59 protein-coding genes, 3 rRNA genes and 9 pseudogenes are annotated in these 51,452 nt (G+C 66.5%); 31 read left to right on the forward strand and 40 right to left on the reverse strand.

The window, feature by feature from the left end; translation table 11 throughout:
* The 5 genes from GNX96_RS59130 to GNX96_RS41235 form a co-directional block, all read left to right on the forward strand.
* Positions 1-848, forward strand: a 16S ribosomal RNA gene (locus GNX96_RS59130); the annotation flags it as partial.
* A gap of 360 nt (positions 849-1,208) precedes the next feature.
* Positions 1,209-4,337: ribosomal RNA gene (locus tag GNX96_RS41220) — 23S ribosomal RNA — on the forward strand.
* 113 nt (positions 4,338-4,450) lie between these two features.
* Positions 4,451-4,567: ribosomal RNA gene (gene rrf / locus GNX96_RS41225) — 5S ribosomal RNA — on the forward strand.
* 69 nt (positions 4,568-4,636) lie between these two features.
* Positions 4,637-5,656 carry an adenosine deaminase gene (gene add / locus GNX96_RS41230; RefSeq protein WP_279582858.1) on the forward strand — a complete coding sequence of 340 codons (1,020 nt, stop codon included), beginning with the start codon at positions 4,637-4,639 and terminating at the stop codon, positions 5,654-5,656.
* 48 nt (positions 5,657-5,704) lie between these two features.
* The gene (locus GNX96_RS41235; protein WP_279582859.1) at positions 5,705-6,637 is read left to right on the forward strand and encodes a GNAT family N-acetyltransferase; all 933 of its coding nucleotides are present in this window, start codon (positions 5,705-5,707) and stop codon (positions 6,635-6,637) included.
* Here the strand turns inward: GNX96_RS41235 and GNX96_RS41240 are convergent.
* Together GNX96_RS41240 and GNX96_RS61815 are read right to left on the reverse strand one after the other, a co-directional pair.
* Positions 6,627-6,998 carry an LmrA/YxaF family transcription factor gene (locus GNX96_RS41240; protein ID WP_279582888.1) on the reverse strand — a complete coding sequence of 124 codons (372 nt, stop codon included), beginning with the start codon at positions 6,996-6,998 and terminating at the stop codon, positions 6,627-6,629. The genes GNX96_RS41235 and GNX96_RS41240 overlap by 11 nt on opposite strands.
* 92 nt (positions 6,999-7,090) lie before the next feature.
* A pseudogene (locus GNX96_RS61815) lies at positions 7,091-7,228 on the reverse strand (hypothetical protein); the annotation flags it as partial.
* A 63-nt stretch (positions 7,229-7,291) separates the two neighbouring features.
* Here GNX96_RS61815 and GNX96_RS41245 point away from each other — a divergent pair.
* Positions 7,292-7,714 (forward strand): hypothetical protein, encoded by a 423-nt coding sequence (locus GNX96_RS41245; protein ID WP_163573039.1) that lies wholly within the window; start codon positions 7,292-7,294, stop codon positions 7,712-7,714.
* 89 nt (positions 7,715-7,803) lie between these two features.
* Here GNX96_RS41245 and GNX96_RS41250 read toward each other — a convergent pair whose 3' ends face one another.
* The 12 genes and pseudogenes from GNX96_RS41250 to GNX96_RS59150 form a co-directional block, all read right to left on the reverse strand.
* Positions 7,804-8,217 (reverse strand): hypothetical protein, encoded by a 414-nt coding sequence (locus tag GNX96_RS41250; protein WP_163573040.1) that lies wholly within the window; start codon positions 8,215-8,217, stop codon positions 7,804-7,806.
* A gap of 61 nt (positions 8,218-8,278) precedes the next feature.
* Positions 8,279-8,899 carry a pirin family protein gene (locus GNX96_RS41255; protein WP_313885918.1) on the reverse strand — a complete coding sequence of 207 codons (621 nt, stop codon included), beginning with the start codon at positions 8,897-8,899 and terminating at the stop codon, positions 8,279-8,281.
* Entirely contained in the window at positions 8,899-9,189 is a 291-nt protein-coding gene (locus tag GNX96_RS61820; protein WP_313885919.1) for a pirin family protein, read from the reverse strand. The genes GNX96_RS41255 and GNX96_RS61820 overlap by 1 nt, the downstream gene beginning before the upstream one ends.
* Positions 9,190-9,315: 126 nt before the next feature.
* Positions 9,316-9,480: pseudogene (locus GNX96_RS66255) on the reverse strand (DUF6510 family protein); the annotation flags it as partial.
* A gap of 2 nt (positions 9,481-9,482) precedes the next feature.
* A complete protein-coding gene (locus GNX96_RS41260; protein WP_279582860.1) occupies positions 9,483-10,199 on the reverse strand; it encodes a ferredoxin reductase in 717 nt (238 codons plus the stop codon).
* Positions 10,199-10,797 (reverse strand): annotated as a pseudogene (locus GNX96_RS66260) (sulfite oxidase-like oxidoreductase). Before GNX96_RS66260 ends, GNX96_RS41260 begins: the two are co-directional and overlap by 1 nt.
* A 16-nt stretch (positions 10,798-10,813) precedes the next feature.
* Positions 10,814-11,119, reverse strand: a complete 306-nt coding sequence (locus GNX96_RS61825; protein ID WP_390624287.1) for a hypothetical protein — start codon at positions 11,117-11,119, stop codon at positions 10,814-10,816.
* Positions 11,116-11,670, reverse strand: coding sequence for an FAD-dependent oxidoreductase (locus GNX96_RS61830; protein WP_313885921.1), 555 nt, complete (start codon positions 11,668-11,670; stop codon positions 11,116-11,118). The genes GNX96_RS61825 and GNX96_RS61830 overlap by 4 nt, the downstream gene beginning before the upstream one ends.
* A gap of 28 nt (positions 11,671-11,698) precedes the next feature.
* Positions 11,699-12,229, reverse strand: a pseudogene (locus GNX96_RS61835) (FAD-dependent oxidoreductase); the annotation flags it as partial.
* Between the two features lie 172 nt (positions 12,230-12,401).
* The gene (locus GNX96_RS41275; protein ID WP_163573042.1) at positions 12,402-13,841 is read right to left on the reverse strand and encodes a hydrolase; all 1,440 of its coding nucleotides are present in this window, start codon (positions 13,839-13,841) and stop codon (positions 12,402-12,404) included.
* Positions 13,842-14,000: 159 nt separating this feature from the next.
* On the reverse strand, positions 14,001-14,471 hold the full coding sequence (locus GNX96_RS59145; protein WP_279582862.1) for an MFS transporter: 471 nt from the start codon (positions 14,469-14,471) through the stop codon (positions 14,001-14,003).
* Entirely contained in the window at positions 14,468-15,166 is a 699-nt protein-coding gene (locus GNX96_RS59150; protein WP_279582863.1) for an MFS transporter, read from the reverse strand. Before GNX96_RS59150 ends, GNX96_RS59145 begins: the two co-directional genes overlap by 4 nt.
* A gap of 91 nt (positions 15,167-15,257) precedes the next feature.
* Between GNX96_RS59150 and GNX96_RS41285 the strand changes: the two genes are divergently transcribed.
* Positions 15,258-16,142, forward strand: coding sequence for an LLM class flavin-dependent oxidoreductase (locus tag GNX96_RS41285; protein WP_279582864.1), 885 nt, complete (start codon positions 15,258-15,260; stop codon positions 16,140-16,142).
* Here the strand turns inward: GNX96_RS41285 and GNX96_RS41290 are convergent.
* Entirely contained in the window at positions 16,135-16,845 is a 711-nt protein-coding gene (locus tag GNX96_RS41290) for a hypothetical protein (RefSeq protein ID WP_163573044.1), read from the reverse strand. The two genes, GNX96_RS41285 and GNX96_RS41290, sit on opposite strands and share 8 nt — an antisense overlap.
* Here GNX96_RS41290 and GNX96_RS59155 point away from each other — a divergent pair.
* Both GNX96_RS59155 and GNX96_RS59160 read left to right on the forward strand, forming a co-directional pair.
* Positions 16,844-17,335 (forward strand): ribose-5-phosphate isomerase A, encoded by a 492-nt coding sequence (locus tag GNX96_RS59155; protein WP_279582865.1) that lies wholly within the window; start codon positions 16,844-16,846, stop codon positions 17,333-17,335. The genes GNX96_RS41290 and GNX96_RS59155 overlap by 2 nt on opposite strands.
* On the forward strand, positions 17,332-17,688 hold the full coding sequence (locus tag GNX96_RS59160) for a ribose-5-phosphate isomerase A (protein ID WP_279582866.1): 357 nt from the start codon (positions 17,332-17,334) through the stop codon (positions 17,686-17,688). The genes GNX96_RS59155 and GNX96_RS59160 overlap by 4 nt, the downstream gene beginning before the upstream one ends.
* Positions 17,689-17,783: 95 nt before the next feature.
* On the opposite strand, the gene GNX96_RS41300 is transcribed toward GNX96_RS59160, so the two are convergent.
* Complete coding sequence (locus GNX96_RS41300; protein ID WP_163573045.1) at positions 17,784-18,689, reverse strand: MerR family transcriptional regulator; 906 nt, start codon at positions 18,687-18,689, stop codon at positions 17,784-17,786.
* Between the two features lie 44 nt (positions 18,690-18,733).
* Between GNX96_RS41300 and GNX96_RS41305 the strand changes: the two genes are divergently transcribed.
* Entirely contained in the window at positions 18,734-19,474 is a 741-nt protein-coding gene (locus tag GNX96_RS41305) for a maleylpyruvate isomerase family mycothiol-dependent enzyme (protein WP_163573046.1), read from the forward strand.
* 99 nt (positions 19,475-19,573) lie between these two features.
* On the opposite strand, the gene GNX96_RS41310 is transcribed toward GNX96_RS41305, so the two are convergent.
* On the reverse strand, positions 19,574-20,329 hold the full coding sequence (locus tag GNX96_RS41310; RefSeq protein WP_279582867.1) for an SDR family NAD(P)-dependent oxidoreductase: 756 nt from the start codon (positions 20,327-20,329) through the stop codon (positions 19,574-19,576).
* A gap of 193 nt (positions 20,330-20,522) precedes the next feature.
* On the opposite strand from GNX96_RS41310, the gene GNX96_RS41315 reads away from it, so the two are divergent.
* From GNX96_RS41315 to GNX96_RS66270, 4 genes are all read left to right on the forward strand, one after another.
* Positions 20,523-21,356, forward strand: a complete 834-nt coding sequence (locus tag GNX96_RS41315; RefSeq protein WP_163573047.1) for a helix-turn-helix transcriptional regulator — start codon at positions 20,523-20,525, stop codon at positions 21,354-21,356.
* Between the two features lie 84 nt (positions 21,357-21,440).
* Positions 21,441-21,860, forward strand: a complete 420-nt coding sequence (locus GNX96_RS41320) for an organic hydroperoxide resistance protein (RefSeq protein ID WP_163573048.1) — start codon at positions 21,441-21,443, stop codon at positions 21,858-21,860.
* 11 nt (positions 21,861-21,871) lie between these two features.
* Positions 21,872-21,994 carry a putative quinol monooxygenase gene (locus tag GNX96_RS66265; protein WP_390624285.1) on the forward strand — a complete coding sequence of 41 codons (123 nt, stop codon included), beginning with the start codon at positions 21,872-21,874 and terminating at the stop codon, positions 21,992-21,994.
* Complete coding sequence (locus GNX96_RS66270; RefSeq protein WP_390624286.1) at positions 21,991-22,185, forward strand: putative quinol monooxygenase; 195 nt, start codon at positions 21,991-21,993, stop codon at positions 22,183-22,185. Before GNX96_RS66265 ends, GNX96_RS66270 begins: the two co-directional genes overlap by 4 nt.
* A 47-nt stretch (positions 22,186-22,232) precedes the next feature.
* Here GNX96_RS66270 and GNX96_RS41330 read toward each other — a convergent pair whose 3' ends face one another.
* From GNX96_RS41330 to GNX96_RS59165, 4 genes are all read right to left on the reverse strand, one after another.
* On the reverse strand, positions 22,233-23,393 hold the full coding sequence (locus GNX96_RS41330; RefSeq protein ID WP_163573049.1) for a phosphatidylinositol-specific phospholipase C1-like protein: 1,161 nt from the start codon (positions 23,391-23,393) through the stop codon (positions 22,233-22,235).
* Between the two features lie 99 nt (positions 23,394-23,492).
* Positions 23,493-24,029, reverse strand: coding sequence for a DinB family protein (locus GNX96_RS41335; RefSeq protein WP_163573050.1), 537 nt, complete (start codon positions 24,027-24,029; stop codon positions 23,493-23,495).
* A gap of 69 nt (positions 24,030-24,098) precedes the next feature.
* Entirely contained in the window at positions 24,099-25,199 is a 1,101-nt protein-coding gene (locus GNX96_RS41340; protein ID WP_163573051.1) for a Gfo/Idh/MocA family protein, read from the reverse strand.
* Entirely contained in the window at positions 25,196-25,666 is a 471-nt protein-coding gene (locus GNX96_RS59165) for a sugar phosphate isomerase/epimerase family protein (protein WP_279582868.1), read from the reverse strand. Before GNX96_RS59165 ends, GNX96_RS41340 begins: the two co-directional genes overlap by 4 nt.
* Before the next feature lie 378 nt (positions 25,667-26,044).
* On the opposite strand from GNX96_RS59165, the gene GNX96_RS41350 reads away from it, so the two are divergent.
* Entirely contained in the window at positions 26,045-27,115 is a 1,071-nt protein-coding gene (locus GNX96_RS41350; RefSeq protein ID WP_279582869.1) for an ROK family protein, read from the forward strand.
* Positions 27,116-27,233: 118 nt separating this feature from the next.
* On the opposite strand, the gene GNX96_RS41355 is transcribed toward GNX96_RS41350, so the two are convergent.
* The 6 genes and pseudogenes from GNX96_RS41355 to GNX96_RS41385 all read right to left on the reverse strand — a co-directional run bounded on the left by GNX96_RS41355 (position 27,234) and on the right by GNX96_RS41385 (position 30,491).
* Positions 27,234-27,581, reverse strand: coding sequence for a YcxB family protein (locus tag GNX96_RS41355; protein WP_163573052.1), 348 nt, complete (start codon positions 27,579-27,581; stop codon positions 27,234-27,236).
* On the reverse strand, positions 27,578-27,763 hold the full coding sequence (locus GNX96_RS41360; RefSeq protein ID WP_163573053.1) for a hypothetical protein: 186 nt from the start codon (positions 27,761-27,763) through the stop codon (positions 27,578-27,580). The genes GNX96_RS41355 and GNX96_RS41360 overlap by 4 nt, the downstream gene beginning before the upstream one ends.
* Positions 27,764-27,789: 26 nt before the next feature.
* Positions 27,790-27,990: a hypothetical protein gene (locus tag GNX96_RS41365; protein WP_163573054.1), complete on the reverse strand. Its 201-nt coding sequence runs from the start codon at positions 27,988-27,990 to the stop codon at positions 27,790-27,792.
* Between the two features lie 156 nt (positions 27,991-28,146).
* Complete coding sequence (locus GNX96_RS41370; RefSeq protein WP_163573055.1) at positions 28,147-28,755, reverse strand: TetR/AcrR family transcriptional regulator; 609 nt, start codon at positions 28,753-28,755, stop codon at positions 28,147-28,149.
* Positions 28,756-28,791: 36 nt separating this feature from the next.
* Positions 28,792-29,774: pseudogene (locus GNX96_RS66275) on the reverse strand (aldo/keto reductase).
* Positions 29,775-29,816: 42 nt separating this feature from the next.
* Positions 29,817-30,491: a helix-turn-helix transcriptional regulator gene (locus GNX96_RS41385; RefSeq protein WP_279582870.1), complete on the reverse strand. Its 675-nt coding sequence runs from the start codon at positions 30,489-30,491 to the stop codon at positions 29,817-29,819.
* A 265-nt stretch (positions 30,492-30,756) separates the two neighbouring features.
* On the opposite strand from GNX96_RS41385, the gene GNX96_RS41390 reads away from it, so the two are divergent.
* The 6 genes and pseudogenes from GNX96_RS41390 to GNX96_RS59175 all read left to right on the forward strand — a co-directional run bounded on the left by GNX96_RS41390 (position 30,757) and on the right by GNX96_RS59175 (position 34,347).
* The gene (locus GNX96_RS41390) at positions 30,757-30,996 is read left to right on the forward strand and encodes a hypothetical protein (RefSeq protein WP_163573058.1); all 240 of its coding nucleotides are present in this window, start codon (positions 30,757-30,759) and stop codon (positions 30,994-30,996) included.
* Positions 30,993-31,343, forward strand: coding sequence for an SHOCT domain-containing protein (locus GNX96_RS59170; protein ID WP_279582871.1), 351 nt, complete (start codon positions 30,993-30,995; stop codon positions 31,341-31,343). Before GNX96_RS41390 ends, GNX96_RS59170 begins: the two co-directional genes overlap by 4 nt.
* A gap of 161 nt (positions 31,344-31,504) precedes the next feature.
* Positions 31,505-32,814, forward strand: a pseudogene (locus GNX96_RS41400) (amidase); the annotation flags it as partial.
* On the forward strand, positions 32,811-33,380 hold the full coding sequence (locus GNX96_RS41405; RefSeq protein WP_279582872.1) for a TetR/AcrR family transcriptional regulator: 570 nt from the start codon (positions 32,811-32,813) through the stop codon (positions 33,378-33,380). The pseudogene GNX96_RS41400 and the gene GNX96_RS41405, both read left to right, overlap by 4 nt.
* Before the next feature lie 122 nt (positions 33,381-33,502).
* Positions 33,503-34,159, forward strand: a complete 657-nt coding sequence (locus tag GNX96_RS41410; protein ID WP_279582873.1) for a phytanoyl-CoA dioxygenase family protein — start codon at positions 33,503-33,505, stop codon at positions 34,157-34,159.
* The gene (locus GNX96_RS59175) at positions 34,156-34,347 is read left to right on the forward strand and encodes a hypothetical protein (RefSeq protein ID WP_279582874.1); all 192 of its coding nucleotides are present in this window, start codon (positions 34,156-34,158) and stop codon (positions 34,345-34,347) included. The genes GNX96_RS41410 and GNX96_RS59175 overlap by 4 nt, the downstream gene beginning before the upstream one ends.
* 578 nt (positions 34,348-34,925) lie before the next feature.
* Here the strand turns inward: GNX96_RS59175 and GNX96_RS66280 are convergent.
* From GNX96_RS66280 to GNX96_RS41425, 4 genes are all read right to left on the reverse strand, one after another.
* The gene (locus GNX96_RS66280; RefSeq protein ID WP_390624288.1) at positions 34,926-35,090 is read right to left on the reverse strand and encodes an SDR family oxidoreductase; all 165 of its coding nucleotides are present in this window, start codon (positions 35,088-35,090) and stop codon (positions 34,926-34,928) included.
* The gene (locus tag GNX96_RS59180) at positions 35,011-35,451 is read right to left on the reverse strand and encodes an SDR family NAD(P)-dependent oxidoreductase (RefSeq protein ID WP_313885922.1); all 441 of its coding nucleotides are present in this window, start codon (positions 35,449-35,451) and stop codon (positions 35,011-35,013) included. The genes GNX96_RS66280 and GNX96_RS59180 overlap by 80 nt, the downstream gene beginning before the upstream one ends.
* Positions 35,355-35,699 carry an SDR family NAD(P)-dependent oxidoreductase gene (locus tag GNX96_RS59185; protein ID WP_279582875.1) on the reverse strand — a complete coding sequence of 115 codons (345 nt, stop codon included), beginning with the start codon at positions 35,697-35,699 and terminating at the stop codon, positions 35,355-35,357. Before GNX96_RS59185 ends, GNX96_RS59180 begins: the two co-directional genes overlap by 97 nt.
* 89 nt (positions 35,700-35,788) lie before the next feature.
* Complete coding sequence (locus GNX96_RS41425; RefSeq protein WP_163573060.1) at positions 35,789-36,568, reverse strand: ion transporter; 780 nt, start codon at positions 36,566-36,568, stop codon at positions 35,789-35,791.
* A 211-nt stretch (positions 36,569-36,779) separates the two neighbouring features.
* Between GNX96_RS41425 and GNX96_RS41430 the strand changes: the two are divergent.
* Positions 36,780-37,330 (forward strand): annotated as a pseudogene (locus GNX96_RS41430) (HD domain-containing protein).
* A gap of 264 nt (positions 37,331-37,594) precedes the next feature.
* Positions 37,595-38,281: a DsbA family protein gene (locus GNX96_RS41435; RefSeq protein ID WP_163573061.1), complete on the forward strand. Its 687-nt coding sequence runs from the start codon at positions 37,595-37,597 to the stop codon at positions 38,279-38,281.
* A gap of 56 nt (positions 38,282-38,337) precedes the next feature.
* Here GNX96_RS41435 and GNX96_RS41440 read toward each other — a convergent pair whose 3' ends face one another.
* The 6 genes and pseudogenes from GNX96_RS41440 to GNX96_RS59210 all read right to left on the reverse strand — a co-directional run bounded on the left by GNX96_RS41440 (position 38,338) and on the right by GNX96_RS59210 (position 41,491).
* Positions 38,338-39,357, reverse strand: coding sequence for a dolichyl-phosphate-mannose--protein mannosyltransferase (locus tag GNX96_RS41440; protein ID WP_279582876.1), 1,020 nt, complete (start codon positions 39,355-39,357; stop codon positions 38,338-38,340).
* Positions 39,357-39,512, reverse strand: a complete 156-nt coding sequence (locus GNX96_RS59190) for a hypothetical protein (RefSeq protein WP_279582877.1) — start codon at positions 39,510-39,512, stop codon at positions 39,357-39,359. Before GNX96_RS59190 ends, GNX96_RS41440 begins: the two co-directional genes overlap by 1 nt.
* Positions 39,482-39,907: a hypothetical protein gene (locus GNX96_RS59195; protein ID WP_279582878.1), complete on the reverse strand. Its 426-nt coding sequence runs from the start codon at positions 39,905-39,907 to the stop codon at positions 39,482-39,484. Before GNX96_RS59195 ends, GNX96_RS59190 begins: the two co-directional genes overlap by 31 nt.
* 20 nt (positions 39,908-39,927) lie before the next feature.
* Entirely contained in the window at positions 39,928-40,812 is an 885-nt protein-coding gene (locus GNX96_RS61840; protein WP_313885923.1) for a dolichyl-phosphate-mannose--protein mannosyltransferase, read from the reverse strand.
* Positions 40,767-41,111 (reverse strand): annotated as a pseudogene (locus tag GNX96_RS59205) (hypothetical protein); the annotation flags it as partial. The gene GNX96_RS61840 and the pseudogene GNX96_RS59205, both read right to left, overlap by 46 nt.
* Positions 41,018-41,491, reverse strand: coding sequence for a glycosyltransferase family 39 protein (locus GNX96_RS59210; protein ID WP_279582880.1), 474 nt, complete (start codon positions 41,489-41,491; stop codon positions 41,018-41,020). The pseudogene GNX96_RS59205 and the gene GNX96_RS59210, both read right to left, overlap by 94 nt.
* A 38-nt stretch (positions 41,492-41,529) precedes the next feature.
* Here GNX96_RS59210 and rsmI point away from each other — a divergent pair, with 38 nt between their 5' ends.
* Complete coding sequence (rsmI, locus tag GNX96_RS41450) at positions 41,530-42,387, forward strand: 16S rRNA (cytidine(1402)-2'-O)-methyltransferase (protein ID WP_279582881.1); 858 nt, start codon at positions 41,530-41,532, stop codon at positions 42,385-42,387.
* Between the two features lie 112 nt (positions 42,388-42,499).
* On the opposite strand, the gene GNX96_RS41455 is transcribed toward rsmI, so the two are convergent.
* Complete coding sequence (locus GNX96_RS41455) at positions 42,500-42,727, reverse strand: hypothetical protein (protein WP_279582882.1); 228 nt, start codon at positions 42,725-42,727, stop codon at positions 42,500-42,502.
* Positions 42,728-42,944: 217 nt separating this feature from the next.
* A complete protein-coding gene (locus GNX96_RS41460; RefSeq protein WP_163573063.1) occupies positions 42,945-43,760 on the reverse strand; it encodes a hypothetical protein in 816 nt (271 codons plus the stop codon).
* Between the two features lie 11 nt (positions 43,761-43,771).
* Here GNX96_RS41460 and GNX96_RS41465 point away from each other — a divergent pair, with 11 nt between their 5' ends.
* The 6 genes and pseudogenes from GNX96_RS41465 (at position 43,772) to GNX96_RS41485 (ending at position 48,327) form a co-directional block, all read left to right on the forward strand.
* Complete coding sequence (locus GNX96_RS41465) at positions 43,772-43,990, forward strand: hypothetical protein (RefSeq protein ID WP_163573064.1); 219 nt, start codon at positions 43,772-43,774, stop codon at positions 43,988-43,990.
* Positions 43,991-44,075: 85 nt separating this feature from the next.
* Complete coding sequence (gene metG / locus GNX96_RS41470; RefSeq protein WP_279582883.1) at positions 44,076-45,401, forward strand: methionine--tRNA ligase; 1,326 nt, start codon at positions 44,076-44,078, stop codon at positions 45,399-45,401.
* Positions 45,362-45,685 carry a hypothetical protein gene (locus GNX96_RS59215; RefSeq protein WP_279582884.1) on the forward strand — a complete coding sequence of 108 codons (324 nt, stop codon included), beginning with the start codon at positions 45,362-45,364 and terminating at the stop codon, positions 45,683-45,685. Before metG ends, GNX96_RS59215 begins: the two co-directional genes overlap by 40 nt.
* A gap of 7 nt (positions 45,686-45,692) precedes the next feature.
* Complete coding sequence (locus GNX96_RS41475) at positions 45,693-46,526, forward strand: TatD family hydrolase (RefSeq protein WP_163573065.1); 834 nt, start codon at positions 45,693-45,695, stop codon at positions 46,524-46,526.
* A complete protein-coding gene (gene rsmA, locus GNX96_RS41480) occupies positions 46,417-47,379 on the forward strand; it encodes a 16S rRNA (adenine(1518)-N(6)/adenine(1519)-N(6))-dimethyltransferase RsmA (protein ID WP_163573071.1) in 963 nt (320 codons plus the stop codon). Before GNX96_RS41475 ends, rsmA begins: the two co-directional genes overlap by 110 nt.
* Positions 47,372-48,327 (forward strand): annotated as a pseudogene (locus GNX96_RS41485) (4-(cytidine 5'-diphospho)-2-C-methyl-D-erythritol kinase). Before rsmA ends, GNX96_RS41485 begins: the two are co-directional and overlap by 8 nt.
* Positions 48,328-49,039: 712 nt before the next feature.
* Here GNX96_RS41485 and GNX96_RS41490 read toward each other — a convergent pair.
* A complete protein-coding gene (locus tag GNX96_RS41490) occupies positions 49,040-50,212 on the reverse strand; it encodes a cytochrome P450 family protein (RefSeq protein WP_163573066.1) in 1,173 nt (390 codons plus the stop codon).
* Between the two features lie 115 nt (positions 50,213-50,327).
* Here GNX96_RS41490 and GNX96_RS41495 point away from each other — a divergent pair, with 115 nt between their 5' ends.
* Positions 50,328-51,407: a TetR/AcrR family transcriptional regulator gene (locus GNX96_RS41495; RefSeq protein WP_279582885.1), complete on the forward strand. Its 1,080-nt coding sequence runs from the start codon at positions 50,328-50,330 to the stop codon at positions 51,405-51,407.
* Positions 51,408-51,452 lie beyond the last annotated feature (45 nt).

Below are 51,452 nucleotides of genomic sequence, written 5' to 3' on the forward strand. Positions count from 1 at the left end.
GTGGCGAAGGCGGGTCTCTGGGCGCTAACTGACGCTGAGTGCGGGTCTCTGGCCGTAACGCGCTGAAGGAGCGAAAGGTGGGGAGCGAACAGGAATTGATACCCTGGTATCCACCCGTAAAGTGGGCGCTAGGTGTGGGTTCCTTCCACTGGATCCGTGCCGCAGCTAACGCATTAAGCGCCCCGCCTGGGGAGTACGGCCGCAAGGCTAAAACTCAAAGGAATTGACGGGGGGCCCGCACAAGCGGCGGAGCATGCGGCTTAATTCGACGCAACGCGAAGAACCTTACCAAGGCTTGACATGGGCCGAAAACTCGTAGAGATACGGGGTCCGCAAGGGCGGTTCACAGGTGGTGCATGGCTGTCGTCAGCTCGTGTCGTGAGATGTTGGGTTAAGTCCCGCAACGAGCGCAACCCTCGTTCTATGTTGCCAGCGGGTAATGCCGGGGACTCATAGGAGACTGCCGGGGTCAACTCGGAGGAAGGTGGGGACGACGTCAAGTCATCATGCCCCTTATGTCTTGGGCTGCACGCATGCTACAATGGCCGGTACAAAGGGCTGCGAAACCGCAAGGTGGAGCGAATCTCAAAAAGCCGGTCTCAGTTCGGATTGGGGTCTGCAACTCGACCCCATGAAGTCGGAGTCGCTAGTAATCGCAGATCAGCAACGCTGCGGTGAATACGTTCCCGGGCCTTGTACACACCGCCCGTCAAGTCATGAAAGTCGGTAACACCCGAAGCCAGTGGCTCAACCCGCAAGGGAGGGAGCTGTCGAAGGTGGGATCGGCGATTAGGACTAAGTCGTAACAAGGTAGCCGTACCGGAAGGTGCGGCTGGATCACCTCCTTTCTAAGGAGCAACCGGCAACCTTCGGGTTGTCCAGGTAGCCACTCCGGAATGTTCATGTCCGGGTGGTGCTCATGGGTGGAACGCTGACAACGCAACCGGTTCGTATCGGACGGTTTCCTAGTACTGCTCTTCCTCGGAAGGGTGTGGAACAGTCACCGAAACGGCGGAGCGGTTCTTCAACACGCTGTTGGGTCCTGAGGGAACAACCGGCAACGGTTGTTTTGCTCTTAAGGGTCACTTCCACACCGAACAGCACGATCGCCGGTCAAGGCCGGCGATTATGCATGCGGTGAGCATGGTGGGGATTCGGGCGTACCTTGAGAACTGTATAGTGGACGTAGAGCATCTTTGAATTTTTGTGGCCAAGTTATTAAGGGCACACGGTGGATGCCTTGGCACCAGGAGCCGATGAAGGACGTTGGAGGGTGCGATAAGCCTCGGGGAGTTCCCAACCTAGCTTTGATCCGAGGATGTCCGAATGGGGAAACCCGGCTGGAGTTATGTTCAGTCACCCACATCTGAACACATAGGGTGTGTGGAGGGAACGCGGGGAAGTGAAACATCTCAGTACCCGTAGGAAGAGAAAACAAAAGTGATTCCGTGAGTAGTGGCGAGCGAAAGCGGATGAGGCTAAACCTGATACGTGTGATAGCCGGCGGGCGTTGCGTGTTGGGGGTTGTGGGACCATTCTGATCGTTCTGCCGGACGGTCGGGGAGTAAGAAAATCTTTCGTTAGTCGAAGGCTCTGGAAAGGGCTGGCGTAGTGGGTGATACCCCCGTAGACGAAAACGATTGATCTCCCGAGTGGGATCCCAAGTAACAGCGAGCTCGTGAAATTTGCTGTGAATCTGGCAGGACCACCTGTCAAGCCTAAATACTCCCTGGTGACCGATAGCGGACAAGTACCGTGAGGGAAAGGTGAAAAGTACCCCGGGAGGGGAGTGAAATAGTACCTGAAACCGTGTGCCTACAAGCCGTTGGAGCGTCCCTAGTCCTTGTGGCTGTTCGTGACAGCGTGCCTTTTGAAGAATGAGCCTGCGAGTTAGTGGTACGTGGCGAGGTTAACCCGTGTGGGGTAGCCGTAGCGAAAGCGAGTCTGAATAGGGCGTTTGAGTCGCGTGCTCTAGACCCGAAGCGAAGTGATCTACCCATGGCCAGGTTGAAGCGCGGGTAAGACCGTGTGAAGGACCGAACCCACCAGGGTTTAAAACCTGGGGGATGAGCTGTGGGTAGGGGTGAAAGGCCAATCAAACTTCGTGATAGCTGGTTCTCCCCGAAATGCATTTAGGTGCAGCGTTGCGTGTTTCTTGCCGGAGGTAGAGCACTGGATGGTCTAGGGGGCCTACAAGCTTACTGAAATCAGCCAAACTCCGAATGCCGGTAAGTGAGAGCGTGGCAGTGAGACTGCGGGGGATAAGCTTCGTAGTCGAGAGGGAAACAGCCCAGACCACCAGCTAAGGTCCCTAAGCGTGTGCTAAGTGGAAAAGGATGTGGAGTTGCACAGACAACCAGGAGGTTGGCTTAGAAGCAGCCACCCTTTAAAGAGTGCGTAATAGCCCACTGGTCAAGTGATTCCGCGCCGACAATGTAGCGGGGCTCAAGCACATCACCGAAGCTGTGGCATTCACATATTGACCCGGCTGGCGCCTTTGTGGTGTTGGTCCAGGTGTGTGTGGATGGGTAGGGGAGCGTCGTGCGGCGGGTGAAGCGGCAGGGTGACCTAGTCGTGGATGCCGCACGAGTGAGAATGCAGGCATGAGTAGCGAAAGACGGGTGAGAAACCCGTCCGCCGGATGACCAAGGGTTCCTGGGCCAGGCTAATCCGCCCAGGGTAAGTCGGGACCTAAGGCGAGGCCGACAGGCGTAGTCGATGGACAACGGGTTGATATTCCCGTACCCGCGAAAGAGCGCCCATGATGAGGCAGGTTTGTGCTAAGCCCCCGGAAGCTGTTGATTCTCTTCGGAGATGAGGTGGTGGAAGCGGGTGACCCCGGCTTGTAGTAGTCAAGCGATGGGGTGACGCAGGAAGGTAGCTGAACCCGGTGGATGGTAGAGCCGGGGTAAGGGTGTAGGGCGAGGCGTAGGCAAATCCGCGCTTCATTAAGTCTGAGACCTGATGCCGACCCGACATAGGGGAAGTCAGTGATCCTATGCTGCCGAGAAAAGCCTCTAGCGAGCTCTGAGTGGCCCGTACCCCAAACCGACACAGGTGGTCAGGTAGAGAATACCAAGGCGATCGAGTGAACTGTGGTTAAGGAACTCGGCAAATTGCCCCCGTAACTTCGGGAGAAGGGGGGCCTGAGACGTGACGGGACTTGCTCCTTGAGCGTTGTATGGCCGCAGAGACCAGGGAGAAGCGACTGTTTACTAAAAACACAGGTCCGTGCTAAGTCGTAAGACGATGTATACGGACTGACGCCTGCCCGGTGCTGGAACGTTAAGGGGACCGGTTAGCCTCACGGCGAAGCTGAGAACTGAAGCGCCAGTAAACGGCGGTGGTAACTATAACCATCCTAAGGTAGCGAAATTCCTTGTCGGGTAAGTTCCGACCTGCACGAATGGCGTAACGACTTCTCCACTGTCTCAACCACAGGCTCGGCGAAATTGCACTACGAGTAAAGATGCTCGTTACGCGCGGCAGGACGAAAAGACCCCGGGACCTTCACTACAGCTTGATATTGGTGTTCGGTTCGGATTGTGTAGGATAGGTGGGAGACTGTGAAGCTGGCACGCCAGTGTCGGTGGAGTCAACGTTGAAATACCACTCTGTTTGATCTGGACATCTAACTTCGGACCGTGATCCGGTTCAGGGACAGTGTCAGGTGGGTAGTTTAACTGGGGCGGTTGCCTCCTAAAGAGTAACGGAGGCGCCCAAAGGTTCCCTCAGCCTGGTTGGCAATCAGGTGGTGAGTGCAAGTGCACAAGGGAGCTTGACTGTGAGACGGACGTGTCGAGCAGGAGCGAAAGCTGGGACTAGTGATCCGGCACTGGCTGGTGGAAGCGGTGTCGCTCAACGGATAAAAGGTACCCCGGGGATAACAGGCTGATCTTCCCCAAGAGTCCATATCGACGGGATGGTTTGGCACCTCGATGTCGGCTCGTCGCATCCTGGGGCTGGAGTCGGTCCCAAGGGTTGGGCTGTTCGCCCATTAAAGCGGCACGCGAGCTGGGTTTAGAACGTCGCGAGACAGTTCGGTCCCTATCCGCCGCGCGCGTAGGAAACTTGAGAAGGGCTGTCCTTAGTACGAGAGGACCGGGACGGACGAACCTCTGGTGTGCCAGTTGTTCCGCCAGGAGCACGGCTGGTTGGCTACGTTCGGAAGGGATAACCGCTGAAAGCATCTAAGCGGGAAGCTCGCTTCGAGATGAGGTTTCCCACCAGGTTAACTGGGTAAGGCCCCCGGCTAGACCACCGGGTTGATAGGCCGGATGTGGAAGCGTGGAAACACGTGAAGCTGACCGGTACTAATAGGCCGAGGACTTGACCAATTACCAAAGATTCATACTGCTGCGACTACGTTCACTATACGGTTCTGGAGGCACGCCCAGCACCCTTTCCTTCGCGGGAAAGTGTGAGTGCGGGTTTGTTAACTCCATAGCGTTTCGGTGGCCATAGCGAGAGGGAAACGCCCGGTTCCATTCCGAACCCGGAAGCTAAGCCTCTCAGCGCCGATGGTACTGCACTGGTGACGGTGTGGGAGAGTAGGACGCCGCCGGACTTACTTCATGACGGGGTCGCTTGTTTCGACAAGCGGTCCCGTCATTTTGTGCTCTGAAACAAAATCCGGATGCCGGCGCACATCGGGCGGCCTATTGTCAGCCTCATGCGCGACCTTCGCCAGCTGCCGAAAGCACATCTGCATGTCCACCTCGAAAGCACCGTCCGGTGGTCGACGCTCGCCGAGTTCGGCGCGGCGAACGGCGTGGACGTACCATCACACCGCGACGGCGAGGCAATGGATTTCGCCGATTTTCGGCAGTTCGCCGACTACAACGCGCTCGTACGCGACTGCCTCCGCCGACCCGAGGATTTCCGGCGAGTAGCAAGGGAATTCTGCGAAGACGAGGCGGCCCAGGGCACCCAGTACGCCGAGGTCACCTTTACCGCGGCCTCGCATGGCGAGCGGCTCGGTGACCTGGAGATGCCGCTCGCAACCGTCCTGGAGGGCTTGGCCGACGGGCAGCGGTTGACCGGGCTGGAATGCCAGGTGATTCTCGACCACTCGCGCCGCCGATCCGTCCAGCGGTGCCGAGAAACCCTGTGGCTAGCCGAAAAGTACGCCGGCGTGGTGGCGATTGGGGTGGCTGGCGAAGAGTCATACCCGCTCGAACCTTTTGCCGCCGTCCTCGAAGACGCTCGCGAGGCAGGAATCCACCTTGTTCATCACGCCGGCGAGGCCGAGGGCGCCGGGAGCATTCGCGAGGCCATCGATCGAGGTCACACCGAGCGGCTCGGCCACGGCATTCGGGTCCTGGACGACAATGAGCTGGTCGCGCGCGTACGGGACAGCCAGCTGGCGCTGGAGGTCTGTTCGTCCTCGAATGTGGCGCTCGGTTTCGCCAAGTCGTACGCGGACCATCCGCTGCCGCGGCTTGTCGACGCAGGCCTCACAGTCACCCTCAACACCGACATCCCGAACGTTCTCGGCATCACGCTGACCGACGAATTCTCCCGCGTACGCGAAATATTCGGCTATGACGACGAAACCCTGGCCGGCTTTTCCCGAGCCGCTGTCGACGCGTCTTTCGCGCCCGCGTCCACACGTACTCGCCTTCACCAACAAATCACCTCTTGGCTGGCGACCTGACCGGAAAACGGTTCGACGGCTCTGCGCAGTCCTGGAACAGTGGCAAACATGGACCTTCTGACCGCCGCGGACGTACGGCTGATGCAGGAACTGGCGCAGCGTGTCACCGCCGTCCGCCCGGATCTGATCGGCAGCGATGCGTCGTACGGTGAGCTGGCCTGGAGCTGGGGAAAGGGGTACGCGAGCGACGGCGCGACCTGGCAGCGCCAGCTGTGGTTCGCTGGCGGTGATCTGGTGGCGTGGGGCTGGGCCCAGCTGCCGCACCAGGTGAGGCGGAGCGACGGGTCGGTGAAGGACGTGACCGACGCCTATCTGGCGCATCAGATTCACCCCGATCACGCTGGTTTGGTCGACGAGGTGATCGACTGGTACGACGGCGTTGCCGCTGGCCTCGTGCGGACAGTGCTGCCGAGTTCGGCCGACGAGTTCGCCCTGCGGCGATGGGCCGCGCACGGCTACCAAGACGATCCGGCCGCCCTGGGCGACGCCGGGTCCTGGACGCAGCTCAACCAACGGGACCTCGTCGACCTGGAAGAACCGGCGCTGCCGGCCGGATTCCGGTTCCGTACGGCGGACGAGGCCGGCCCGGAAGCCGCGGTGCAGGCTCATCTCGACGCCTGGGCGCCATCGAGCTACACGGCGGAGGGTTACCAGGGCGTACGAGAGATGGCGGCCTATCGAGGCGACCTGCATCTTCTGGTGGAGGCGCCGGACGGCACGATGGCGTCCTCGACGATCATGTGGCTCGATGAAGCGAACAAGACAGCCGAGTTCGAGCCGGTCGGAACGCATCCGGGCTACCGGCGGCTGGGACTCGGGCGAGCGATGCTTCTGCATGGGATGCACCTGACGCGGGCGGCCGGAGCGACCCACATGACGGTTGCCTGCCTGGGAGCGCCGGGGCATCCCCGGGCACGCGGGCTCTATGACAGCGTCGGGTTCCAGGAGATCTCGCGGGACGCGCCACTCATCAAAAGCTAACCGGATAGCGGCTTCGGGTGAGGTCCGCGGCCGTACGGGCGGCTCGCTCGAAAGGGTCGAGCGTGCCGGCGGCCCGACACAGCACGTGCGCGCCCTCGAGCAAGGTGATCAAGGTGGCGGCGAGGTCGGTGGCCTCGCCGGACGGAACGCCCGCGGCGGCGAGCCGCTCCGCGAGCTGGTCGACCCAGGAGGCAAAAGCGGTGGCGGCGACCTCCCGAAGCGTGCCGTCGTCGCCGGGATCGACGGTGACGGCCGCGACCGCGCAGCCGCCTCCTGAGGCCGAGGCCTCGACGACGGGCCTGATGGCCGCGAGGAAGGCCTCAACGACGGCTGGCGGGCTGTCCGCCGGCAGTTCCGCCAATGCGCTCGTACGTCCTGGCCATTGCGCGCGGCGGCCTCGGCGACGATTTGCGCCTTGCCGCCCGGGAAATGGTGGTAGATCGCGCCGCGGGCGGCCCCGCTGCCGTGCAGCACGCCGGTGAACGACATGCCGGCGACCCCCTGTCGCTGCAGCGCCGCCACCGTCGCCTCGATCATCCGGGTACGGGTGTCGCCTGCCATTGGATCTGCCCCCTTGACTAGTACGGCCATCCTACTGCATGCTGACAGCACTAGTACGGACGTACTAGCTAGTCTCTAGTGAAGGGTTCTTTCATGCCGATCACCGTCACCGCCCCGCAGGGCGTACTCACCACAGCCGGCGAGCGCGAGATCCTGCCGCGGTTGACCGCCGCGCTGGTCGAGGTCAGCGGCCTCACCGGCAACACCGCCTTCACGGCCATGGTTGGCGGCACCGTGCACGTCCTCGCGCCGCAGCACATCTACGCCGGCGGGATCAACCGCCCCGTGGTGATGGTCGAATTGAAGCTGCCGAACATCGGGCTCGGCACGGTCCAGGCGCGGGCTGCTTTTATCCAGGCCGCCACCAAAATTGTCGATTCGTCCACAGTGGACGGTCATGACCGCGGGAACACCTGGGTCAACATCCTCAACGCCCCCGATGGTGGCTGGGGACTCGGCGGCGAAGCGTACACCGGCGAGGACCTCGTCGCCGCCATCACCGCTGGCGTCCACTAGCCGCCTTGGAAGGTCGCCCTCATCCGAATGTCCCCCATGCGTTCAACGCACGCATGGGGGACATTCGGCCAACCGAGGGTCAGAAGTTGCTAGTTGATGTGCAGCGTCCAGATATGGACCGAGTTCTGGAAATAGAAGTGCTGGTATTTGTGGAATGGCTGGGTGCAGTGAATGCAACTGTTGAGTGGGGCGTCGAAGACGAAGTAGCCGGCGTTGTTGCCGCTGTCGAAGGTCCAGACCTGTTCATCGACGTTGATATTTCCGGCATACGCATAGCAGAAATACCTGCGAACGCGTCGATTTGAGCGAATTCGGTGGAGGTGCAGGGCACGCCCTGAGTGGCGGGTGCGGCGGTCGCCGGTGCCGCGATCATCAGGATCGCGGCAGCTACGGCAATAGCGCCAGCCAGGCGTTTGAATAACGACATCGCAGGTGGATCTCCGTTCAACTGTCTGGGTGACGGTGTCGCGGGTATTGTGCCGGCGATGGACAAAACGCACCATTGGTAAATGTCATCACATCGATGCGACTACGGTCACGATCGGTGCGAGCGCGACTTTCTGGTCAGGCGCGATGACGCGGAGTGAGGCGGACGGCGGGCAGCGGCGGGGCTGGGATCCGGTCGCTGCCGTGCCCGGCGACCAGGCCGAACCGGTCGTGGTCGTGGGTTTCCCAGTCATCGCGGGCTGCCGCGATTTCCTGGTGGCTCCGGCCGACGAAGTTCCACCACATCACCAGGTTGTCCGGGAAAGGCTCGCCGCCCAGCAACAGCACCCGAGCCGTCCCGTCGGTGCCCAGTCGGAGCTCGTCGCGTCCGGTGCCGAGATAGAGCAGCAGGCCCGGCTCGACCGACTGGCCGGCGATCGTGACGAAGCCGTCCAGAACCAGGGCGGCGTGCTCGAAGTCCTTGCGTAGTGGGATGGTCGCGCTGGCAGTCAGCGCGAGGTCAGCGCCGAGCAGCGGTGTGTACGCGGTCGCCGGTGAGGTGGCGTCGCCGAGCGCGCCGATGATAACGGTCGCGACGAGACCTTTTGTCTCGTACGCTGGCAAATCCGGGTGCCGTTCGAAAGCCGGCTGGCCAGCCGCGCGGTCCGCCGGTAACGCCACCCAGAGCTGCAGAGCGTGCAGGAGTTGGTCCCCGGTCAGGGAAAACTCCGAGTGTGCCACCCCACGACCGCTGGTCATCAGGTTGAGCTGCGCGACGGCCGCAGCACAGCGTCGCTGCCGAGGCTGTCCCGGTGCCGGATCTCGCCGGTCAGCGGCCAGGTCACCGTCTGTAGGCCGATGTGCGGATGCGGCAGCACCCGCATTTGGGTCCGCTGCGGGCCAAACTGGTCGAGGAAACACCACGCGCCGACGGTCGGCAGCGCGCGCTGCGGGAGGGTTCGGCGTACGGACATCCCGCGGACTCCGCCCAGCGGCACCTCGCGCGTCTCGTATCGCTCGGCCACCGGCCGCTCTTCCAGATTTGTCACCCTCAGAGGGTAGCTTCGTCGTCGGCGAACGAGCTTCAGGCGGGGATTCGCAGGTGAGTCATGCCGGTGAAGTCGAGGCAAAGCTCGCCCTGCACGCGTACCAGCCGCAACATGACACTCTCGCAGCCGGGGACAGCGTGCGATGGCGTCCTGCGCGTGCCAGAAAACGCGTAGTGACGCGACAACCCCTGCGCGACCGCAGCCAGCGCAGGTGCTGACCGCGGACGTCACGTCGACGGCGAAGATCTCCGAGAGCGGGCCGGCCAGCGCGTTTCCGTCCTGATATGCCATTTCTATCCGAACCTCTCGGTTTTCACCCGCTGCGGATCGTGGCCGACCGCGACCAGGATGTCGGCGACTGTCTCCACGAAACCGGTGGGACCACACACAAAACACGTTGGCTGGAAGTCTGGTGGCCAGCCATGTGTGGTGACGTCTGGCAAACCGATCCGCTTGGCCGGCCGGCGGGCTTGCTCGGGCGCTGTCCGGGTGTGGACATAAGCGATGTCCAGGCCGGGTGCGCCGCGCCGAAGCTCGGCCGCGTAATAAACGTCTTCGGGCGTACGCACCGAATAAATCAGCCGGAAGGGCACCCGGCTGCCGGCTTCCCGGCGCGCTCGGATCATCGCCATCAGCGGCACGATCCCGGAACCGCCGGCCACCAGCAGCACCGGCTCGGTCGCGGTCGGCCGCCAGACGAACCAGCCGCCCACCGGGCCGCGCAGCTCGATCGGATCGCCCGGCGCGAAAACGTCAGTGAGATAAGGAGAAACCTCGCCATCGGAGAGCCGCTGCACGGTCAGCTCGATGCGATCGCCGTTCGCTGGACCCGCGACGGAATAGCTGCGCTGAGTGGAATAGCCGTCCTCGGCGGTCAGTCGTACGTCCACATGTTGCCCAGCGAGGTGTCCCGGCCAGTCCGGCACCTCCAGCACCAGCGTGTGCGCCGAGTCGGTTTCCGGCCGGCTTTCCACCAGCTTGGCCACCCGCCAGGCCAGTCGGGGAGCCATCAGTCTCCTCGGTAACGTTGCTCGAGCCACGGATCGCCGTAGTTGTGATATCCCACGGTTTCCCAGAAACCCGGTTCGTCTTCCAGCAGCAACTCGATGCCGTGAATCCATTTGGCGGACTTCCAGAAATACAGGTGCGGCACCAGCAACCGGGCCGGGCCGCCATGCTCAGGATGCAGATCATCCCCGTCGTACTGGTAAACCACCCACGCCTGGCCGTCGAGCAGATCCTCCAGCGGGAGGTTTGTCGTATAGCCGCCGTACGAGTGCACCAGCGCGTAATCGGCGGCGCTCTCTCGTCTTCCATAAGGGTGTCGAGTGAAACACCTTGCCAGTTCGTCCGCAGCTTCGACCATTTGGTGACGCAGTGGATGTCGACCGTCGGCGTTTGGCTGGGCAGCGCGAGCAAATCAGCCCATGACCAGGTGTGTTTCTGGCCGGTTTCGGTGGTGATGAGGAATTCCCATCGGTCCGTCCGAATCCGCGGTGTCGGGCCGGCCGAGAGCACCGGAAAATCCTCCGCCAAATACTGCCCAGGCGGCAGCTTGACCTCAGCGCCACCTCGCCGGCCTCGAAATCCCGGCGTCACGATCGCCATGGCGCTCACCCTACCTTCAGAGGCCGTACGTCTCCAGAAGGCGAAGCCAGATCTCGCTGACCGCCGGATAGGACGGAACGGCGTGCCAGAGTCGAGACAGCGGGACCTCGCCGACGACCGCGACGGTGGCGGCGTGGATCAGCTCGCCGACGTTGGGGCCGGTGAGCGTCACTCCGACAATGACATCGCGGGTGATGTCGACAACCATTTTCGCGGTGCCGTCGTAGCTATCGGCATAAAGGGAGGCACCGGCCACCCGGCCGATCGGATATTCGACGGCCCGTACCCGCAGGCCGGCCGCGCGAGCCTGTCGTTCGGTCATCCCGACCGCGGCGACTTCGGGATGAGTAAAGACAATCTGCGGCACCGCCGTACGATCCGCTGTCGCCGTCCACGGGACGTACGGCTTAATTGGCAATTCCTGTTTTTCTGTGCGCGAGCGACAATAGCGGCTGCACACACGCGGGCCTGGTATTTGCCCATGTGGGTGAGCAGTGCCCGGTGATTTACGTCCCCAGCCGCGTAGAGCCAGCCGCCGTCGACGGCGGTCACCTGGCAGGTGTCGTCCACGTCCAGCCAGCTGCCCGGCCGCAGCCCGACGGTTTCCAGCCCGAGGTCGTCGGTCTTGGGCCGGCGACCGGCGGCGGCCAGCAGCTCGTCGCACTCCAGCGTCTGGCCGTTGTCCAAGGTCACGACCACCATGCCCGCTTCCCGTACGACGTCGGTGGCCTGGACGCCGGAGCGTACGTCCACACCGGCCGCCTTCAGCCCCGCTTGGACCGCCTTGCCAGCGAGCGGCTCCAGCCCGCCGAGCAGTCCGCTGCGTACGAGCATGGTGACCTGCGAGCCGAGCGCGGACCAAGCGGCCGCCATCTCGCACCCGACCACCCCCCCCACCGATCACCACGAGCCGGCCCGGCACGGCCTGCGCCGAAGTCGCTTCACGACTGGTCCACACGCCGATGTCCGCGATGCCCTCGATTGCCGGCAGCGCCGCGTCCGAGCCGGTGCACAGGACGACCGCGTGGGCCGCGGTCAACTCCGCTTCGCCGACCGTGACCTGCTTCTCACCGGTCAACCGGCCATGTCCGCGGACGACCGTGATGCCGGCGCCTTCCGCCCACGCGACCTGGCCGTCGTCCTTCCAATGCGTCGCAAAATCGTCCCGCCTCGCCAGCACCGCCGCCGCGTCCAACGTGCCGGTCACCGCCTCCCGCGACCCGGCGACCGCCTTCGCGTCCGCGAGCGCGGCGGCCGGCCGCAGCAGCGCCTTGCTCGGCATGCAGGCCCAATATGAGCACTCCCCGCCGACCAGCTCGCTCTCCACCATCGCCGCCGACAGGCCCGCCTCCACCACCCGAGCGGCCGCGTTCTCCCCGGTCGGCCCGCCACCGACCACGATGACGTCGTACTGGTGGCTCGGCTCGCTCATGAACTCTCCTCATGCCGTCGCGGGTGCGCGGCATCCATCTTCCCGGCGAGGAACGGGGTTCGCCCCTGGGGGGCCCGAGTCGCCGAGTGTGGGACTTTGTACCTCCCTCAGTGCCGAGTGTGGGACTTTGTTCGGCGCTCGGCGCCGGGGCCAGCAGCGTGATGGAGAAAACCTAAGCAGCGGTAACGGCGACATCGTCCAAAACAAAAGCGGTCTGCTTGATGCTGCCCTCGGTTCCGGCGAAGCGAAGGGTCACAGTTTGGCCCGCGTACGCGGAAACGTCGAAACTGTGTTGCAGGTAGCCGGAATTCGGGTTCACGTTGGTGTAGGTGGCCACTGTGGACAGTACGGCTCCGGAGGTGTTCAGCAGCTGGACATTCATCGTGTCGTACGCCTTGGTGCCGGTTTCGGCGGTGTCGATGTGGAGCCAGAAGGACAGGGTTGAGGTGCAGTTGGCGGGAAGGGCGACGGACTGGGAGAGGGTGTCCGTGTGGGCTGTGCCGAGGCCGTCGAGGCGGGCGTCCCAGGTGCCGGTGTGGGCTGGTTCGGCGGTGCCGTGTTGGGCGATGACCCCGCTGCTGGCGGTCCAGGTGGTGTCGCCGGATTCAAAGCCCGGGTTGGCCAGTTTCTGGCCTGGGCTGGTGCAGTCGTTGGTCCCGCCGCCACCGCCGGTGCTGGCGGCGGCCAGCCAGGCGGTCGCGTTCAGGCCCAGTGCGGCGTTGTCCGCGGTGGGGTCGGTCCAGCCGTTGAAGAGGGTGTTGCCGGACTGGCCGGTGCCGTCGTCGATGGTGGAGCTGTCACCCCAGATCGCCACTCGGCCGGAGCCGAACGTGCTGGTGACGAAGAACGCGTTGGTGTTTCCCGGGGTGGCGGTGCTCAGGTAGAGAAGGCCTTTGACGGCTGGATTGTCGGCCGGTTTCAGGGTGAAGGTGGTGCCGTTCGCGATCAGGCTGTGGTGCACCGTCCCGAAGGATCCGTTGAGGACCGGGTTGGTGGAGTCGCTGATCGCCACCGGGTGGTCGCTGCCGATGTTCTTCAGATCGACCGAGAAACCGAACGGGTCGGTGTTGTCGACGCCGTTGTTGGTCATCAAATCGTTGATGATGGCCGGCGAGTCCTTGCCGTCGTTGTTGCGGTCGCTGCCGTTGTGGTCGGATACCAGGAAAAGTCCGCCACCATTCTGGACGAAATGCAGCACCGCGGCCTTTTCCGCCGAGCTGAGCAGGACGTTCGGCTCGGGCAGCACGAACTCGTCGAAATTCGACAGGTCCAGTGCGTTGCTGGTGTTCCCGTACGTGATGGTGTTGCCAGCCGGCAGGGTTTTGAGGCTGTATTGGCCGGTACGCTGCAGTGCGACACCCCACGCGGAAATGGCGCCGGTCCAGTCGGTTTCGGCGACCGGCGCGGCTTTCTGGGCGGTCGGATCCGGTTGGCTGGTGCTGATGATCCAGTCGGCGTTGCCGGCGGTCTCGGCCTTGGTGTTGTCGAAAAGGATCCGGTGCACGGTGGCGGCCCCGGCTGGTGCGGCGGTTAGCGCGGCACCGACCGAGGAAACCAGCAGTGCGCTGGCGACCGTCGCCACGACTCGTACGGGCAGCGGGATACGGGGCATGGATGACCCTTCCTGGACCACAGTGGGAATGCTCAAGACTGCCGCGTCGGGTCGACGACAAGGTGAACAACTAACGACATTCTGCGCCAGATCGGTGGTTGTCAACGTTGTTCCAAATAAATACGTGCCGTTGTCGACGAATTCCGCAAAATTTCCGGACTACGTAACCGAAACGTCCGGTTCTGGCCAGCGTGCGACGTTGGCGAACAACACCGCGATCAGGGCGACCGCACCGCCGCAAAGCATCACGATCGAAGGTGAGGTGGCGTCCACGACTATGCCGCCGAGCAGTGCACCCACTGAAATCGTCGCTTGGAAGGACGACGTGAAAAGTACGGTGGCCACTTCCGGCGCGGCTGGGGCGGCTCGGGAGAACCAGGCCTGCGAGCAAACTGGTACGGCGCCATACCCCATTCCCCACATGATCAGCAGGCCGAGCGCGCCGGCCGGTGATCCGCCGAATATCGGCAACAACAGTGTGGCTCCGGCCAGCAGTGCGGCACTTAAAGGAAAAGTCGGCCAACGAGCGGCCAGAAAGGTGCCGACGATGCCGGCGCCGCCGTACCCCAGCAGGAAGGGGCTGATCAGGCCAGCGTCGAGATGGGTGACCTGGTGGAGGAACGGCGTCACATATGTGTACGTGCCGAAATGCGCGCGAGAACCAGTAGAAATGTCACGACCAATGCTGGCCGTGCTTTCCTGCTGCGCAACACATTCCACAAGCTGGCAAGGTCCGTCGCGTGGACGGCTGGCAGTGGTGGCAACAAGATGATCAGTGCCACCACCACACCGACTGTCAGAATTCCCATCACCAGGAAAGCCGCACGCCAGCCGGCCAACTCACCGATCAGGGTGCCGGCTGGTACGCCCAGGACCGAACCGAGCGGGACAGCGGCGAAAATCACCGCGGTGGCCAAGCCTTTCCGTGCCGGCACGAGCCGGTTCGACAGGCCGGCTCCGATCGACCAGAAGCCGCCGATGGTGAGGCCCACGAGCGTACGGGCGAGCAGCATCGTCCAGTAGGCAGCTGCCGTAGCCGCGAGAAAATCGGCCACCGCCAACAGAATCATCAGAACGCACAGCATGACCCGGCGATCGAGCCGGCCGGTGGCGACGGTGACGGCGGGCGCGGCGACGGCGGCGACGATTCCGGGCATCGTCATGGTCCAGCCCGCCACTCCAGCCGGGATGTGGAAAGCCGATGCGATCGGAGTCAGCAGGCCGATCGGCAGGATTTCGGTGGTGACGATGGAGAATATCCCCATCATGACGGAGCTGACGGCCAGCCAGCTGGCTAGTGGGCTGCGAGCTTCTACAGTTGACACCACTTCACTAGAACAGCGAAGGCCGTCTCGATCTGGCGGAAATGCGACGATGATGTGACGCACTTGTTTGGCCGAATGCCATCCCGTAAGAATGATCTCTGTGACTAAACTTGGTGCGGTCTTTAGGCCGCAGTTGGCTCCTGAACGGCTGCCGGCGGTGGCGGGTGCGGCGAACGACGCGGGCTTGGCAGAGCTCTGGTTGTGGGAGGACTGTTTTTTTTTCCAGGCCGGCATGGCGAGCGCGGCCGCCGCGCTGGCTGGCACCGATCGGTTGCGAGTGGGCGTCGGGGTCCTTCCGGTCCCGATGCGCAATGTGGCGATGACCACGATGGAGATCGCCACCCTGGAACGGCTTTTCCCGGGCCGGTTCATTCCTGGAGTGGGTCACGGCAATCAGGAGTGGATGGCGCAGGCCGGGGTGAAGGTGGCATCGCCGATGACGTTGCTGCGGGAAAATCTCGCGGCGATGCGGGCGTTGTTGCGCGGCGAGCGGGTGACCACCGACGGTCGCTATGTGCAGCTGACCGACGTGGCGCTGGACTGGCCGCCGGCGTCCGCGCCGCCAGTTTTCGTGGGTGCCACCGGGCCCCGGTCGTTGCGGCTGTCCGGTGAAGCGGCCGATGGAACTGTGCTGGATGCCAGCAGTCGCCCCGATATTGTCCGCCGGGCCCGCGCGCTGATCGACGAAGGACGCGCCACCGGCGGTCGGGAGGACCGCCACGAACTGACCGTCTACCTGCACGCGGCCACCGGGCCGGACGCGTCCGCGCGGATCCAGGCCGAGCTGGCACGCTGGAATGAGCCCCCGGTACCGGAATATCAGGACGGCGTGAGCGCGAAAACCGTGGCGGCGGCCGTACGAGCGGTGGCCGATGCCGGTGCTGACACGGTGATTCTCCAGCACACCGCCGACGAGCCGGACCCGGAAGGCTTCGTACGTTTCGTGGCCGAGGAAGTCCGCCCGCTGGTTAGCTGAAAACCCAGCGATACCAGGCGTGTACGACATCGGTGCTGGCGAACCACAGTGGATGCTGGTCGTCCTCTTCCAACCGCGGATCCGGATCCCAGGCGGTGCTGACGCACACCATCAGCCCGCCGCGTTCTTGGACCAGACCAGCGAAAGTGTCGTCGACGGTCGCGCTCCAGCGCTGTTTTCCGGGGCCTCTCATGATGATCTCGTCCATGAAAGCCTCGCAGGTGAGCGCCGGGTCGGGCTCCAGCCGTTGCTTGTTTTCGCTGTCCATCCGGCGAAAACCGGCGGTCTCGAAATCGTCGAGGTCGGCGATCCGCCAGCCGCCCTCGCTGCGCCGCAGCCGTACGATCGCATGCCCGGGATGGATCAGCACGAAAGGCACGAACCGCTGGCCGGCGCCGTTTTCGTCCAGATACGTGCTGGGCACCAGACGACCCACCGCGGAGCTGGAGAACAGATCGGTCGGGGCGGCGACCGCGGCCGGATCGGCGCTCACCTGGGCCGGTTGGCAGTCCGCGTGGAACGCGACGGTGACCACCAGGTCGTCCGAAACGCCAACGCTGGCCGAGAGCGGCCGGCCGTCGAAGGGTTCCTTGCAGCGCGGGCAATAACCGCTGGCGCAGACCCGGTCCCGGACCCGGAGGGTGCCCTCCGCGCCGAGCAGCTCGGACGCTTCGGCGGGGAAAACCAGGTCGGGCACGGCCATGGCGTCACCGTACTGGCCGCTGGCCGGTGATTCGCGGCTCACATCATCGGTACGTTCTGCGCATTTCCCGCTGACCGGCCGCCAGGCCCACACGGTACGGTCGAAGCACAACGGAAATCGACGGGCTGGAGCGGCAGTGGGGGATCAGGACGACGCCAAGCGGGCGGCCGGGGAGCGGGCCATCGCCGAATACCTCGCCGACGGCCTGCGGGTGGGGCTCGGGTCCGGCACCACGTCCCACTGGTTCGTACGATCGCTGGCCCAGCCGGTGCGGGACGGCCTCGACATCGTCGGGGTGGTGACCTCAACGTCCACTTTGGACGTGGCGACCGAGGTCGGCGTACGGGTGGCGGATCTCAACGAGGTGCCCGAACTCGACATCACCATTGATGGCGCCGACGAGATCGACCCGAGCGGAAACATGATCAAGGGGGCGGCGGCGCGGCCCTGCTGTGGGAGAAAATCGTCGCCACCGCGTCAAAGAAGATGATCGCGGTGGTGGACGACAGCAAGGTGGTGGAAAAACTGGGGAAGTTCCCGCTGCCGATCGAGGTGGTGCCGTTTGGCTGGCGAAGCACCGAACGGCACCTGCGGGCCGTTTTCGCCGAATTCGGCTATTCGGACGTACGACTGGAGATTCGCTTGAAAGACGGTGAATATCTGCGTACCGACAGCGGGCACTACATCCTTGACGCGTATTTGGAGGAAATTGCCGACCCGCCGGCGCTGGCGGCCAGGTTGAACCCGATCCCGGGGGTCGTCGAACACGGTCTTTTCATCGGCATCGCCGCCGCCACCGTGATCGGCCACCCGGACGGAACCAGCGAAATCCGGGAATTCTAAGGGAAAACCGGCAAGCGTCATGCATGACGCATGCCTCGAAGGCGCCGCTGAGCACGTTAAGTCTCCTGTTCGTGTGGTTCAGGGCAGTGGCGCGGTCAGCTGACCGAGCCGTCCAGGGCGTCGAGCAGCCAGGTGTGGGTGACACCGACCGGCGCAGGTTCGCCGGTGATCTCGCCGGCGAGATGCCAGTAGCGGCGCAACCGCGGGTGCCGGTCGGCGGCGGTGCGCCGGTTCAACACGCGCCGGAACTCCGGGGTGTCGCCGGTGCCGAGCGCGGCGGCGTGGGCCGCGACAAACAGGTCGAGTGCGGGCCCCGGTTCCGGTCGAGCTCCGGCCGCCACCTGCCCGAACGCCAGCTCGCAGGCGGCGCCGACGGCGGCGTGGAGAGCGCCGAGGTCGGCGATGCGGTCGTGGTTGACGAGCGTGCTGGCCCGCAGTTGGGTCGCGAGCGTGCGGTCGGTGGCGAGCAGAACTAGCTCGGCGTACGCGACCACCTGCGCTGGGGTCGGCAGCTCTGGCGGCCGCGGCGCGCTGATGTCGAGGAACATGCGGGCCGTGTCCGGTGGGATCGGTCCGGTGGTCATCGGGTGCCAGAGGCGGACGAGGGCGTCGTGCGCGGCGAACCCGTCCGCCACCGCCGACAGCAGTTCCAGCCGGGCGGCGCGGTCAGTGGGCGGGGCCTGCTCGACCGCGCGGAGCATCGAGCGTCGCCAGCCCAGCGTCGCCACCTCGCGGTCGAGCGCGGCGCGCTCGGCGGCCACGGCGTCGTCGAGGGACCGCTGTCCGGCCAGGACTTCCATGATCGACTGCAGGCTCAGTCCGAGCCCGCGCAGCCGCCGGACCAGGTTCAGGCGGCTGACTGCGGCCGGGTCGAATCGGCGGTGTCCACCGACGCTACGCGCGGGCGACAGCAGCCCCTCGTCGCTGTAGAAGCGGATCGTACGGACCGGCACGCCGGTCCGCCGCGCCAGGTCGCCGATCCCGAGTGTGTCGTCGGTCACTGTCGGTTGAATCTCCAGTCGAGTGGAGTGTTTACGGTACGGCCATGGATACCGCACGACTTGTCGAGGGACTGCACGAGCACACCGCCGGGTTCGCAAAGGCGGTGGCCGGCGTCGACCCGGAGGCCCGGGTGCCCACCTGTCCGGAGTGGCCGCTGCGGGTGCTGGTCGGACACATTGGCCAGGCACACCGCTGGGCGGCGGACATCGTCCAGGCCGGGCCGACCCCGGTTCCGGAACCGTTCGACGCGGACCCCGGCTCGCCCGGCGAGTGGTCCAACTGGCTGCATGAGGGCGCCGCGGACCTCACCGACGCGGTGCTGACTGCCGCCGAAGATCCGGTGTGGACGTTCTTCGGCCCGCGACCGGCGACGTTCTGGCTGCGCCGGATGCTCCACGACACGACCGTGCACCACGCGGACGCGGCGTTCGCCACCGGCACCGCATTCGAGGTGGCGCCGGACCTCGCGGCCGACGCGATCAGCGAGTGGCTGGAGCTGCTGTCCGATCCGGTCACGCCGACGCTGAAACCGGCCTTCTCAGCACTGCGCGGCACCGGCCAGACCCTCCAGCTCCGCCCCGACACGGGATTGGGCTGGCTGATCACCCGCACTCCCGACGACGGCGTGCGGTGGGTGCGCGCCACGGACACCGCAGACGCGACACTGGCCGGTCCCATCGGGCAGCTGTTGTTGGTACTCACCCGACGGCTGCCGGCCGGCCAGGTCACGATCACCGGCGACCGCGACCTGGCCGACCACTGGCTGGAGCACACGGCGGCGTAAGAAATCCCCCTGCGAGCTCTTGGTGAAGCTTTCACAGGGCTGACCCTGCGGCCGCCGAGAACGGTTGCATCCCGCCGACGGTAACGAACCAGCGCGGTTTCAGCTGAAGTCGGTGCCGGAGCCGACGTGTCGCCAGGCGTCGAGTTCGGTGCGTACGTACGTGAGCTTGGTCTCCACCCGGGCGATGCTGTCCGGGCCGAGCTGCAGCCGCAGTGGCGGGTTGTTGGCGTGCGCGAGCTCGACAATGGCCTCGGCGGCCTTGCCCGGGTCGCCGGCCTGCCGGCCATCTGCCGCGATCAGCGTTCGCCGGGCGACACCCGCGGTCCCGTCGTAGTCGGGCAGCGTCACGGCCGCCGGACGGATGCTTTCCGGGGTGAGGAAGTCGGTACGGAACGCGCCTGGTTCCACCACGGTGACCCGGATCCCGAGCGGCCCGACCTCGCCGGCCAGCGATTCGGTGATCGCCTCGACGGCGAACTTGGTGGCCGCGTACAAGCCGGACCCCACGCCGGCGGCGAACCCGCCGATGGAGCCGATGTTGATGATGTGCCCGGACCGCTGTTCGCGCAGGACAGGCAGCACGGCTTTGGTCACCGTGACCAGCCCGAAGACGTTGACGTCGAACATGTCCCGCGCCTCGGCGTCCGAGGTCTCCTCGACCGCGCCGAGCACGCCGTAGCCGGCGTTGTTGACGAGCACGTCGATACGCCCGAATCTTGCGACAGCGGCCTCCACGGCCGTTTGCGCTTGCGTTGGATCGGTCACATCCAGCTCGACGACTTCCAGGTTTTCGTTGCTGGGTCCGTCAAAAACGGCCTTACGGGCGGTCGCGACCACCTGGTCGCCGCGGTGCAACGCGGCGAGCGCGAGGTCCCGGGCCGAGTCCGCGGGAGGTGCCGGTGATGAACCAGACTGACATGGGGTGTCCCTTTCGATGATTGCTCGCAGGTCCGACCGTACGAGCCGAAACGGGCTCCGGCCTGGGCACGTTGTTCCTGGGTGCGGCACACCCAGGCAGGGACCGGCACGCGGACGTACGCTCAGGTGCGTGACGACCAGCAACCACCTTGGGGAGTTCCTGCGGGCCCGCCGGGCCCAGGTCTCGCCGGCGGCGGCCGGCCTGCCAGTGACCGGGCGGCGCCGGGTCGCGGGCCTGCGCCGGGAAGAGGTCGCGATGTTGGCCGGCATGAGCGCCGACTACTACACACGGCTGGAGCAGGGCCGCGAGCAGCATCCGTCCGAGGCCGTCCTGGACGCGTTGGCCAAGGCGCTGGAGCTGGAGTCGGAGGCCCGGAGTTACCTGCATTCGGTGGCTGCCGCGGGCGTACGGCTGCACCCGAAGCGGCCCGACCGGGAGCCGGTCAGCCCGATGCTGCTGAGCCTGATCGACCAGTGGCGCGACACCCCGGCCCTCATTGTCGACCGGTTGCTGAATGTGGTCGCCGGCAACCAACTCGGCCAGGCGTTGCATGCCGGCTATCGGTACAGCGACAGCCTCACCAGGTTCGTTTTCCTGGAAGAGGCGGCAAAAGCGTATTACGACGACTGGGAATACACCGCGCGCCGGACGGTGGCCGCACTGCGCAGTGCCGCCGGAGCGGATCCGGACGACCCCGAGCTGGTCGCGCTGGTCGGCGAGCTTTCGTTGGGAAGCAACGAGTTCCGCCAGCTCTGGGCGGGCGCCGAGGTGCGCCGCAAGACCCGCGCGCGGGTCACGCTGCACCACCGTGAGGTTGGCACTGTGCATCTGCTCTACGAATCGCTGACCATCAACGCCTCGCCCGACTACGAGCTGAAGATCTACCAAGCGGTGCCGGACACCGGTACGGCCGATGCGCTGGCGCTGCTCGGAAGCCTCGCGGCCGCGTCCGTCGCGGACTGAGTCGTACGCCACGGCACAAGATGCGACTCGCCCTTGTTCCCATAGTGTGAGCAGGTCAGCCCTGCCGGAACGAAAGGGTGCGTCATGCCGGAAAAGATTCTCTACACAGCAGAGTCGTTGTCGACTGGAGACGGCCGCAACGGTCATGTCACGTCGTCTGACAAGCAGCTTGACCTCGACCTGGCGATGCCGCCAGCGATGGGTGGTACGGGTGAAGGCACCAACCCGGAGCAGTTGTTCGCGGCCGGTTACGCGGCCTGTTTCCACAGCGCGCTGCGGGTCGTCGCGCGCCGGGCCAGGGCCAATGTGGACGGTTCCGAGGTGACCGCCCAGGTCGGCATCGGTCCGGAGGGCCAAGCTTTCGGGCTGGCCGTGACGTTGATCGTGAAACTTCCGGGTGTGGAAGCCGAGAAAGCGCAGGAACTGACCGCGGCCGCGCACGAGGTCTGCCCGTATTCGCGTGCCACCAAGGGAAACATCACCGTCGACCTGAAGATCGCCTGAGAGGACCCGTCGTGCCCGTTGTCGTTGTTGCTTTGCTGCATCCCAAGCCCGAACATCGTGATGAGGTCCGCGAGATTCTCACCAGCATTGTCCCGAAGGTGCACGCCGAGGACGGCTGTCAGCTCTATTCGTGAACGAGGACGCCGACGGGTTCGTGATGATCGAACAGTGGGTCAGCCAGGAGGCGTTGACCAAGCACGGTGGCCTGCCCGCGCTGGCCGAGATGAACGTGGCGCTGAAAGGAAAAATGGCGAAGCCGGTGGACCTGCGGTTCCTGTCCCCGGTGCCGGCCGGCGATCCCTCGCACGGTCAAGTCAGGTCCTGAGAAAAACCGGAACGGCGCGGACTTTCCGCGCCGTTCCAGCTGTTTCTTTAGCCTGCCAGGTCCAGCGGCTGGTACGCGCAGAAGCGTGGCGCCGACACCGGATCGCAGCGCGCCGGTACGCGTCCGGGCAGTGGGGCCACGTAATCGCTGCCATAGCGGGCCGAGAGTCCGGCGATCGGGAAGTCCGTACTGACGACTTGGGCGCCGCTGGCCAGCGCGGCCTGTAGCCGCGCGGTGCTGCCGGTGGAGGCGGCGTCGAAAGGCTCATCCGCACGCGTACGAACGAAATATCCGCGCCGGACCCAGTCCTGGATGTGCGCGGTGTTCGGGCCGGTCGGGTCGTTCTGCTCCAGGAAAGCCGCGTCGGCGCGGCCGGGCGCGGAGTCGGTGAACAGCACCCGGCCCTGCAGGCTCGGCCTGCCGTCCAGGTAGGGCGCCTGCTGTTGCGGGTCCTTGTTGTCCATCAGGAAGAGAAACTTTCCGCGCGACTGCGCGAGAGTTGGCCAGCCGTACCGAAGCACCGACTGTTCCAGGGTGAGACCAGGCCGCCGGATGGTGTCGGGCGTGATCAGTTGGTTCGTTGGGATGACCGAGCGGATTTCGCTGTCCAGATCGGCGAAACGTTTGGTGTCCCATGGTGGGCTCTTCGGACCGCCGCGGGCCTCCATCGCCGGGTCGGTTTGTTTTAGTTCGATCAGCACGACAATCGGCACGTGCCCAGGGTGGGCGTCTGACCAGCCCTTGGTTTGGCTGAGACATTTCACCAGCGTGGCGCAGGAATTGTTGTAGTCGTGGTCGGCCCAGTGCATGATTTTGATGCCTGGCTTGGCCATGTCCGGGTCGGTGAGCGGCCCGAGGCCGGCATCGGTGCGTACCAAAGGATGCGTGTAGAGGCCACCGGCGTCGCTGTCCGGCATCACGTCCAGCTCGATCTGGCGGACCGACTCGGACGCGAACTGCACTGGCAGCGAGGCGTGCGAATACCAGAGATTCCACGCGTTCTGGTCGGTCTTGGTCTGCTCGACCTTTTCCGCCCAGGTCAGCTCGCGGTGGTAGCTGTTGTGGGTGCCGATGACCTGGACCTGGTTCAGTCGTACGCCGAGGTCGACGGATGGCTGGCCGGCGGGCGGCGCGGCGGCCGCCAGCGAGCCGGCGCACGCGGCGAGGGCGCCGGCGACCGCGATCAGGCGAAGACCGGTGAAGCGCATGAAAGCTCCTCATTCGTGGGCATAACCCGATCCTGTCGTACGCACATGATCGACAGGCGAAGGGAGCAACAAAGAAGGACGAAATCGGCCAACAGGCTATTACCGTAAGGAACGGTTTCCTGTCACGTCGTAGAGGTGGTGGACCGGGTCGTGGGCCAGATAGCGGGCGAAGGTTTCGGTGGTGAAATCCGAGCCGTCGCTGCGATGGCAGGTCCGCTGCCACTGCGGGCCGGTCACTGCGTCGAAACCGGCGGCCAGCTTTTCGGCATTGCTCACCAAATCCGCGGCCACTGTAGCCGGTTCCTGTTCCTCGTAGCGATCTTCCACCGCGGTCGCGTCCTGGTCCCAGTCCGGAAAGGTCGGGTCGTCCTTGGTGAGGATCAAGTCAAGCCGGCCAGCGAAAATACCGAAAACGTCTCGTACGTGACAGCCGTACTCCAGCGCCGACCAGACCTGCGGCGACGGGCGTTCGCGGACTTTTTCGGACGCTGTCAGCACGGTGTGCCAGGCGGTGGCGTTGTCGCGTAGGAGCTGGCCAACCGCGGTCGGTGGCAGGTCGCGGGTGTCGAATCCGCAGTCCGGGCAGTCGCGGCCCAGCACCCAGGTCCAGTTCTTGGTGTCCGGAGGAATCGTCATGCCCAGGACGTTAGGGCCTGGTCACCAGCGCCCGCCCTCGAGAAACTGCCATCTGTGCGCGATCCACGGTCAGCTGAGGGTGCGCTCGCAGGGGTTCCAGTCGGCCGGCAGCGCCGCCGGTCTGTCCACTGTGGAGGTCAGGGTGCGAAAGTCGACGTGCTCAGTGGAGTCCAGGATCGCGCTCATCGCTTCCAAAACGTGCATTCCCAGCGCACCGGACGCCCGCGGCGGTTGACCGGTCCGCACCGCCCGGGCGAGGTCCAGCACCCCGAGGCCACGGCCGGCGACATGTCCCTTGACCGGCACCTCATGCCAGTCGGCGGAGCCTCGCGCGTACGCCCGCACCGGACCGCCGAAGGTGTTCGGGTCGGGCAGCTTCAGCACCCCCTCGGTGCCGGTGATCTCCAGGGAAACCAGCGGTGCCGCCGAGTCGAAACTGAAGGTGGCGCTGGCGCTCGGGCCGGCCGCGAAATCGAGCAGGGCGATCACGTGGGTATCGACCTCGACCTCGAAGCGGGTGTCCTTCAACGGCCCCGAGCCGACTGTCCGCCACGGTTGCGCGCGCCGGCCGAGGCCGGCCACTTGGGCGATCGGTCCGAGCGCGGCGACCAGCGCGGTCAGGTGGTAGGGGCCGATGTCGAACAGCGGGCCGGCGCCTTGCTGGTAAAGGAAAGCAGGGCTCGGATGCCAGCGCTCGGGGCCGGGGCCCCGGGTGATGAGCGCCGCCGCGACTGGCTCGCCAATCGCGCCGGATTCCACCACCTGGATCGCCGATTGCAGGCCGGAGCCCAGAAAAGTGTCCGGGGCGGATCCGACCAACAGCCCGCCCTCGGCCGCCATGGCGAGCGTTTTCGCGCCGTCCGCGGTGGTCATCGCCAGCGGTTTTTCGCCGTACACGTGCTTTCCGGCCGTGATCGCGGCCATCGCCACCTCGGCGTGCGCGGCCGGGATGGTGAGGTTGACGACGATCTCGACTTCCGGCAGCGCGAGAATCGTGTCGAGGTCACCGGAAGCTGGCACGCCGTGCTCGGCGGCCACCGCGGCGGCCCGGGCGGTGTCCAGGTCGGCGATCCCCAGCACCCGTACGTCCGGGAACGTGCTCAGGTTTTCCAGGTATTGCTTGCTGATCACCCCCGCCCCGACGAGGGCGACACCGACCGGTCCGGTCACGCCAGGCCCACCAAATAGTCGCGGCTGGCCGCGAGCGCCTGGAAAAGATCCGTCGCGCACTCGTCGAACTCGACGATCCGGGCCGCTTTCGGCGCGGCGGCGAGGATTTCCGGCACCGGCATCGCGCCAGTGCCGACCGCGACCTGCGGCTCGCCCTGGCGGACCGGGCCGTCCTTGACGTGCAACGCAAGCACCTTGTCGCCGAGCCGGGTCAGCAGCGCGGCCGGGTCGGCGCCGCCGACGGCGGCCCAGTAGGTGTCGATTTCCAGGAAAAGGCTGGGTTCCAGCAAGTCCGCCAGCAACTCCACGGCATGCCGGCCGTCGAAGGTTGGCTCGATTTCCCACCAGTGATTGTGATAACCGATCCTGATCTGGTGGCCGGCGGCCTTTTCGGCTATTCCATTGAGAATGTCGGCGGTTCGGCGCAGCCCGTCGAGGCTGCTGAAACTCCTCGTGCGCGATGCCACCCGGGATGATCGCGAGGCTAGCGCCAACGGTGGCGATGTCGTCCAGCGTTTGCGACGTGAGCTCCGGTTCCTGCAGCAGTTTGTACGCGTGGGTGCTGGTCACGCCCAGCCCGAGCTGGTCGGCCACGCGCGAAAACCCCGCGGATCCGCGGTCGGGTCCTACAGCTCGACGGCGTCGTACCCGATTTCCGCGAGCCGATGCAGGCAGCCGTCCCGGTCCGCGGCCATCTGCTCGCGAACACTGTAGAGCTGCACGCTCAACGAGCCAGCCATCAGTCATGTCCTCCGCTCGTGGTGATAAGAAAAAGCCTAGGTGCCATTCTTTAGGTTGCCAACCTTCCAGATTCGGCTACTTTCTGACCTAAATGGAGGTCGTCGATGGCGAGAGTGACCCGGCGCCAGCTCGCCGGGCTCAGTGAGCTGGCGCATTTGGTCGCGAGCGGCGCGGCCGTACGCCGGGCGGAGCTGGCGGCCGAAAACCGGACTCTCCCGGGCCGCGGTGGCGCAGCGAGTGGATGTGCTGATCGCGCACGGGCTGCTGGTCTGGTCGAGTCGAATCCGGCCCCTACGCCCCGAGGTCGCCCACCCAAGGCGCTGCGCCTCGCCACCGACACCGGCGTGGTGTGCGCGGTCGACCTCGGCGCCCGGCACTGTCGGCTGGCGGTGGCCGGCCTGGGCGGCGAGGTTCTCGCCGAGACCGCGGTGGCCCTGGACATCGGCATCGGGCCGCGCCGGGTGCTGACGCGGGTGTACGACCTGATCCGCGGCCTGCTCAAACGCGCTGGTCGACCGGTCGAGCAGGTGCTGGCCGTCAGCATCGGGGTGCCGGGCCCGGTTGAGGCCGCCACCGGAACGGTGGTCCGGCCGCCAATCATGGCCGGCTGGGACGGCTGTCGGGTGCCGGAGTTCTTCGCCGGCCGACTGTCCGCGAAGGTGCTGGTCGACAACGACGTGAACCTGATGGCGCTCGGTGAGTACGCGCACCGCCGGGACGACAGCTACCTGCTTTTTGTCAAGGTGGGCACCGGAATCGGCTGTGGCATCGTGACTGGCGGAACAGTCCACCGAGGCGCGGCCGGCGCGGCCGGCGACATCGGCCACCTCCGGTTGGCTGGCCACGACGACGTGCTGTGCCACTGCGGCAACACCGGCTGCCTGGAAGCCGTCGCGTCCGGCGCCGCGATCGCCGGCACCCTGCGCGCGGCCGGCCTCACCGCGTCCGGCGCGGAGGACGTCGTACGCCTGGTGACGGAGGGAAATCCGCTCGCTCGCCGGCAGGTTCGGTTGGCTGGCCAACGAATCGGCGAGGCACTCGGTCAATTGTCAGCTTCTACAACCCGAATCGGATCGTTGTCGGCGGCAGCATTTCGCAGCTGCACGAGGATTTGCTCGCCGACATTCGGGGCGCGATCTACGCCCGCGCGCTGCCGCTTGCCACCCGTACGCTGACGATCGAAACGTCCGCCCTCGCTGAACGCGCCGGCCTGGAAGGGGCCCGCCACCTCGCCACCGACCATCTGCTCTCGCCGGCGGGCATCGAGCACCTGATTTCTGGCTCTGTGACTGCTTAGTTTGGCACACCCGTACTGGATGGCCAGGCCTGCCGGAGGCCGTGCCGGACCAGCAGATCGTGTAGATCTCTGGTGTCCTGCATCGACATCGACGCGCGCGGGATCCCGATCACGCCGGCCGGCACTGCCACCCGGAAAACGAACAGCGAGTCCGTGTGGGTCACCTTGCGAATGGACGTCCACGGATGTTGCTCGCGCCCGACCGGGGTGATTTCCTCGATGCCTCCTTCGGTGATTCGCACCGCCCACTGCCCGGCCGGCATCTTCGCGATCCGCCGCCACGCCACCGCGGCCCCGATCCGCACTCTGAAAAGCAGATAGCCGCCGAGAAGCACAAGAATCACACCGAAAAAAACAGCGACGAGCGCGCGCTGGGCACGAGTCCCGCCAACAGTGCTAAAACGCCGACGATGACTCCAACCGCGCCGACGATGCGGGACAGCCAGATGCGCTTTCCGGCATTTGCCCGTACGACTCCACGGAGAAAGGCGTGGTCCATCGGGATCTCGTAGCTGAGGTCGATCATCGACGTTCTCCTTATTTATGCCGTCATCAAGCCTTGGGTAGGCCAAACGGGAGGAAAAGCAAAAGCACGCTGACCGTGACAACAACGACACAAATGAGGAAGTGGAACTCGGGGTGGGTTGCCCATTGCACGTACGCCGGCCCCAACACCCCCAAAGCGATGATCACCACCCCGCCGGCAGGACGACGTGGCGACGACCAAACAAGCCCGTACTTGGTAGTCCGCATGGTAGCCGTCGCCAGGCCCATTTAGCGATGAAAAAGTCAGATTTCAGTAAAGCGGATCTGATGCCTGCTTCGGAGTTCGAACCGGCCTGGAGCTGGCTCTCGCGAGGGTGACGTTTCGGGGTGACAAATGAGGGCATTCCGGCCCGACCGCGCCAGTCAGAGGGCGTCTCGGCCGGCGACCAGGGCGAGAGTCGCCGAAACGGCCCGGTTGGCGGCATCGGTGACGGCGTCTTCGCCGGGGCCGAAAGCGCCGTCCAGCAACAAAGTGGCGTGGCCGTGGTACGTGGCGAGGACGGCGAGAGTGAGGTCTTTGCCGCTGTCGGGGCCGCCGCCGCAGAGGGTGTCGGTGGGTTGGCAGAGGGCCTCGACCAGCGGGGCGGCGGCTTTTTCCAGCTCGGGGCGGGTGGCTTTGTCCAGGCCGGCGGCAAAAAGGGCCTGGAAGAGGGCGCGGTGAGTGGCGGCGAAGCGTACGTACGCCTGTGCGCCGGCCGCCAGGCGTTCGGTGGGGGTGGTGAGGCCGTGGGTTTGGGCGGCCACCGCGGCGGCGAGTTGGGTGGCGGCTTGGGCGGCGACGGCGGCCAGCAGCGCGTCGCGGTCGGCGAAGTGGCGGTAGGGCGCGGCGACGGTGACGCCGAGGCGGCGGCTGGCTTCGGCGAGCGAGAAGCCGGCCACTCCGCGCTCGGCGATCAGGTCGACGGCGGTGTCGATCAGGGCGGCGGCCAGGTCACCGTGGTGGTATTGGCCTCGCTTCACCGCGCGTTTCATACGCTTAACTTTACGGACACCTCGCGGCCCGCGAACTCAGAGCGCACCACTGCGGCGAGAAGCGTCCGCGATCCCGGCCCGTTCGGTGGCGCTCAGCTGGACACTCATCGCGGCCGCCGCCTGGGTCGCCTGGTGCGGCTTGGACGCGCCCGGGATCGCCACGACGGTGTCGTCGTAATAGGTGACGAGCCAGCTGAGCGCGACCTGCGACAGCGACACGTCGTGCGCCTTCGCGACCGCCCGCAGCTCGTCGACCAGTGGCGTCGCCTGGGTGACCTTCTTGGCGAAACCACCGGCGATCCGGCGGACCCTGGTGAGCGATTCGACCGCCTGGGGGTCGTCGTGGAAACGGCCGGTGAGGATGCCGCTTTCCAACGGCGTGTACGCGATCAGCGTGACCCCGAGGCGGTTGGCCGCGGCCAGCACGCCGTTGGTCTCGATGTTCCGATGCAGGGCGTTGATCTTCACCTGGTTGGAAGCGAGTGTCAGGCCGTACGTGGCCAGCACGGCACTGGCCTGCTCCATCTGCGCGGCCGAGAAGTTGCTCACCCCGATGGACCGGATCCTGCTGTCCTTCGCCAGCTGCGCCATCGCCCTGACCTGCGCCGGGATCGAGGAGAAGCCGCCGTACGGGTGGTGGATCTGGTAGAGGTCGATCGGGTAGCCCTGCAGCGCGGCCAGCCGGGTGTCGATGGTGTTCCCGATGCTCGCGGCGGTGCGCAGCATCGGCGCCCCCATTTGGTGGCGACCAGCACGTCGCCGGGGTTGGCGCCGGCCGTCCGCAGCGCGGTCGTCAAGGCCCGCTCGGACTCGCCGCGCCCGTACATTTCCGCGGTGTCGAACCAGTTCACCCCGCCGTCGATGGCGGCACGTACGACGGCGGCGGACGCATCAGCGGTGATGCTCGGGTAGGCGGCGGTCACCATGCCCCGGTTCGCCATCTGCATCGTGCCGATGCCGATCGGGCTGATCTCGAGGTCGGTCCGGCCGAGCCGGCGGTGGGTCACGGCGCTCGTCATCGCAGATCCTCCATGTCAGATGCTTTTACATTGTGAATGACTCTAACATGTGTTTTCGCCAAAACGCAGCTGTCGAGGTGGTACGCCGAACTCGCGGCGGCAGGTCTTGTTGAAGGCCTGCAGGTCCGCGATGCCGACCGACGCGGCGATCGCCGGAATCGACATGGTGGTCTCGCGGAGCAGGTGACGGGCCCGCTCCATGCGCCGCTCCCGTACGTACGCGACCACCGTTTTTCCCATCTCTTCTTGGAAAAGTCTGGTCAAGTGATTGTGTGAGATGCCGGTTTCGCGGGCGATGTCGGCGACCGAGAGGGGACCCACCAACCGGGCCTCGATCAGCGCCACCGCCCGGGCCACCGCCACCGGCGCCGGGCCGGACTCGGCCGGCACGCCGCCCAGCCGGGCGACCCGCCACAGTGCCGCCCACACCTCAGCCGTCGCCCGTGCCGGCGACTGCGCGTACGCGGTCAGGGCTTGTCGCAGGTGCGCGGCGAGCGTCGGACTCTCGACGCCGGCCTCCTGCATGACAGGCACCTGCTGACGTTCGCCGGCTTCGGTGAGTCGCAGGTGTGCGTACAAATGGTCGGACGGCCCGCGATATCGGTAGTGGCTTTGTGCGGCCGGCGGCACCAGGCTGACCGAGCCGGGCCGGATCGGGTACGGGACGCCGTCGACGGACAGATCCGCGTCGTACGAGTAGAGATGCAGCGACCACACAGCTCCGGCAGTCGGAAGGTGTCGGTGCGCCGGGCCGTTCCGTGCCGGCCGACGCCGATGTTGACGACCTCCGGTGGATGGTCCAATGGGATCGCGAGCATGGTGAAAAATTACCAGTGAAGGTGATCAGAGCCCACTGAAAAGCCCAACAAACCTGCGGACTACACCGACTTTGGGGTTCACCCTTGCGGTGCTTGATTTTACCGCTACACTGCGCTCGGCCGCCGAGCGGTGAGCCACCGGCAACGGGCAAGGAACGGGAAAAATGGGGCTGTTCGGGAAGAAAGCGGAGCCGTCCGGCGAGGCGCCACTGGAGACGTACAAGGTCGTCTACAAAGGCGGATTCGCGTCGCTGCCGAAGGCGAAGTCCGGCGAAATCAAATTTCTGCTGATGGCCGAGGAGTTTCAGCTGGAGCCGACCATCGGCAGCAAGTCATTCTGGAACCTCGTCCGGATCCCGTACGCCGCGGTCAACGACCTGCAGTTCGTGGTGCGCCCAGTGTGAGCACCGCCGAGTCGCTCATGAGCGGACTGGCCGGCCAACCCGACTCCGATCTCGCGCAGGCCAACAACATCCACCTCGACTACCTCGACGAAGCTGGGACTCAGGTGGTGCTGCGGTTGGAAATGCTCACCGGCATGACCGTGATGGGTCAGGCGAAGAAATGCCGAGAGCTTGAGGACAGGCTGCGCGTGCACGGCATCCGGGCCAAGTTTCGCGCCAAGGCGGCGCCGTCCGGCGGCGGTGACATCGCTGGCCAGATCGCGCAACTCGCCGCGCTGCGCGACCAGGGGGTGCTGACGCAGCAGGAGTTCGACGCCAAGAAGACGGAGCTGCTGGGGAGGTTGTAACCCGAGTCCGCCGGCCTGCGCGGGGAACCGAACCGGCGTATCGTTCGTTCGAACGAACGACTGCCGGAGGTGACTCATGCGACCGATCGTGACCGATGATGTGACCAGCGCGTTGCCGACGTTGGTGCAGCTGGTGGAGCAGCTGGCCGACCGACCGACGTACGACGTCGGAAGTGCTGGTCGCGGAAGCGCTCGGGAAGATCGACGCGACGCAGGGGACGTTGAACGCGTTCCGAGTGGTACGGCACGCGGCGGCGATGGCCGAGGCGCGGGACGCGGATCGGCGGCTGGCAAGCGGTGAGCGGTTGCCACTGCTGGGGGTGCCGATCGCCATCAAGGACGACGTTGACATGGCCGGCGAGCCGACGGCTTTTGGTTGTGCGGGTGAGTTTCCGCCGGCTGACGCGGACTGTGAGGCGGTGCGACGGTTGCGTGCGGCCGGTGCCGTGATCGTTGGCAAGACCAACTCCTCGGAGCTGGGACAGTGGCCGTTCACCGAAGGGCCCGCGTTTGGCGCCACCCGCAACCCGTGGCATCTGGACCACAGTGCCGGCGGCTCCAGCGGCGGATCGGCGGCGGCGGTGGCGGCCGGGTTGGTGCCGGCGGCGGTGGGGTCGGACGGTGCCGGGTCAGTCCGGATCCCGGCGGCGTGAATCACCTCGTCGGGATCAAGCCGCAGACCGGCCGGGTCCCCACCTGGCCACATCCGGAGCTGTTCAACGGTCTCACCGTGATCGGCCCGATCGCGCGTACGGTCGAGGACGCCGCGCTGCTCTTCGACGTCCTGGCCGGCACTGGCGAAACGTACGCGACAGCAGTGAAAACGACCCCGGAGAGGCTGCGCATCGGGTTGTCGTTCCGCATCCCGTACAGCATCGCGCCGGCCCGCCTGCATCCACAGATCCGGGCCGCGGTCGGCGGCCTGGCCGGTGCGCTGACCGCGCTCGGCCACCGGGTCGTGACGGCCGAGCCACGCTACGGCGCGATGGGGCTGGCGTTCCTGCCGCGTTCGCTGACCGGTGTGTACGAGTGGAGCCAGCGCGTCCCGGAGCGGCGGCTGCTCGACAAGCGCACCAGGGAAAACGGCCGCACCGGCTGGTTGCTCAGCGGTCCGGCGCTGAAGATGGCCCGTGCCGCGGACGCGCCGCTGCGCAGGCAGCTCGGCTCGATCTTCGCGGACGTCGACGTGGTGCTGACACCGACGACCGCGTTGCCACCGACCAGAATCGGGATGTTCGACGGGCTCAACAACTTCCACACCGACCGGCTGATGGTTGGTGCCTGTCCCTACACCTGGCCATGGAACGTGCTCGGCTGGCCGGGGGTCAACGTGCCGGCCGGCCGCACCAATGGTGGCCTGCCGATTGGCGCGCAGTTGCTTGGCCCGGCCGACAGCGAGCCGCTGCTGTTGTCGGTCGCCGCCGAGCTGCAGCGTTCCCGTCGCTGGGAGACGGTGAAGCCGCCAGCATGACCGTTGTGATGCCAGCCCGTGAAGCGATCCTGCGCGCCACGTTGCACATCATTGGCGAGCAGGGGGTGCCGGCGCTGACCAACCGCCGGATCGCCGCCGCGGCCGGGGTCTCGCTCGGTTCGCTGACCTATCACTTTCCCAGCCAGACCGATGTTCTGCGGGAAAGCATGCTGCTGTTCGCGCGCGAGGAGGAGACGGCTCGGCTGGCGGCGATCGCGGAGCGAGCGGCCGGCGGCGCGCCGAGCCTGGCAGCGGCGGCGGCGACCGTCGAGCAGGTGCTGGAGTCTATGACGTTCGGTCGCGAGGACATCGCGCCGTTGGAGCTTTTCTTGCAGGCCGGCCGAGATCACGACCTGCGCGGCGCGGCGGCACAGTGTTTTGAAGCGTACGAACGGCTCGCGGTCACCGTGCTCACCGTTCTCCAGTTGCCGGACCCGGACCTGCTGGCCGGTCCGGTAGTGGCGCTGATCGCCGGCCTGCAGCTGCGCCGGCTGGCCACCGGCGACGTCGGCCGTACGCCGCCGGCGGTTGCGTTGACCATGCTGGTGGCCGGCGCGAGCGGGTGACAGCCGTGCTGGAGAGCTCGCGAGCATGGTGAAAAATTACCAGTGAAGGTGATCAGAGCCCACTGAAAAAGGCCAACTTCAGATTTAGCGTGGTCGTACCCGGACCACAAGAAGGAGGCCCGATGGAACGCAAGAACCTGCTCACCTCTGTCCAGATGGCGGAGTTCGTCTCGCACGGCGCGCTGCGGATGGACGCGGTCGTGCCGGCCGCACTGAATGCCCGGGCGATCGACGTTTTCACCGCCGGCATCGCGTCCGTGCCGTACGGCTCGACCGTCGACGAGGCCTTCCCGGTCGGCTCGTTCGTCCGCCAGTTGATTGACCTGCCGGCGGTGGCCGGGGCGATCCACAGCCTGGTCGGACCCGGTCCGACGATCGACCACCACCACGTACACATCCGGGAGCCGCACGGCGGCGAGGCGCAGCCACTGCACGGTGACGCGATTATCGACGTACGCCCCGATGCTTTCGACATGCAGCTGATGTACTACCCGCACGAGGTCACCGCCGACATGGGCGGCACGCTCAGCGTCCCCGGCAGTCATTTGCGGCGTACCAACGAATCCGACACCGGCCGCTACCAGAACCTGCGCGGCCAGACCCGGCTCACCTGTCCGGCCGTCCGGCCGGCACGATTGTCCTGCTGCACCACGGAATCTGGCACGGCGGCCGTCGCAATGACAGTGACATTCCGCGCTATATGTTCAAAATCCGTTTCAACCCGACGGTCCGTCAGGTCCGTCTCTGGAACACCGACGACCTCGACGACCCGGCTGTGACCGAACTGCTTGACACCCGTTTTCCTTGGTACGAAATGGCCACTGGCCGGTTGGAAATCTACCACCGGATCAAACTCTGGCGGGCGCTGACCGGCGACGAGACCTTCGACCTCGACTTCTGGGTCACCCGTGTCACCAACCGCCCCCGCCGCATCAGTCTCGCCACCCGTTCCGGAGGCCGCCGGTGACCACCGTCCGCCAACAGGTCCTCGTCCTCTACCTCGCCACGTCCGCCCTCGATGCCACCGTCGTCGGCTGGTCCCGCTACGACGGCACCGGCCAAACCAAAAACCCACCCCCCACCGGCGACAGCGACGGACCCCCGTACGAAACCGGCGTCGCCGCCCTCCAAGACGGCTGGCGACTGCTCCAGATGTCGCCGCTGCTCCCACCGCAGCCAGGTCACGAATACGACGTGTCCTTCCTTAAACACGAATTCCTCTTCGAAAAAAACTCGTGTCCCTCCCCGACACGCCGTAGCGGCCTGGGGTGCGGCGCGAAACTGTCGTACGCATGCTGTTTTTCTAGCCCCCTCCCTTATTTGGGTGGGGGGTGGGTTAGAGGCCGGCTCGCCCGAAATTTTGTTGACTTTTCAAGAATTTTCCGCGCCTGGCGGGTGCGCCCAGCCTGGCACTCGCCGAACTTTTCGTGCGACTGGACGCCCCCGGCTCATCGACTGCAGGACAATATCCCGCACTCGACGTCGAGTGCGGGATATTGTGCCGCACTCAACGCCCAAGGTCGCCATCCGAAACAAAAACCGCGCCTAAGAGCGATAAATCGGGGCGCCGAAGGGGGAAGAAGTGGCTCCGCCGTCCACCACGATCTCGGCGCCGTCGACGCTCGACGAGTCATCCGAGGCGAGGAACAGGGCGGCCGCGGCGACCTCGGAAGGCTCGGCGAAGCGCTGGAGGGGGACGCTCCGGCTGATCCGTTCGCTGGCGGCGGCCAGTTGGGCCGCATCGCCCCCAGATCGGGGTGCTGGTGCCGCCGGGGGTGACCTGGTTGACGCGGATGCCGCGGGGGGCCAGTTCGGCGGCGAGTACGCGGGTGATGGCGCGTACGGCGGCCTTGCTGGCGGCGTAGGCGCTGTAGCCGGGGGCGCCGAGGACGGCGTGTACGGAGCCGTTCAGGATTACCGAAGAACCCTCGCGCAGGTGCGGGGCAGCGACTTGGATGGTGCGGAAAACGCCGGTCACGTTGACGTCGAGGATTTGGCTGAATCGGGCGGCGGTGGTGGTGTCGAGCGGGGTCTGGCCGCCGATGCCGGCGTTGGCGAAGACGATGTCCAGGCCGCCGAAACTCGGCGGCGGCCGCGTCGATGGCGGCGCGCAGGGCCGGTTCGTCGCGGCGCGTCGGCGGCGTCGGCGGCCAGCGCGATCGCGTTCTCGCCCAGTTCCTTCGCGGCCAGCGCCAGCGTCTCGGCGTTGCGACCGACGATCGCGACTCGCGCGCCTTCGGCCACGAACAGGCGGGCAGTGGCGAGGCCGATGCCGCTGTTGCCGCCGGTGATCAGCGCGGTTTTGCCGGTGAGTCTCATCGAAAATCTCCCTAGTGGTCAGCAGGTGCCACTGACGTTAGGAGGCTGAATATGAAAAGGCAATCCAGCTAGCGAGGGTGGGTCTTAAGTCACAACCCAGCTGCGTCGTGCTGCCTCTCACTGAGGCCCTGCTGGACGGCGTGCCGGATCTGCAACCGGTTCTCGCGTACGACCTCAGCGAAGAACGTGTCGATCCGTGGGTCCAGCAGCACTTCCAGGATGATCCGCATCGCGGTGTCCACCACGCCGTCGACGACGTCGTCGTGGAACGGCAGGCGGCGGAACACGCCGGCCTGCCGGTCTTCTCGTACCTTCTCGGTGACGATCGCCCGCAGCTGTTCGCGGCTCTCGTCCAGCGATCGGGCCAAGTTTCGTGGGTAGTTGCCGGTCTCGACCACCTTCACCACCTCGTCCAGGACGGCGACGGTGATCGGTTTCTTGATGGCCAGCACGATCGGCCGGGACAGCCGCTCGACCAGTTTGTACGTGAACTCCTCGCCGAACGCGCGGTCGGCGGCGCGGCCGAGCCGGATCAGCACGACCACGATCCGGATCAGTCGGAAACTGCGCAGCGCGGGGGGGTGCGCGATCGGGATCATGCCGAGGATCTCGTACCAGTTGTGCAGCGGGAAAGTCCGCTGCCAGCCGTGGTTGCGCCAACGCCAGCAGAATTCGGCGGCGAAGACCGCGCAAACACCCGTGTCGATAACGAAAACGACGTGCGCGGTGGTCTCCGAATGCGGGAAGAACGTGACATATCCCAGCAGTAGTACGGAGCAGACCGCCAGTGCCAGCATCGCCCAGTCGAGCCTGGTGGCTACCCGCAGTTTCGGGATGGCTGGCCGGTTCGGATGTTGCAGGCTGACCATCCGCAGTTTTTCTCCCGCCGGTTTCGAGGATGTTGATCGTACGCACGGTGCCCGTCCGGGCAGTGTCGGACGTTACCGCGCGCCGGTTTTACCCGCCCGGGATGAAACGATGGGGCGGTGAGTAGTGACGAACACCTTCTTGTCCAGCAAAAACCCGCTGCCGGCCGCGCTGTCGAACCGGCTCGCCGACCAGCTGTCGTTCATTATCGAGGTGGACCGGCTCAAAACCGTGCTGCGGGCGTCGCCGTTGGCCGCCGCCGACCGCCGGGAGAACGACGCGGAGCATTCCTGGCATCTGGCGTTGATGGTGATGCTGCTGTCCGACTATGCGGACGAGCGGATCGACGTCGGGCACACCATGCGGCTCGTCGTCATCCACGACCTGGTCGAGATCTACGCCGGCGACACTCCGCTCTACGACACCGCCGCCGCGGCCGATCAGCAGAGCGTGAGGAGGCCGCCGCCGACCGGTTGTTCCGGTTGTTGCCAGTCGACCAGGCACGGTGGATCCGGGCGTTGTGGGACGAGTTCGAGGCTCGGCGTACGCCGGAGGCCCGGTTCGCCAAGGCGATCGACCGGCTGCAGCCGATCCTGCTGAACTGGATGGCCCGCGGCGGCACCTGGAACACACCGGGCGTCACCGCCGAGGTCGTGCGCGCGCGTACGTCCGGCATCAAGGACGGCTCACGGCAGCTCTGGGACGCGGTGCACAGCATGATCGAGGACGGCATCCGGGCGGGTTGGATCAAGTCGGGGGAGTGAGCCGGGCGAAATGTACGCCTCGACCTCGGTATGCCCCCTTGTGCCCGCTGTAACGAAATCGTGGATCGCGGCTAGCTGGGCTGAATCGTTCTAGAATCGTCTCACATAGTGGGATGATGCCTGTCGATACGCTCCAGAGCCGGCGGCTCGCGTAGATTCAGCGCACTGCAGGGTGGCAGTGAGGCGGCCGTTTTCGTTGGCCTGCCGGCGACGACCGCCCTGCGGTCACCCCACGCCGAGCAGCGTTACGGAAAAGGAGCGGGCGTGCCGCTACCCCGGGTCACCTACGTGTTCGATGCCTACTGCGGTTGGTCGTACGGGTTCGCCCCGTCGGTCTACCGGTTCATCCAAGCCAACGAACACCGCGTCGAGCTGAGAGTGATCAGCGGCGGGCTGCTCACCGGCGACTCGCGGGTGCCGGTGTCGGCCTTCAGCCACCTGGCCCAGACCAACCACCGGATCAGCCAGCTGACCGGCGCCCAGTTCGGCCAGCCGTATCAGCGGCTGCTGGCCAGCGGCCGGTTCGTGATGGACTCCGAGGCCGCCGCCCGCGGGTTCGCGGCGCTCCGCCAGTGCGCACCCGAGGAGGCGCTGAAGCTGGCGTACGCCCTGCAGATCGCCTTCTATCGCAACGGTCGCGACCTGTCCGACGCCGACACGTACATCAACATCGCGCTGGACGCCGGCCTGGACCCGAGCGCGGTGCTCGCCCAGCTGCACAGCGAGGAATCCGCGCGGGCCGCGGTGGCCGACTTCTCGCTGGCCCGCCAGCTCGGCGCCGACTCGTTCCCGATGCTGCTGGTGGAGACCGGCGGTCGCAAGATCCAGCTGGGTGGCGTGGTCACCGAGCCGGAGCGGCTCACCCAGGAGCTGGACGCGGCGCTCGGGCTGATCGACCGCTCCGAGCTGAACCGACTGGACACCGAGCTGGAGCAGTTCGCCTACAACTAACCCTTGCTCTCCAGCAAAAAAGGCCACCTTCCGCCTGGAAGGTGGCCTTTTCGCGGCTATATCCAGGAGTCGAGCCACATGCGAGCGTGCCATTGCGCGTATGTGATGGTCTCGGATGTGTAGATCGGCCAGAAATAGGCGAAAGTCATCGCCACAATCAGCACGTACGTGCCGACGATGATGGCCCCGACCGTGCGTCTCTCCCGGGTCGCGCTCTGGTCGCCGAGGATTCGGCCGAGGACGACGGTGAGCACCAGGATCAGGAAGGGCAGCGCGGGCAGCGCGTAGAAATAGAACATCGTCCGGTTCGGGAAGGCGAACCACGGCACGATGCCGGCGATCACGCCGACCAGCACCGCCGCGGCCCGCCAGTCGCGACCGGCGATCCACTGCCAGACGGTGGCCGCGATCGCCGGCAGGAAAGCCCACCACAGCGTGGGCGTGCCCAGCGCGAGGGTCTCGGTCGAGCAGGTGACCCCGACACCGCAGAAACCCTTCCCCGAGTACGCGTACGCGACTGGGCGGTCCAGCAGCAGCCAGCCCCACGGCCAGGACTGGTACGGGTGTTTGGCGTCCAACGTGGTGTGGAAATGCAGGATCTGAAGGTGATATTGGCCGAGGTTGTAGAGCGCGTTGATGATCGGCGGCAGCGGGTGGCCGCCGTGCCCGTCAGCGTAGAAGTTGCGGTCCCAGCCGCCGGACGTGACGAACCAGCCGGTCCAGCTGGCCACATACGTGAGCAGCACGAAGCCGACGAAAGCGGCCAGCCAGCCGGTCTCGTCCAGCAGCGCGTCCCGGATCGGGCGGCGTACCCCGGCCGAGCGCCGGACGCCGATCTCCCAGGCCAGCGAGAGCACCACGTATCCGACGATGAAGTAGACCGCGCTCCACTTGACACCCAGCGCGAGGCCGGTGAAGACGCCGGCGGCGAACCGCCACCAGGGCACCGACGCGAGCGTACGGCCGGGGAGCCGGCGGACGGTGGCGCGGCCGTTTTCGATCGCCCGCAGGGTCGTCTTGCGTCGGTGATCGCGATCGAGCACCAAACAGCCGAAGGCGGCGAGCAGGAACGTCATCAGGAAGATGTCCAGCAGCGCGGCCCGGCTCGGCTCTGCACCAGCTCCAGCCCGTCCAGGCAGAGCAGTAGGCCGGCGATGCAGCCCAGCAGGGTCGAGCGGAACATCCGCCGGCCGATCCGGATCAGCAGCAGGATCGCCAGCGTGCCGGCCACTGCGCGGCGGCGACCCGCCAGCCGAACGGGTTCTCCCCGAACAGCGCCTCACCCATCGCGATGCACCACTTGCCGACGGGCGGATGCACGATGAAGCCGGGGCCGTCGTTAGTGGTGTTCAGCTCGTACCCGTTGTGGAGCAACGTCCACGAGTCGTGCACGTAGTAGACCTCGTCGAAGATCTGCAGCTTGTCGTCAGCACGCGGCCGGGTCAGGAAGGCGAACCGCAGCACGCCACCGAGAACGGTGATCGCGATCGTCCACACCCACGACATCACCGCGTCTTGCGGCAGCGGCCGGAACAGCCGGTCGCGCAACTCCTGCGTGAGACGGATCCGACCGTCGTCGACCTTCTTGATCAGACTGACCGGCATCTGAGCCGTGGTAGCTGCCACCCGCCGATCGTACGGGTGGCCTAGATCCAGGAGTTCAGCCAGATGCGGGCTCGCCATTGCCCGAAGGTCAGGATCTCCGAGGTGTAGATCGGCCAGAAGAAGCCGAACGCGGCGGCGACGAGCATGACGTACCCACCGACAATGACGGCTCCGACCAGCCGCCGGTCCCTGTTGGCGCTCTCGCTCCCGAGCACCAGACCGAGTGAGAAAGTCACCGCCAGCACCAAAAAGGGCAATGCGGGGAGGGCGTAGAAATAGAACATCGTTCGATCCGGGAAGGCGAACCACGGCACGATCCCGGCGGCCGCGCCGACGATGGCGGCGGCTGGGCGCCAGTCCCGGCAGGCGATCCACTGCCAGCAGCTGACCAGCAGGGCCGGGATGAAGGCCCACCAGAGCGCCGGGGTGCCCAGCGCGAGCGTCTCGGCCGCGCACTGGTGGCCGGCCCCGCACGGGCCAGCCTCGGAATACGCGTACGCGACTGGGCGGCCGAGCAGCAGCCAGCTCCACGGCCACGACTGGTATTTGTGCGGCACGTCGAGATGCGTGTGGAACTGCAGCTCTCGTAGTGATAGCGGCCGAGGTTGTAGAGCGCGTTGATGACCGGCGGCAGCGGGTGCCCGTCGTGGCCAGCCGCGTAGTAACCGCGGTCGTAGCCGCCGCTGGTGGCGAACCAGCCCGTCCAGGTCGCCAGGTACGCGAGCAGCGCGAAGCCAACGAAGGCGGCCAGCCAGCCGGTCTCGCCGAGCAGGGTGTCGCGGAAGGGGCGGCGCACGCCCGCGGAGCGCCGGACGCCATATTCCCAGGCCAGTACGAGCAGCACGTACGCGACGATGTAGTAGACGGCGCTCCACTTGACGCCCAGCGCCATGCCGGTGAAGACGCCGGCCGCGAACCGCCACCACGGGACGGACGCGAGCGTTCTGCCGGGGAGCCGGTGGGCGGTCGCGGTGCCGTCCTGGAGGGCCGCCAGCGTCGTACGGCGGCGGTGGTCGCGGTCCAGGACCAGGCAGCCGAAGGCGGCCAGCAGGAACGTCATCAGGAAGATGTCCAGCAACGCGGCCCGACTCTGCACCAGCTCCAGGCCGTCGAGGGCGAGCAGCAGGCCGGCTATATACACCCGAGCAACGTGCTGCGGAACATCCGGCGGGCGATCCGGATCAGCGCCAGGATCGCCAGCGTGCCGGCCACCGCGGCGGCGCATCGCCAGCCGAACGGGTTCTCGCCGAACAGCGCCTCACCGAGCGCGATGCACCACTTGCCCAGCGGCGGATGCGCCACGAAGGCACCGAAGGTATTGGTGGTGTCCAGCTCGTACCCGTGATGCAGCAGCGTCCACGAGTCGTGCACGTAGTAGATCTCGTCGAAAATCTGCGCCTTGCCGTCGCCGGCCGGCCGGGTCAGGTGGGCGAACCGCAGCACCCCGCCCAGCAGGGTGATCGCGAGCGCCCACAGCCACGATATCCGCTTATCCGCCGGAAGCGGCCGGAAAATCCGGTCGCGCAGCTCGGCGGTGAGCCGGATCCGGCGGTCGTCCAGTCGCTTGACCAAGCTGACCGGCTCGGTTGTCGCCGTTGCTGCCACCCGCTCAGGGTAGGTGACCGGCCCGATAGCCTGATCAAGTGGCGGAGGAGCGTACCGGCGGACGGTTGGTGCTGGCGGGTGCGCCGTTGGGCAACGTGGCGGACGCGTCGCAGCGGCTGCGCGACGGGCTGGCCAGCGCCGACGTGGTCGCCGCCGAGGACACTCGCCGGCTCCGCCGGCTGGCCGCTGACCTGGGCGTCGAGGTGCCCGGCCGGATCGTCTCGTACTTCGAGGGCAACGAACGCCAGCGCACCCCGCAGCTCGCCGAGGCGCTCCGGGGCGGCCAGACCGTCCTGCTGATCACCGACGGCGGCATGCCGAGTGTCTCCGACCCCGGCTACCGGCTGGTCGCCGCGGCCGTCGTGGACGGCATCGACGTGACCGTGCTGCCCGGACCGAGCGCCGTCACCACCGCGCTCGCGGTCAGTGGCCTGCCGTCCGACCGGTTCTGCTTCGAAGGGTTCGCGCCACGCAAGCCCGCCGAACGGCGTCGCGTTTACGCGGCGCTGGCGGACGAGCCTCGTACGATCGTGCTCTTCGAGGCCACCCACCGACTGCCCGAGTCGCTCGTCGACCTGGCCGCCGCGCTTGGTGCGGACCGCCCGGCCGCGGTCTGCCGGGAGCTCACCAAGACGTACGAGCAGGTCCGCCGGGGCACCCTTGGCGAGCTGGCCACCTGGGCGGCCGATGGCGTACGCGGTGAGATCACGCTGGTCATCGGTGGTGCGCCGGTGGTCGAGCTGGCCGCCGACGAGGTCTCACTGGTCGCCGCCGTGGTGGCCGAACAGTCCGCCGGCCTGTCCCGCCGAGACGCCGTCGCCACCGTCGCGCAGCGCCTCGGCGTACCCAAGCGTCAGGTCTACGAAGCCTCCCTAGCCGCCGACCGCCCCAGCTGACCCACTCTCCCGTTGCCCTTTCTGCGGACATGGGGTTTCTTGCCACCGAGCAACCGCCGGGTTCCGAAGAGGCCCAGCGCAACCCCTTCGCTCGGTCGCGCAGGACACTAAATCAGGGCGGCGAAGAGAGGGCGAAGAAGGCGAGGACTGGGCCGGCGAAGGCCAGGACGCGGGCGGCGAAGACGCGGCGCCGGCCGAACGGGCGCAGGTATTTGGCGCCGGTGCCGCTGGCGGCCAGGAAACCCAGAAGCAGGGCGAAAAAAAACGCGCCGATGCCCCAGCGCATTTGCAGGCCGCGGTTGGAGGTCGTGTACGCCCAGGCGTGCTTGGCCGACAGCATCCGTGCTGGCTGCACGCCTTTTTTTGTTGGGACGGCGGCAGGCCGGCGATGGTGATGTCGCGGGCGGTGTAGCCGGGGCTCTTGTAGTTGCCGATACACGTCTGTCCGACGCCCCGCGACATGCAGTCGGTGACCGTCACGGTGCCCTGGCTGCCGCGTCCGACGCTCAGCCAGAACGGGTCGGCGGACACCCAGCCGAAGAACGCACCGCCAAAAGTCAGGATGACCAGCGCGACGAGCCCGAAGAGCGGGCGACGGCCGGCCGTACGGCGGCGGTCGTGTAGCTGGCTGCGCGCTTGGGCGCCTTCGCGGCCTTCTTGGCGCGCCGGCGGTCCTGGCGGCTGCCGGGTTCGTCGTCTCCGCGGGACGGATACGGCTCCGGCGGGTCCATCGGGTCGGTGGGTTCCTCCCACCGCGGCCGGCCGTAGTGCACCGGAGCCGCCAGCGACGCGTACGCGAGTTTCGCGGTCTGCTCGGTCCGTCGCCCCGGCGTGGTCGTTGTCTCGGTCGTTGTCTCGGCTGTTGTCTCGACTGTTGTCTCGGCCGACGCCTCGGCTGGTGGGTCGGCGATCACGATGGCCTGGGTCGGTGGCTCTACCACGATCGGTGGCCCTACCGGTTCCGTCGGCGCCGGTTCCGCCTGCACTGGCGTGTGCACCTGCATCAGGGCGACCGGCAGCGGTTCCTCCGCCGACTCGTCGGTTGCCGGTCTCCACTGTCGTACCGGCTCGGCGGATTCGCCCACATCGGTGCTCTGAACTGGGGAAACGTTGGCGTCAGAGACAGCATCGCCGGGCGTGGAGGCGTCGGGCGCTTGGGCGGCCGGAACCTGCACAGGCTCAGTCACTGGAGCCGGGGCAACGGCCTTTTCGACAACCGGCTCTTCTGCGGCGGCCTCTTCAGCGACGGGCGCGTCGACAACAGGTGCTTCGACCAGGGCCTCTTCAACAAGGGGCTCTTCGACAAGGGGCTCTTCGTCGACGGGCTCTTCGACGATCGGCGGGGCGACGACCAGCCGAGGCGGCGACGGCACGACCGGCGCTGGTGCGGGCGGGCGGCGGCGGCGTGTACGGCACCGCGCGGCTGGTCCGGCGCGCTGGCATGCCACGGTCCACCGGCCGGGCCATCACCGCGGCGGCCAGTTCGTCCAGGCTGCGGGCTCGGTCGACCACCGGCATCGGGGCGGTGGTGGCCATTCCAGCCGAGGCGCTGCCCTTGCCGGCCGCGGGAACGTCGTCCGAGACGCTCTGCGGGCCGGACTGATGGGTGCTTTCGGGGTCGGATGGGGTGGTCACGCCCCTATTGGACACCGACACCCCGTGCGAGCGGTGGACCCGGCGCTTCCGGCGTGGCGTACGGCCAGCGAAAATCCACTGGCCGTACGCACTACGCTGGAAACATGAGCGCACCCGCCGAGGCGACGGGGAACGAGAAGTTCTACGTCACCACTCCGATCTATTACGTCAACGACGCGCCGCACATCGGCCACGCGTACACCACGGTGAACGCGGACGCGTTGGCGCGCTGGCACCGACTTCTCGGCGACGACGTGATGTTCCTGACCGGCACCGACGAGCACGGGCTGAAGATGCAGCGGGCCGCCGATGCCAATGGCATCACCCCGCAGGAACAGGCCGACCGGACCAGCGACCGCTACCGGGAGGCGTGGAAGCTGCTGGGCATCTCGTACGACGACTTCATCCGGACCACCGAGCCGCGGCACATCGACGCGGTGCAGAAGTTGCTGTCCAAGGTGAAGGACAACGGCTACATCACCAAGGGCACGTACGACGGCCTCTATTGCGTCTCCTGCGAGGCCTATTACGTCGAGGCCGACCTGCTGCCCAACCCGGACCCGAATGGGCTCGGGCTCTGCCCGATCCATCACCGGCCGGTGGAGCTTTTCAAGGAAGAGAACTGGTTTTTCGAGCTGTCCAAGTTCACTCAGCCACTGCTGGACTGGTATGCGGCCCATCCCGACGTGGTGCTGCCTGAGTCCAAGCGCAACGAGGCGCTCGGGATCATCAAGCAGGGCTTGGAAGACGTCTCGATCAGCCGGTCGTCGATCAGCTGGGGCGTGCCGATCCCGTGGGATCGGGACCAGGTTTTCTATGTCTGGTACGACGCGCTGATCAACTACGCGACCGCGGTCGGTTACGGCACGGACGAAGAGAAGTTCAACGCGTGGTGGCCACATGTGCATCACCTGCTGGGCAAGGACATTCTACGATTCCATTGCGTGTATTGGCCGGCGATGCTGCTGGCCGCCGGCGAAACTCCGCCGCACCGCCTGTCGGTGCACGGCTTCTTGCTGGTGGGCGGCGAAAAGATGAGCAAAACCGCGCTCAACCAGATCGCTCCCGCCGACCTGGTCGAGGATTTCGGCGTGGACGGTTTCCGCTATCACTTCCTGCGGGACAACTCGTTCGGGCCGGACGGCGACTTCAGCTACGAGGGCATGATCAGCCGCTATAACGCCGATCTGGCCAACAACTACGGCAATCTGCTGGCCCGGGTGAGTACGGTGGTGGGCAAGAAATGCGACGGCATCGCCCCCCCGCGCCGCGGCCGGACAGCCCACTCGCCCAAGTCGCCCGTGACTCGTACGCGAATGCCGCCAAGGCATGGGAAGCGGTGCAGCCGTCGATCGCGCTGGAGCACACCTGGCGGCTGATCCGGGAGACCAACGCACTGCTGGAATCCACTGAGCCGTGGAAACTGGAGCCCGGTGAGGAGGTCAGCGCGGTGCTCGGCGACGCGTTGGAGGCACTGCGGATCGTCTCGGTGTTGGCCTATCCGGCAATTCCGACCGCTGCCGAGGAAGTCTGGCGGCGGATCGGCCTTTCGGGTTCGCCAGCTGACGTACGGCTGCCGGCTGCGGCCGGCTGGGGGCAATACCCGGGCGGCCTGCCGGTGGAGAAGGGCACCCCGCTCTTCCCGCGGATCAAGGCAAGTTGATCGAGCGATGACGGGTCGGCGGGGCGCGCCACCTCCGCCGCCCGAGCCGCTGCCGGCGCCGGTGGTGGACGCGCACACCCATCTGGATGCGTGCGGCTGCACCGACGCCGACAGCGTGGGTGCGGCGATGGACCGGGCAAACGCTGTGGGCGTAAGGAAAGTAGTCACCGTCGCTGACGACTTGCCGTCCGCTCGCTGGGTGAGTCAGGCGGTCGAGTGGCACGACGACCTCTACGGTGCCGTCGCGCTGCACCCGACCAGGACCGCGGCCGCCGACTTCACCGACGACGACGTCAAAGCCGAGCTGGAAAAGCTGGCCGGGCATCCACGCGTACGAGCGATTGGCGAGACCGGACTGGACTATTACTGGGATTTCGCGCCACCTCGGGCGGAGCAGCGAGAGGCTTTCGCTTGGCACATCGCTTTGGCTGAGCGGTTGGGAAAACCGGTGATGATCCACGACCGGGACGCGCATGACGACGTGCTTTCGGTGTTGCGTGCTGAACGTCCACAAGGGACGGTCATTTTTCACTGCTTTTCCGGCGACGCGGCGATGGCCCGGCTGTGCGCCGACGCCGGTTGGATGCTGTCTTTCGCCGGCCCGGTCACCTTCCGGAACGCTTCCGCGCTGTGGGAAGCGGCCGCGGCCGTACCGTTGGAGCAGATCCTGGTGGAGACCGACGCGCCGTTCCTGACCCCGCATCCGCACCGCGGCAAGCCGAACGAGCCGTATTTGCTGCCCTGGACCGTGCGAGCGATCGCCGACCTGCAGCGCCGGCCACTGGACGAGGTCTGCGCGGCGGTCGACGCGAACGCCGAGCGGGTGTTCGGTCCTTGGTGACCGACGGGTTGCTCGGCCGGCCGACGTCCGGCGGCTCGCGGCCGAGCTGGGGCTTCGCCCGACCAAGACACTCGGGCAGAACTTCGTGCACGATCCGAACACGGTCCGCCGGATCGTGAAGGCCGCCGAGCTGACCGAGCACGACGTGGTGCTGGAGGTCGGGCCCGGGCTGGGGTCCCTCACCCTCGCCTTGTTACCGGCATGTGCGCAGGTGATCGCGGTGGAGATCGACCCGCTGCTGGCCGAGCGGCTGCCTCGTACGGTGGCCGAGCGAGCGCCGGAAACAGCCGATCGGCTGCGGGTGATCACCGCCGACGCGCTGCGGATCGACACCCTGGAAAACCCCGCGCCGACCGCCCTGGTGGCCAATTTGCCGTACAACATCGCGGTACCGGTTGTGCTGCACCTACTGGCGCGCCAGCCAAGTCTGCGTACGGTGCTGGTTATGGTGCAGGCGGAGGTGGCGGACCGGTTGGCGGCGGGCCCGGGTTCTCGGACCTACGGGGTGCCCAGCGTCAAGGCCTCCTGGTACGGGAAGGTGCGGCGGGCCGGCTCGGTGCCGCGGGCGGTGTTCTGGCCGGTGCCCAACGTCGACTCCGGGCTGGTGGCCATCACCCGGCAGCCGTCGCCGCAGGTGGAAGTGCCGGTCAAGGAGGTTTTCGCGGTGGTCGACGCGGCTTTCGCGCAGCGCCGCAAAACCCTGCGGGCGGCGCTTTCTGGCTGGGCTGGTTCGGCGCCCCGAGCTGAGCGGATCCTGGTCGCCGCCGGGGTCGATCCGACCGCTCGCGGCGAGCAGTTGACCACCGAGGCGTTCGCCGAGATCGCCGTACAGGCCAGGAAAGACCATGCCTGAGCCCGAAGCCGAGCCGATCCGGCCGTTATCGGGCCTGCCCGGGCCGATTCGGGTACGGGTGCCGGCGAAAATCAACCTGCACCTCGCCGTCGGCCCGCTCCGCGACGACGGGTTTCACGAGCTGACCACGGTCTCTACCAGGCGATTTCGCTCTACGACCAGCTGACCGCCGAGCGAGCCCGCTCCGGCGCTCGAGCTGGCGGTCACTGGCGAGGGCGCCGACGACGTACCGTTGGACGGCAGCAATCTCGCCGCCCGCGCCGTGTACGCCCTCGCCGAGGCCACCGGCCGGTCGCCGAACGTCCGATTGACCATGCGAAAGGGCATCCCGGTGGCCGGCGGGATGGCGGCGGCGGCAGCGCGGACGCGGCCGCCGCGCTGGTCGCCTGCGACGCGCTGTGGGGGACCGGCCTGACCCGCGACGAGCTCGCCGAGACCGCCGCCGAGCTGGGCAGCGACGTGCCTTTCGCGTTGTACGGCGGCACCGCGCTGGGCACCGGGCATGGCGAGGTGCTCTCACCGGTTCTGGCTCGTACGCAACGGCATTGGGTCATCGCCCTCGCCGACGGCGGCCTGTCCACCCCGACCGTTTTCGCCGAACTCGATCGCCTGCGCGGCACTGGCCGGCCGCCCCCGCGAACGGCCGGCCATGACGCACTTTTGCGTGCCCTGCGCGATTCGGAGTCGGCGCCGCTGGCCAAGGTGATCACCAACGACCTGCAACCAGCCGCCATCTCGCTGCGACCGGCCCTGCGTCGTACGCTCGCCGCCGGCGTCGAGTCCGGCGCCCTCGGCGGCGGCGCCGTCTCCGGCTCCGGCCCCACCTGCGTTTTCCTTGCCGAAGACCGAGAACACGCCATCCGGGTAGCCGCGGGCCTCGCCGGCCTAGGCGTCTGCCGTACGGTCCGCACCGCCCACGGCCCCGTCCCCGGCGCCCGCGTCATCTAACCAACCGCCTCACTGCCCCCTATGACGGGACCCAGCCCCGCTTGCCCACCCCGCGCGGAACCCAACCCCGTGTCCTCACCCCCGCGCGAGACCGTCACCTCTAAACCAGAGTTGGCACACTTAGACGGACCCAGCCCCGTCCGGCGCCATCGGCCGCCAGGCCGATGTTGTCGCCCCTCCGGCAGGAGCGTCGCCTTTGTAGGCCCCGCGGTCTTTGCGGGGCCTACAAAGGCGGACTCTCGTAGCCGTAGTCGACGGCGCCCGCGCCGAAGGCGCCAGAAATATCGGGCGGATCGGCAGTAAGCACGAGAAAACCCCACCCCGACACCGCCCTTTGGTGTCGGGGTGGGGTTTTCTCGTGTCTGGTAGACGAGACGCCGCACCCTCACAGTCACCGCTTTAACCAGGGCGCTCATTTGCGCGGCTCGCACCGCCTTAATCAGGGCGCTCATTTGCGCGGCTCGCACCGCTTTAATCAGGGCGCTCATCTGTGCAGCCCACACCGCTTTTAACCGGGCCATCACCTCTGCAGCTCACAACGCTTTAATCAGGGCGCTCATTTCCGCAGCCCACGCCGCTTTAACCAAGGCCATCACCTCCGCAGCCCACACCGCTTCTAACCGGGCCATCACCTCCCCAGCCCACACCGCTTCTAACCAAGGCGCTCATTTCCGCAGCCCACACCGGGCCACCACCTCCGCAACAGACACGCTCAACCAAACATCACCGGCAGCGCGGCAAGCCGCCAAGTCCCCCCATCGGCGGCCCGTACGAGATCCGCAGCCGCCACGCCGAGAGCAAGCCGAGGAAACCGGCTGATGAGTGTTGTGAGGGCAATTTCTGTTTCCACGCGCGCAAAAGACGCACCCAGGCAATAATGTGGGCCGTGCGAGAAACCCAGTTGGCCGCGCGCGGTGACCGGGCGGGTCACATCGAGGCGATCGGGATCGCTGAAGGCGCTGGCGTCGCGATTGACGGACACGATCGCGGCCGAAGTTGGTTCACCCTTTCGTACGAGGGTGCCGGAAATCTCGACGTCCTCGGTTGGGAACCGTGGAACGGTCAGCAATTGTGGCGTACACCAGCGCATCAGTTCCTCAACAGCGCCAGGCATGAGGCTGGGATTTTCCCGTAGCAGAGCCCATTGGTCAGGGTGCGTCAGAAGTGCCTCGACCGCGTTGGCGATGAAGTTGGTGGGAGTTTGACCGGCGAGTACGAGCAGCCAGATCATCGTGACCAGTTCGGTGTCGTCGAGCCGATCGCCGTCGTCCAGCTGTCGAATGAGGTCGGTCAGTAAATCGTCGGCCGGCTCTGCGCGGCGGAGCGCGACAGCGGCCTTGGCGCCATCGACAATGCCAGGAATAGCCTCGAAGAAATCCGTCCCGATGCCAGCGGCGATCGCCGCTCCGCAGGAGCGCCAGCGCGGTCGGTCTGACTCGGGGATGCCGACGAGTTCGCAGATGACTTCGATCGGGAGTGGTCGCGCGAAGGTTTCCAGCAAGTCGACCTCGCCGGTCAGATTGTCGAGCAGCGAGTCGACGATCGCCTGAATGCGCGGCCGGAAGTCGGCGGCTCGGCGCGGCGTGAACGAGGGAGCCACCAAGCGGCGCAGCCGAGAGTGCTCGGGGCCGTCCATTTCGGACATTGTCCGTAGGTACGGCTGGTACTCGTCGGGGAGTCCGGGTGGTCGCATGAAGCTCCCGGAGGTGATCACGAAGCGCGGGTCGCTGAGCATGGCCCGAGCCTCATCGTGCCTGGTCACTGCCCATATTGGTGGCATCCCAGGGGCGCCGAGCCGGGCCAGTGGACCCGACTCGCGGGCGTGTGCGTACGCGCAGACGGGATCGCCCACAACTCTCGGGTCGCTCAGGTCGAGCTCATCCACCGAAGCCTCCAAATGTTGAGATCATATGTTGTGATCATCTGAATGGCGACTGTATCTTGGCGACTGGCGGGCCGGCAAGAGTGGGGAGCTGATGGGGCGCCTGAGCAGGGCTGAGATGCAGGAGCGCAACCGTGCGAAGGTGCTTGCGGCGGCGCGCGACGAGTTCGCCGAGCGCGGTTTCCGGGACGCGAAAGTGGACGCGATCGCGGAGCGGGCGGAGCTTACCCGTGGCGCGGTCTATTCGAACTTTCCCAGCAAACGGGCGCTTTACTTCGCTGTCATGGCTCAGCTGGCGGAGGCCGCGGCGGAGCCGCCGCATCCCGAGCCCGGCCTGACCGTGAGAGAGGCGCTCGGCGCGTTCGCCCGCGCCTGGGTCACCCGGCTGCCGTTGCTCGAGGACCGGCCGGACGACGCACGGCTGGCGATGGACTTGCTGCCGGAAATCGTCGCGGAGGATCGGACCCGGCGCGCGTACGCGCAGCTGACGCGCCTCAATGCGATCCTGCTCGGTTTGGCGCTGGAGAGTTTGCGGCCCGGCCGCCGGCTGGTGCGGGTGGCCGAAGCGGCGCTGACGACACTGCACGGCGCGAGCCAGCTGGCCGCCGCCGCGCCCGGGTTCCTGGAGCCGTTCAACGTGGTCAGGGCCTGCGAGCAGCTCGCCGACCTCGACCTCAACGACGGTTGGCAGTCGCTTCCCTACCTGACCCAGCCACGCAAGGTCGACGAGCCGTGGGATCCGCCGCCGGCGGTTGACCTCGTACGCGGCAAGCCCGCGCGGCTGACCGAGGATTTCGTCGCGATCCTCGGAATGCACCGCCTGGAAGCCGCCGAGGAGGCCGTCCGGGTGGCGCCGTCCGCCGCCAGCGTCACCGCCGTCATGGTCACCCACACACCCGACGAGCTTGTCCCGCTCGCGCGGCTGGCCGTCGCCGACTTCGCCGTCTGCTTGCGCCAGGCTTTCCCGGCATCGGCCTGGCCGCGCCTGCAGGTCGTCTGTGATCCGACCGGCGCGCTCGCCGCGGCCGCTGGCGTACCGGCCGTCAGCGACGCCACCGAAACCGCCATCCTGGTTTCCCGATCTCGCGTCATCGCCCGCTCCGATGGCCGCGGCGCCGCCGCGGTCCTGCGCGAAGTCGACGTTTCGGTAGCCGACACGCCGTCGCCGACAACGAAAACGTCGAGTTCGCGAGGGTAAGGAGGTCTTGGTGCGGGTGTTGGTGGTGGAGGACGAGCGGCTGCT

Origin of the sequence: Fodinicola feengrottensis, from assembly GCF_010993775.1 — a bacterium.
GTDB lineage: Bacteria > Actinomycetota > Actinomycetes > Mycobacteriales > HKI-0501 > Fodinicola > Fodinicola feengrottensis.

Excerpts from the sequence above, each read along its gene's own strand:
- GNX96_RS41255 (WP_313885918.1), bottom strand. The coding sequence starts at position 8,899 with ATGACCAGCGGTCGTGGGGTGGCACACTCGGAGTTTTCCCTGACCGGG.
- GNX96_RS41285 (WP_279582864.1), top strand. The coding sequence starts at position 15,258 with ATGATCTCTGTGACTAAACTTGGTGCGGTCTTTAGGCCGCAGTTGGCT.
- GNX96_RS61825 (WP_390624287.1), bottom strand. The coding sequence starts at position 11,119 with ATGACCGAACGACAGGCTCGCGCGGCCGGCCTGCGGGTACGGGCCGTC.
- GNX96_RS41260 (WP_279582860.1), bottom strand. The coding sequence starts at position 10,199 with ATGGCTCCCCGACTGGCCTGGCGGGTGGCCAAGCTGGTGGAAAGCCGG.
- GNX96_RS41360 (WP_163573053.1), bottom strand. The coding sequence starts at position 27,763 with ATGATCGACCTCAGCTACGAGATCCCGATGGACCACGCCTTTCTCCGT.
- GNX96_RS41495 (WP_279582885.1), top strand. The coding sequence starts at position 50,328 with ATGCAGGAGCGCAACCGTGCGAAGGTGCTTGCGGCGGCGCGCGACGAG.
- GNX96_RS59185 (WP_279582875.1), bottom strand. The coding sequence starts at position 35,699 with ATGAGACTCACCGGCAAAACCGCGCTGATCACCGGCGGCAACAGCGGC.
- GNX96_RS41440 (WP_279582876.1), bottom strand. The coding sequence starts at position 39,357 with ATGACGTTCCTGCTCGCCGCCTTCGGCTGTTTGGTGCTCGATCGCGAT.
- GNX96_RS41405 (WP_279582872.1), top strand. The coding sequence starts at position 32,811 with ATGACCGTTGTGATGCCAGCCCGTGAAGCGATCCTGCGCGCCACGTTG.
- GNX96_RS41330 (WP_163573049.1), bottom strand. The coding sequence starts at position 23,393 with ATGCGCTTCACCGGTCTTCGCCTGATCGCGGTCGCCGGCGCCCTCGCC.
- add (WP_279582858.1), top strand. The coding sequence starts at position 4,637 with ATGCCGGCGCACATCGGGCGGCCTATTGTCAGCCTCATGCGCGACCTT.
- GNX96_RS41235 (WP_279582859.1), top strand. The coding sequence starts at position 5,705 with ATGGACCTTCTGACCGCCGCGGACGTACGGCTGATGCAGGAACTGGCG.
- GNX96_RS41475 (WP_163573065.1), top strand. The coding sequence starts at position 45,693 with ATGACGGGTCGGCGGGGCGCGCCACCTCCGCCGCCCGAGCCGCTGCCG.
- GNX96_RS59155 (WP_279582865.1), top strand. The coding sequence starts at position 16,844 with ATGGCGTCACCGTACTGGCCGCTGGCCGGTGATTCGCGGCTCACATCA.
- GNX96_RS41305 (WP_163573046.1), top strand. The coding sequence starts at position 18,734 with ATGGATACCGCACGACTTGTCGAGGGACTGCACGAGCACACCGCCGGG.
- GNX96_RS41370 (WP_163573055.1), bottom strand. The coding sequence starts at position 28,755 with ATGAAACGCGCGGTGAAGCGAGGCCAATACCACCACGGTGACCTGGCC.
- GNX96_RS41290 (WP_163573044.1), bottom strand. The coding sequence starts at position 16,845 with ATGGCCGTGCCCGACCTGGTTTTCCCCGCCGAAGCGTCCGAGCTGCTC.
- GNX96_RS41350 (WP_279582869.1), top strand. The coding sequence starts at position 26,045 with ATGGCGAGAGTGACCCGGCGCCAGCTCGCCGGGCTCAGTGAGCTGGCG.
- GNX96_RS59160 (WP_279582866.1), top strand. The coding sequence starts at position 17,332 with ATGATCGCGGTGGTGGACGACAGCAAGGTGGTGGAAAAACTGGGGAAG.
- GNX96_RS41425 (WP_163573060.1), bottom strand. The coding sequence starts at position 36,568 with ATGGTCAGCCTGCAACATCCGAACCGGCCAGCCATCCCGAAACTGCGG.
- GNX96_RS41320 (WP_163573048.1), top strand. The coding sequence starts at position 21,441 with ATGCCGGAAAAGATTCTCTACACAGCAGAGTCGTTGTCGACTGGAGAC.
- GNX96_RS41275 (WP_163573042.1), bottom strand. The coding sequence starts at position 13,841 with ATGCCCCGTATCCCGCTGCCCGTACGAGTCGTGGCGACGGTCGCCAGC.
- GNX96_RS41245 (WP_163573039.1), top strand. The coding sequence starts at position 7,292 with ATGCCGATCACCGTCACCGCCCCGCAGGGCGTACTCACCACAGCCGGC.
- GNX96_RS41335 (WP_163573050.1), bottom strand. The coding sequence starts at position 24,029 with ATGACGATTCCTCCGGACACCAAGAACTGGACCTGGGTGCTGGGCCGC.
- GNX96_RS41455 (WP_279582882.1), bottom strand. The coding sequence starts at position 42,727 with ATGCTGTCGGCCAAGCACGCCTGGGCGTACACGACCTCCAACCGCGGC.
- GNX96_RS41250 (WP_163573040.1), bottom strand. The coding sequence starts at position 8,217 with ATGGTGCGTTTTGTCCATCGCCGGCACAATACCCGCGACACCGTCACC.
- GNX96_RS41390 (WP_163573058.1), top strand. The coding sequence starts at position 30,757 with ATGGGGCTGTTCGGGAAGAAAGCGGAGCCGTCCGGCGAGGCGCCACTG.
- GNX96_RS61830 (WP_313885921.1), bottom strand. The coding sequence starts at position 11,670 with ATGGCGGCCGCTTGGTCCGCGCTCGGCTCGCAGGTCACCATGCTCGTA.
- GNX96_RS41410 (WP_279582873.1), top strand. The coding sequence starts at position 33,503 with ATGGAACGCAAGAACCTGCTCACCTCTGTCCAGATGGCGGAGTTCGTC.
- GNX96_RS41365 (WP_163573054.1), bottom strand. The coding sequence starts at position 27,990 with ATGCGGACTACCAAGTACGGGCTTGTTTGGTCGTCGCCACGTCGTCCT.